Below are 56631 nucleotides of genomic sequence, written 5' to 3'. Positions count from 1 at the left end.
CGGCAGCTCGTCGGCAGGTACGCGGCGCGCATCCGCCCCGCCGAGGGCACGCCGGACGACGTGGGACTGACCCCGCGCGAGTTGGAGGTGCTGCGCCTGATCGCCGACGGCCTGTCCAACGGCGAGATCGCGGCCCGGCTGGTGATCAGTCAGGAAACCGTCAAGACGTACGTGTCGCGCATCCTCACCAAGCTCGACCTGCGCGACCGCGTGCAGGCGGTGGTGTACGCGTACCGGACCGGGCTGGTGACGTGAACGCCGTCACGCGACACCACACGGCGGCGGCCCCCGCACCGGTCTGGTGCGGGGGCCGCCGCCTGTCCGGCCTCCGGCTGGCTGGTCCGCTCAGCGACTAGCACAAGTCCATCCGCTCCGACCCGGCGCCGCTCCGGGGGTCGACGAAGATCGTTACAGGGTTAGCGGTAGCGATGATTCTGTCCGTTAACCGGCTCTTCGCAGTCGAGGGTGTAGCGCCGAGAACATAGAGCTGTTGGACGGTTGGATGTGAGTCGTCAGGAGGTGCGAGAGTCGTAGTTCTCGCGGTTTGCGAGGACCTCGGCCATGTGTGTCTGCGCCCAGTTTCTGAGCCCGCGCGTCATGTGATGAAGCGAGAGGCCGAGGTCGGTCAGCTCGTAGGAGACGGTGACAGGGACGGTTGGCGTCACGGTACGGGTGAGCAGGCCATCGTGCTCCAGCGACCGTAGCGTCTGGGTCAGCATCTTCTGGCTGACCCCGGCCAGAAGACGAGAGATCTCGGAGTATCGCATCGCCTTCGGAGCGTCTGCGTGTGCTGCGCCGGGCTGGCCAGGGTTGTTGTCGCCGCCCAGCGCACACAGGATCAGGACGACCCACTTGTCCGAGATTCGGTCGAGCAGCTGCCGGCTGGGGCACCCTGCCAGGAACGCGTTGTACTCCACCTTGGCCTGAGCCCTCTTCTGGGCCGCCTTCATCGTCGTCACTGATCGCACCTCTCACCGATGGGTGGGTTACGCACTCCAAAGTGCCTACTTCCTGACAGGAAGTTTCTCTCCAATGCTGATGCAGGGAGGCAGCAGGCGCCACCCCCCAAGTTCGCACGACGAAAGGCAACAGGATGAGCACACCCTCCTTCTCTCTTCCCGGCGGCACCTGGACTCTGGGTGACCTGACCGTCACACGGTTCGGCTACGGCGCCATGCAACTGGCCGGCCCGTGGGTCATGGGGCCGCCCACCGATCGCGAGGGTGCCCTGGCCGTTCTGCGTGAAGCGGTCGACCTCGGTATCACCCACATCGACACCAGCGACGCCTACGGGCCGCGCGTCACCAACGAGTTGATCCGCGAGGCACTGCACCCCTATCCCGAGTCGCTGCACATCGTGACCAAGGTGGGCGCGACCCGCGACGAACAGGGTGGCTGGCCCACGGCCCGGCGACCCGAAGATCTGCGCCGCCAGGTCCACGACAACCTCAAGTCCCTCCGGCTCGACGTACTCGACCTGGTCAACCTCCGACTCGGCAACGCCGAAGGTCCCCAGCCCGGCTCGCTCGCCGACGCGTTCGCCACGCTCGTGGAACTCCAGCAGCAGGGCCTGGTCCGCCACCTCGGGGTCAGCAACGCCACCGAGGAGCAGGTCACCGAGGCACAGAGCATCGCGCCGATCGTGTGCGTGCAGAACATGTACAACCTCGCCCACCGCCACGACGACAAGCTCATCGACCGGCTCGCCACCGAAGGCATCGCGTACGTGCCCTTCTTCCCCCTCGGGGGCTTTACCCCGCTTCAGTCCTCGGCTCTCTCGGCGGTCGCCGCTCGACGGGAGGCGACACAGATGTCCGTCGCGCTTGCCTGGCTGCTGCAGCGATCACCGAACATCCTGCTCATCCCCGGCACGTCATCGACAGCGCACCTGCGCGAGAACATCGCCGGCGCGGGACTCTCCCTCTCGCATGAGGACTTGACCGAACTGGATGACATCGGCCGCTGAATGCCCCGTAGCCGAACGGCCCACAAGCCACGACCAAAGCCACCTTCATGTTCCGGCCCCGGTCGCCTTCGCGCGACCGGGACCGGAGCAGGACGATTCGCCCTCACCTGGTTGACTTCAGATCATCAACCGTCGGGGACTTGTGTCCACCGGCGGTGGCAGCTACCCCGCATCGGTGACCGGGTAGGCGTCGAGGTCTCCCGGGGAAGGGGGTTCCTACACCAAGCCCATCCGGAAGACCTCGACGTTGCACGACGCTACCCCTGAGGCGGGCTTCGCCCGCGCTGACATGACTACGTTCTGCCACCTTGACGAGCTCGGGCTCGAAGTCACCGGTCAGCGACTCGCACCGGATCGTGCGGTTCTCGCGTGCCGGGTCGTCGAGTCCGATCAGTGGTGCCGCCGCTGCGGTTGCGAAGGCACACCGCGTGACACCGTGACCCGGCGGCTGGCGCACGAGCCACTCGGCTGGCGGCCCACGATCCTTCACGTCACGATCCGCCGCTACCGCTGCATCGACTGCGGGCACGTGTGGCGGCAAGACACCACCAAGGCGGCTGAGCCGCGGGCGAAGCTCTCGCGCCGCGGGCTGCGGTGGGCGCTCGAAGCCATCGTCTGCCAGCACCTCACCATCGCTCGTGTCGCCGAAGGGCTCGGGGTCGCCTGGAACACCGCCAACGATGCCAACTGGCCATCCACGGGCACCGCGGACGCAAGAGCGACCCGCTCCATACCGCGCGGCGAACCCTCCACACCGGCACTGACCTACTCACCGACAAGCAGAAGGATCGACTGGCCGCGCTGTTTGCCAGCGGCGCTCACCTTGAGGTCGAAGCCACGTGGGGGGTCTACCAGCGGATGATTGCCGCCTACCGCGAACCCGATCGGAGCAAGGGCCGAGAGCTGATGGTGAAGTTGATCGGGTCGGTCAGCCAGGGCGTCCCGAGCGCGTTGAGCGAGATCATCACACTCGGCCGGACGCTGAAGAAGCGAGCCACCGACGTGCTGGCCTACTTCGAACACCATGGCACGTCCAACGGACCGACCGAGGCCATCAACGGACGGCTCGAACACCTCCGCGGCTCCGCCCTCGGATTCCGCAACCTCACCAACTACATCGCCAGGTCCCTGCTGGAAACCGGCGGCTTCAGGCCACGACTACACCCTGGATTGTGAAGAGCCGCATTGCTACCGTCGGCATGCAGATCAGACAAGGACCGAAGTGTCAACAGGCGAATCACGTTTGGGTGAGGCCACAAGCGGCCCCGGACTGCAAGGCATTGAGATTCCCGTCTCCGTTAACAGGGTTCCTGGCTGGCGAGGAAAAACGAACCCTATGCTTGCCGCCGGAATGCCTGCGGCCATCCGGGCCGAGGGAAAGCGCCAATACAAGGATTTGCGTATGCGGCGGAATTCTGCTCTGAGCAACGGCACTGCTGGCGTCGGCGAGACGACACCAGACGGCGAACCGCCAACTCCCACCGCGGAGGGCGCCGCGCGCCGATCCGCGGTTGCTGAGGAACAAGAGTTTCTCGACCTGGCCACGGCCCGGCGCGACAGGCTTGCCGACCACCTACAGGCCGAGCTTTCGTCAGACGCCCTGGATGCGTTGGAACGGGCCCGACAGCGCATGCTCCGCCAGCAGTACGAAGAGCTACGGCGAGCGTGGGAAGGACTGGTCTTCGGCCGCCTCGACGGCCTTGACGGCACCGTGCGGCACATTGGCCGTGTCGGTCTGCGCAACGACGGCGAGGACAGTGAGCCGCTGCTGGTGGACTGGCGCGCTCCCGCAGCTCGGCCGTTCTACACCGCGACGGCTGTCGACCCACAGGGTCAGGCACGGCGCCGTCACATACGCACGACGGGATCGGTCGTCGTCGGCGTGGACGACGAGCCACTGGACGGGACCATAACGGCGGAACTCGTCGGTGAAGGCGCTCTACTGGCGGCCCTGGACCAGCGGCGAACCGGTCTCATGTCGACGGCGATCTCCACGCTGCAACGCGAACAGGACGACATCATCCGGGCCGAGGCGACCGGCCCGCTGATCGTGCAGGGCGGTCCCGGCACCGGCAAGACCGTGGTTGCCCTGCACCGTGTCGCCTACCTGCTGTTCACCCACCGGAAGATGGCCGACCAGGCGGTCCTGGTCCTCGGCCCTTCGCCGCGGTTCCTCCAGTACATCGCCCAGGTGCTGCCCGCGCTCGGTGAGACCGCCGTCGTCTCGGCGACCTGCGACACGCTGCTGCCCGAGATCCGCGTGGGCCGCGACGAGAGCCGGCTTCTCGCCGAAATCAAGGGCCGCGCCCTCTGGCAAACCGCGCTCGAAAGCTACGTCGCGTCGCTGCTTCCCCGGCCCCGCGAGCTGAAGCTGCGCTGGGAGGGCGAGTTCTACGTCATCTCAGCCGCAACAGTGGCACAGGCGCTCGCCTCGGCGGTGCAGGGGCGCCCGTACCACCGCGCCCGCCGGGCGTTCGCCGAGCAGCTGCACCATCTCCTCGCCGAGGCCGTCGCCGAGCAGCGCGAGGTGCTGATGAACCAGATGGAGGAGGGCTTCGAGGACATCCTCGCCCGCGTCGACAAGGGCATGCAGCATGACCACCACTTCGGCAGGGGGCCCACCGGCAGTGACGTCGACGGATTGCTCTCCGAGGAAGAGATCGAAGACCTCCGTACCCGTATCGCCGAGAACGCCACCATCGCCCGGTTCGTCGAGGCATGGTGGCCCACCCTCGACGCCGAAACCCTGCTGGGTGAACTCTTGACCGACCGCACCCTGCTGGCCCGGTTTGCCCCGCAGTTGTCCCCGCAGGAGATCACCGCGGTCTCGGCCGAGCCCGCTCCGTGGGCATCGAGCGACATTCCCCTGCTTGACGCCCTCGCCGACCTACTCGGCGAGGTCGACGCCCCGCAACCGCAGGGCGAGTTCGTCGCCGACCACGCTCGCCGGCAGCGCGGCTGGGTGTACGGCCACGTCGTCATCGACGAGGCGCAAGAGCTGTCCGAAATGCAGTGGCAGATGGTCCTGCGGCGCTGCCCCAGTCGCTCCATCACCGCCGTGGGCGACATCGACCAGGCGGAGGCAGCGCACCGGCACACCAGCTGGGCACAGGCGGTGCAGGCTGTTTTCGGGGACCGCTGGACCGCCGCAGAACTGACCATCTGCTACCGGACCCCGCGTGAGGTCATGGACCTCACCGGACCCGTGTTGAAGAAGGCTGGCAGCCACAATGCGCCGCCCCGGGCGGTACGCTCCTCCGGCATCGCCCCCTGGGTGCGCACGACCACGCCCACCGAGCTCGCCGGCGTCGCCGCCCGAGTTGTGCGAGAGCTGCAGCAACGGTGGCATGGCGGGACGGTTGGCGTCATCGCCCCCGCCGACCGCATCGCCGAACTCCTAGCCGTGCTGAGCGATGTGCCGGTGCTCACCGCGACCCAGTCCAAGGGACTGGAATGGGATGCGACGCTGCTCATTGACCCCCAGGGCATCGCCGCTGAACCGCGCGGCTGGAACGGCCTCTACGTCGCGCTCACCCGATGCACCCAGGAGCTGGGACAGCTGGTGCTCACGTAGCAAATCGCCACACCCATAGACGGAATCGTCAAGGTCGCGTTGCGCGGACCGGGCGACTTGCGGGCGTGGTGGGCGAAACGGTCCTGGGTGGGGAACCGGCGCGGCCGTTGGCTGCGCGTGTTGGCGGGTGCGTCATCGCCAGACGCTGACTCGGCTGCGGCTGCGGCTGCGGCTACGGCTGGGGGCTCGGCGAGCCACCCCGACGTTGCATTCAAGGGTCCGAATGGCTGTTGGCGCTGCTCGCACACCGGTTCGGCCGTGCGGAGTCGCGCCGGCAGGTGCTGATGTCCGCCTGGCGATGACATGCTGTCGCACTGCCTGCCGGTTCCAGCGCTACTCCGGCCCAGGTCGCCGTCGTCCTGGGCCGGAGTAGTGCTGCGAATGTCGGGCTTCCTGATCAGACGAAGTTCACGTCGCTGCACCACATGTAGGTCTGGTCGAGGTGCGATGCCTGCCAGATGACGAAGACGATGTGATGTCCGGTGTATCCGGATGTCGAGACGTTGAACGAAATGTTCTGCGCGGGCGCGTATCTCCCGGTCTGCGTGATGAAGTCGAGGTTTCCCCAGCCGAGGCGCTGGGTGGCCGGGTTGAACCCGTTCTTGCTGACGTAGACCCGGAAGAAGTCAGCACCGTGGCTGGCCTGGTCGTACAGCTGGATCGTGAAGTTGCGGCTGACGTTGGTCGTCTTCCACGCTCCGGGCTGGTTCAGGCTGTCGTTCCTGGACAGGGCGTTGCTGCACAACTGTCCGTCCGGCGTACGGCCTTGGAAGTTCCCGCCGAGACCGTCCCGCAGCGCGCTCATCCAGTTCCACATGGTGTCGGGGTTGGCCTGAAATGCCCGCCAGCACATGGGGTCTTGCTGCTGCATGGCCGGGTTCGTGTGGTTGCTTCCCCACGTCTGCCAGCACTTGTATGCCCGAGTTGCCGGGTTGATGACCGTCCCATGGGCCTGGGCCGCACCGGCCCAGGGCAGCATGCCGACCATCATGGTGAGCAGCAGGACAACCGCTCGAAGGGGCTGGCGTAGGACCGGCCGGGATCGTCCGCCGGATTGATCGGGCTTACGTGAACGCATGGTGCTTCCTCCGTTCTTCGGCGCTAAGGTCCGCATGGGAGCGCTTCCAAGACGAGCTTGACACCTACCGCTCGACATATCAACAGACGTCGATGAGATTGATGGATCGGATTGGTCGGGGTCACCGTCGAGTGCGGCTCACGGTCCGTCCGCTCCAGACCCCAGCCAAGGTCGCCGTTGCCGAACAGAGGTTCGCAGAGGCACCGGACGGCTGGCGCAGCACCTTCAGGACGCTGTTGTCCAGGCCCTCGCCCGGTCGCCCTGCCGGCGCGAGCAGATGCAGCTGCTCGCGTAATCAGCGCGACCGCAAGGCCGTGCCTGCCGCGGGCAGGTGGTGCGGCGGCGCTACGTCGACACTCGGCAGCAACGTTCCTTACCTGCGCCGGCAGGTCGACCCGGCCGCCGCCACGCTGAGGATCGTCGATGTTGCCGAAGCAGTCCAGGCGTGCTGAAATGGCTCACATCGCCGCAGCGCGGGGGCAACCGCGCTGGGAACGGCCAGCACGGGAGCATCGCAGTGCCGGTAGCGCGCCGCTTTGGCAGACGCTCGCGCGCCGCATCGCCGGGCCATCTCCACGACGACGGGCACATATCCCGGGCAGATGTCCCCGCCGTTTGTATCCCCGCTGTGTGTCTTGCGAGAGCCGACGCGCTCAACGTCTGACACGCCGGGCGTCCGATGTGTTCTGCCAACGCACCAGAACCGGCGACGAGGTGAGAAGCAGTCATGACTTCCCGAGAGACTTTCGCGGGGTGGTACCGGAACCGCTTCGTGTGGGTGGCGGCGATCCTGGCGATGACGGCCGGCGCAGTCGTGCTGGCCAACTCCGCCGATTCCGGGGCGGAGCCGGCGGATCTGCAAGCGCAGATCATGACCCGGATGCGGACGACGCTCGAACGAGCGGATCCGGGCCAGCACAACCACGCTGGGCACAACGTCCGGCAGGCGTCCACCGGGCAGGAGGCGAAGCCGACGGTGATCTGCGGGGTCCGCGTCTACGGTTACGAGCCGGCCGAGGCCACCGCGCTCGTCGACGTGCAGACGGTCTACGGCTTCCACCTCTGCGGCATCGCCGAGCCGAAGCGCCCCTGGGACTGGGCCGTCAAACTGGCCGGCCCGGTGATCATGGACATGTCCACCGAACCCCCGGGCATTCAGGTGGTCGAGGCGACCGCCGACGTCATGTTCGTCGACCGGCTGCGGGAGATGTTTCCGAACAAGTACGCGGATCTGGCACTGAAGGAAGCGCTGGCCGGCCCGGAAATGGCCGACCTGCGCCGCCGGTACGACGCCGCGGCCGGGCTCTGACCATCTCCGCGAAGGGCACCCAAATCCGTTCGGTGGTCCACCCTCCGGCATACCGCGACAACACGACCTCGTCGGCCCGGCGAAGCGCCGTAGATCCAGGCAGCCCCTCCAGCATCGAATCCGTGCTCTTGCTGCCAGGGGCGGACACGCGGCTGCGGTGCCTGTGGCGCGCGGGTCGGCATCCGCTACGACCGTGGCGACGCCAGAGCGACCTACACCTGCCCTCGGACTGTCAGGGGCAACTGCCAGAATGGCTGCCGTTCGACCGTCCGGCGCGAAAATGGGGGATTTTATGGGCATGGTGCTGTCGTTCACCCGGGTCACCCCGGAGGAGCTGGACCGGGCGATGACCGACCCGGAGTGGGCGATGGAGCACGTGGTCGACGACGAGGACCGGCCGGGCTGCTTCCTGGAGAAGGCCTGGGCCGGCATCCAGTTCCTGCTGGACGAGGCCGAGGTGAGGGTCGATCTCTATGAGGACGGCGACTCGATCGACGAGGAGGGTCTCCTCTTCGCGTAGGACGGCGCCCTGGTCGCCCACGCCGCCCGGGCGCTGAGCGCGGCGCCGTTCGAGGTGTTGGCCCGTCACTACGACCCGAAGCGCATGATCGAGCGGAACGTCTACCCTCCCGTCTGGGGCGACGACGACCTTGGATACCTCGAATTCCACCACGCCGGGCTGGTCGAGTTCTTCGTGGCGACGGCCGCGGCGGGCGACGCCGCGATCCGGGACTTCAGCTTCTGACGCCGCCCCCGTCGGAGGTCTGGAAACTGGTGCGCCGCTACGGCTCCGCGCACACCAGCGAGCAACTCGCCGAACGGCTCAACGCCGCCGGCTTCGACCATCACGACGATCTCCTGAATGGTCATGCCCGCCCTGCTACCCACGGCCAGGCGCGTCCACTCGAATCCGTCCAGATCAAAGGCCCTGACGGCTTTGTCGCGGGCCCTGAGCGGTAGCCCGCCCAGCCCTGCTGGCTACCACCCGTCCGACTCGGTGAACACCTGACCGAGATCGCGGTTTCGGAGCGCCAGCTCGGAGATGAAGAACATCAACGACCCGCCGTTGGGGAAGCACCACGACCCGTGGTTGCTGGAGAGCGTGAGCAGATGCCGATCGCCTTTATCGAGGCGTGCCTTCAGCGGAGAGGTCTCCATCAGCGGCCACCCGAACGCCTGCTCGTCCGCCCTCAGCCGCCCTGGATCCTCCCGCCAGGCATCCCCGAACCGCTCGAGCATGAAGCTGAACAGGTCGCTCTCGAACTCCTCCCGCACTTCATCATCGGGCTCGAACCGCTCCCACACCGACGACGAATACTCGGTGTAGGGACCGGGGACGGAAACCCCGCCCCGGGCGTGCAACGGCACGACCTTGAACTCCGCCAAGGGCTCCGGCGGCGCGACCTCGACGGCCCGCCCGGAGTCCGCCGGAACGACTGCGCAGATCCGACGATCGTTCAGGCTGAAGCCGATCGGCGGATCCAGATAGAAGAAGTTGAGCACCCCGGTCCGTACCGGGGCTTGTTCCCCCACCCAGGACGCCATCTCGTCCATGTCCAGTACGCGAACAGGCTGAGTGGAAGCTCGTCCGCCACCGGCCAGGCCGTGCCTGGCTCCAGCAGCGCGGGTCCGCCGAGCCGACACAACCCCGTGGCCGGCCGCTCGGCCGTGGCGGGCCGCAACTCGAACCCGGGCCGAGCCAACTCGGCAAGCTGCCGCCCGAGCCGCTCTCCGAGCCGGTCCACGCACAGTGCCCGATTGGCGGCCAACACGCTGTCAAGATTCATGGGCCGCATTCGATCAGAGACCACCGACTCGATGACGGCGCGGCCGCGCCATCGCCGAGCCGCTGCCGGGCCAGCTCCAGCATCTTGGCGCTGGACCGGCCGCCTGGTCGGCGAGCACCTGCGGCGCGGCACGAAGCCGGGCGGCGCTCGGGTGATGCGCCCTGCTCGGCTGCTGGTGCGGCACGGAACGCGTACCGCGAAGGTTCCTGCGGGGGACAGGGGCGACGCGACGAGGCCGCGGTGCTCGACGCGGCCTCGTCAGATCGCCGGCGGGTACGGGTCGGCGTCGGCGTACCGGGCGGCGGCGCTTCGTCAGGACCGCCACCGGCTGCGCTGCCCCCGCAGCGTGCCGCTGTCCGGGGCGAGATCCGATGCGGGGCCGGCCGGGTGAAGCGGCGGGATCAGCCCAAGTTGTCGAGCACGAACGCCCGCATGAGCTCGGCGCACTCCGCCGCGTGCGTCTCCAGCAGCAGGTGCCCGCCGTCGTAGATGTGCGCGTCCATGCGATCGAGGGCACGATGGTAGGCGAGGACCTCGTCAACGTCGAAGTACGGATCGTGCCGTCCCCACAGCACGAGCGCGGGCGGCTGGTGAGCGCGGTGGTACTCCGCGAGTTCGTCGAAGCGGGCGACGTGGTTGGCGTAGTCGGTGAACAGCGCGAACTGTGCGTCGACGTTGCCGGGTCGGCGCATGCGCTCCCAGTCGAGGTGCCACGACTCCGGAGCGTGCAGGGCCCGCAGGTGTTCGGGCAGGCCGGCGAGGTACTGGTCGCGGGTGCCGGCGAAGTTCAACCAGTCTGGCAGTTCGGCGCGCCTGTCGTCGGTCGGGTCGGCCCAGTATGCCCTGGCGCTGTCCCACTGCTCGCCGAGGCCGTCGTGGTGGGCGTTGCCGCTCTGGACGATGAGGCCGCAGATGCGAGCCGGAGCGCGGGTGGCCAGGTGGTATCCCACTGGTGCGCCGAAGTCGTGCAGGTAGACGAAGAAGCGCTCCATCCCGAGCTGGTCGAGGAGCCTCTCGATCGTCCACGAGAGGTTCTCGAACGTGTAGTCGTAGGTGTCGATGGTGGGCGACGAGGACATGCCGAAGCCGGGAAGATCGGGTGCGATCACGTGCGCGACGTCGGCGAGGGTGGGCATGACCTCGCGGAACGTGTGCGACGAGCTGGGGAACCCGTGCAGCAGCAGCACCGCCGGCTGGCCGGGGCGCCCGGCCTCGCGGTAGAACACTTCCAGGCCGTCGACGTCGGCCTGTCGATGGCGGACCTTCTGGATAGCCTGCATTCCGTCCTCCAGTTGGCTCTTTGACGGCGGTCATCGCCGGTATCGGCGCCAAGCCTGGCGACCATCGGGTGGACGATCACCGTCGCGGTCTTCGCGGGCCGTGACGAACTGTCGTACGCCGAGCAGCGGCGCGAGCGCCGCCGCACTCACTCACCAGCCCATCGTGCCCGACGGAGACCGCTGTCGGCCGACCGTTTCCGCACCCGCGTCCGCAGGCTGCCGCCGGCGGCGCGCAGGCGCTGGTGAGCGGCCAGCATGGTTGTCGTGGGCACCTGACCCGGTGCCCGCGGCACCGGGCGCCGCCCGGGCCAGGCGATCGAGCCGCCGTCGCGTGGCCCCGAATGGGCGACGCGCCCTTCTGCCGGCGCGGCGGTTGGGCGACGGTCACCACCGTCTCGTGGCGGTACCGAAGTCCCCGTCCCGCATGCCAGAGCGAAGGTAGGCAGAGGCGCGATGGAGGTGACGCCGTGCTGATCGCCTCGATGAGCGTCTCGGCGGACGGCTGTATCGCCGACCGTGAGGGCGAGTTCGGTGGCTACCTGTTGGGTCGCAGGCTCTACGAGACCATGCTGGTGTGGCAGACGGACCCCTTGATGCGCGACAGCGAGCTCGGGGCCGCGTTCGCCGACGTCTGGTGTGCCCTGCCGAAGGTCGTCTTCAGCCGCACGCTCGACAGCGTTCAGGGCAACGCCCGGCTCGCCGAGGCGTCGGTGGCCGAGGAGGTCGCCGCCGCGCTCGACGCGACCGACAGGGACGTCTCGATCGGCGGCGCCGGACTGGCCGGGGCGGCGTTCGGGCTCGGCCTCGTCGACGAGCTGCGGATGTTCCGCTATCCGGTCGTCGTCGGTGGCGGCACGCCTCTCCTGCCGCCGGTCACCGAACACGTTCGGCTGGACCTGGTCGAGACCAGGACGTTCGGCCCGCGCGTGAGCTACGAGCGCTACCGCCGCGTTCGCGGTGAGTCGGGCTGAGACCGCCGTCCGGGTCGTCGCGCCTGACGAGAACGGGCGCCGATCGAGGGCCCCGTCGTCCGGCTCCGGATCCAACTCGAGCCGGCCGGGCTGCGCGGGCGGCTCTGCCGGCTGCGGAAGCCCTCGGTGGAGACCGGGCCGGGTCGTACGCTCCGGCCGTTGGGCGGGTGTGACCCGACGGAGGTAAGACGGCTACACGAACGAAAAGACGCGTTCCTCCGGGTCCACGACCGCGGCCAAAAACGCTCCAGGCACGAAGGCCGGGTCATCAGCGCGGATCGTCTCGGCCTCGAAGGTGGCGAACCCAGTACCACTGATCCGCAGGCGGAGCTTCAGCCCGGGATCCTCCCCACCCAGGTGGTTGGCCACCGCGAGGATTTCCGCCGTCGCGGCGACACCAGTAGCGGCGAGCCGCCGCGCGTCGCGGCGCGAGCGAGTGACCAGGCGCAGGCCCCATGCTCCGAAGCCGCCGCCGATGATCGTCGCCAATAGGCCCCCGGCGAGCAGGCCCCAAAAGTCTGCGGCAGACAGGCTCGGGCTCTGCGATACGGCTACGGACAGCAGGATCGGTCCGGGCAGACAGATCGCCAAGAACATCACTCGGCAAAGCAGTGCGCCGATCGGACCGATGCGCGTCTCCGCCTCCCGGGGTGTAGGCGTCATCCCCACACCCTAGGACCTGTATCGAAGTCGGGGCCAGGGCTCGAGCTGGCTTCAGATCTTCGCGTGTCAAAGGTCGAATGTAGGCGAGGCCTCCGGTAGATGGCTCAGCGACCAAGCGAAACCTGAAGCCAGAGACCTCGTGGACACCTAGCGGTGACGAGGCGGTTCGACCTGACCGACGTGCAGTGGGCGGTACCGGCGCCGAAGCGGCCGGGTCGACTGTCGTTGTGGAGCAGACGGCAGTTGATCGACGGAATCGGGTAGCGGATCCGGGTGGGTGCTCCGTGGCGGGACGTGCCACCGCAGTACGGGTCATGGTCGGCGTTGTATGCCCTGTTCCGCCTCTGGCAGCGCGACGGGACCTGGATGCAGCTGCTCACTGCGTTGCAGACCCTTGCCGACGCTGCCGCCCGGATCATCTGGGACGTGTCCGTAAACTCGACCAGCGCCCGCGCTCACCAGCACGCCGCCGGGGCGCGGACAAGGGGGATCCGCAGGCGAACCGCCCGGCGGTATCAGTGCCGGGCCAGCCGAGCATGCGCTGGGCCGGTCTCGCGGTGGGTTGACCACGAAGCTGCACCTAGGCTGCGAACATGGCCAAAAGCCCCTCGCCATCATGCTGACCGCCGGGCAGCGCGGCGACAGCCCTCAATTCATGCCGGTCCTGGCCGCCATCCGCGTACCCCGCTTGGTCACTGGCCGACCGAGGACCCGCCCGGACCGGGTCCTGGCCGACAAGGCATACACCTCGAAGGCCGGGAGGACCACGGTGCGCCCACGGTCGCCTCACCGGATTAGGCGCGTCGATACGTTCCGTCACGGTCGGGTTGCATTATCGGACGGACTTGCGGGCGTATTGGGCTAAACGGTCCTGGGCGGGGATCCTGGCTGCGCGCGGTTGGCGAGCCCGACATCGCCAGACGTCGCCTCCGGTTACGGCTCCGGGCCCGGCGAGCCACCCTGACGCTGCACTGAAACGGTAGGCGGGCGGAAACGATTCGGTGAGGGACGGGTGACCGTCCCTCACCAGAATCGACCGTGCCGGTCAGGACAGGAACTTTTCCATGGCCGCCGCGATGACGGCGGTGTCCGGCGAGGCGTACGCCGTCATGGTGTTCTTGTTGTAGGACGAGAGGAAGGTCGGGCACCGTTTCGCCGGCGTGCTCACGGTGCCGCCGTCGCCGATCTTCTCGGCGGTCTTCGCCGCGTAGAAGGTCAGCTTGTAACGCGACGCGGTGTAGTCGATGGTGATCCGCTGACCGACGCCCGTGTATTTGCACTCGAGGGGCGTGCCCTCACCGCCCCCTACGAACTCCAGGCAGCCGACCACCGACACCGACTCCATGTTCTCGGCGTAGTACGGCCTGCTCGACGCGATCGACGTCGATGACCAGAACGCCGGCCGGTCGGGGGAGTTGGCGAAGACGTACGCCTTCGCACCCGTCGCCCCGCTGTAGGCAGCCGCGTTCAAGATCTGACGGCCCTCGCAGACGTTGCCAAAGTCGTTGGTGGAGCGGGCGGTCACCGCGTTGTCGCCGGGCTCGGATGCCAGCGGGGTGGGGGTGACGTCCGTGCCCGGCTCGCTGCTGGCTGCCCTCGGGGTGCGATCCTCGTCGTCGAGCAAGACGATCCCGACTCCGACGCCGCAGAGCAGGACCACCACGGCGGCGCACAGGCCGATGATCCGGCGTTTGTGCGACCTTCGCGGCGGCGGAAGCGGGGCCGTGAACCGCGGTGGCTGCCCTGGCTGGCCGTATCCGCCCTGCCGGGCCGGTGGGCCACCTGAAGGGGGGAGGTTCGGGTCCGGCTGCCCTCCGTGCGGAGGGTGGCTCTCGGTCATCTGCAAACCCTTATCGCTGTCGACGTGTACCAGGCACGGGGATCGTGCAACAGGGTAGTGAGCGCTCCAAAATCGCCTGGGTTCGCCACCCAGCGGCGCGTCGTCCCGCGCACCGTACGTCGGTGCCGGTGCCGCGTCCACTAAGGACTGTATCGAAGTCGGCGTGGCGCGGTCCTCTAACCTCCGGCCGACCAGAGCCTGGCCTGCAAGTCGTGGGTCGCGTGCCACAGCACTACAGCCTGGAGGGCCTGTCACGCCCGCTCGCGCAGCAGGGCGTTCCCGGTCCGGTAGAGCTCGACGAGCAGCGGGCGCAGCTGCGTGCCGGCGCGGGTGAGGCGGTAGCAGGTACTCGGCGGGAAGGTGCGGGAGCGGTCGCGCTCGACCAAGCCCTGCCCGGTCAGCGCCGCGAGCCGCTCGCTGAGCACCTTGGCGCTCAGGTCGGGCAGCGCCGCCTGAAGATGGCTGAACGATCGGGGGCCGTGCATCAGTTCCCGCAGCACCAGGGTGGCCCACCGGCCGCTCACCGCGGCGAGGGCGACCTCGACGGGGCAGCTGGACTGCGGCCGGCGGGTAGCGCCGCGCTGGTCCGGCACCAGGTCACGATCCCAGCCGCCGCTCACCTTTGGTTACCTTCGCGAGCAGCATCTTGACTGTCAGCATGTCTGACGATCTCCACATCCACCCCAAGAGTGTCCCGCTCAGCGACAGCGCGGCCGAGCACCCGTCGGTGTTCGCCCGCGCCTTCAACTCCGGCGACGCCGCGGCGGTCGAGCAGGTCTACGAACCCGGAGGCTTACTCGTCACCGCCCCCGGCCAGCCCGTCACCGGTGCCGACCGGATTGCGGCCAATCAGCGCTTCCTCGACCTCGGGTCTCCCATCGAGGTGCGGCCCCGCCACGTCTACGTGGCCGACGATATCGCCCTGCTCATCGTCGACTGGAGCATTGACGGCACCGATCGCGACGGCCAACCCGTGCACATCGAGGGCACCGCCACCGATGTCGCCCGCCGCGGTCCCGACGGCCGCTGGCGGTACGTCATCGACAACCCGTTCGGCACCGCCGAGCCGGCGGTCCACCAGGGCAAACGGTAGGGCGGCACCCCGACCGGTTCCTCCTCCGCACCCCGTTCACTCGGTATGAATTCCGGGCGACTCCCAGGCGCTGGAACCCCAGGGTCCCCCCACCGATCCACCGATGCCATGATCGAACCTACTGAAGGGGGACCGATGCGCGAGATCTCGACGCAGGTACAGATCGACGCGACGCCGCAGCGGGTCTGGGAGGTGCTGACCGACTTTCCTCGCTACGCACAGTGGAATCCCTTCATCCGGGAGGCGGCCGGTGAGGCCCGGGTCGGCAGCACCCTGAACCTGCGCATGTTCCCGGCCGCCGGGCGTCCGATGTCGTTCACGCCGCGCGTCCTGGTGGCCCGGGAGGCGGCCGAGTTGCGCTGGCTGGGCCGGCTGATCCTGCCCGGGATCTTCGACGGGGAGCACCTGTTCGTCCTCACCCCGCACGACGGGGGCACGCGGGTGGTGCAGAGCGAGAGGTTCTCCGGGATTCTGGTGCCGCTGTTCGGGAAGGTCGTCGACGGCGCGGTGGCGGACTTCGAACGGCTCAACGAGGCGCTCAAGGGCCGGGCGGAGAACGAGAAGCGGGCGTGAACCGATCCCCGAACCGGCCGGGGCCGGCCTCCGCGCTGCGCTTCGCCACCGAACTGGTGGCCTGGGTGGCCACCCCGTGGGCGCTCGCCGGTCATTCGGTGCTGCTGGCCGTGGCATCGGTGGTAGTGCTCGTCGCGCTGCCCACGATCTTCGCGACACCGGGGGACAAGAAGCACGTCGTCGTCGCCGTACCCGGACACGTGACGATCGGACTGGTGCTTCTGCACATGGTGGCCGCGGTGGTGGCATCCTGGCTGGCTTGGCCGCTGCCGGCGGCGATCGCCGTTTGGATCCTCGTAGCCGCCTCGTTCCTGGCGGAACTGCCACGGTGGCGCTGGCTGGTCTCGACTGGCCGGCCAGAGCCCGAGCCTCCCGCATCGCGGGCGTGATCCGGACAGCGGCCCGCAAGGAGCCCAATGGCCGTCGCCGGGTATACCGGGCCAACCAGTGGATTGTCTGCCGCGTCCGCGTCCGCGTCCGCGTCGGCCTGTGGCCACCGGCGACCGACAGGTCAAACGCGTTGACCGACGACGCCTGCACCCTCACCAGCACCTCACCAGCGCCGGCCTGCGGCTTCGGGGCCTCGGTGACCTCAGGCATCGCGCGTGCGGTCGTGCCCTTCGGCACCGCCGCTCGCATTCGTCGAAGACCACAACCACAGATCTCAGCCACCCGGCGCCGCGACAACCCCTCGAACGGAGGTCCGCCGCCAGCTCGGCTACCCGCACGCCGCGATGCGGGCCCTCGGGCGCGGGAGGCTTCGTCGGCCTGCCTTCGAACTGCAACCGGTCGAGCGATCGGTGAGGGTGCAGGGTGTAGCCGGTGAGCCGGAGGCCATATGGGGGCGGGTCGGGCAGATCCAGACGGCCGCCGACCATGACCCGGGAACACCGGCTGGCGGCGCGGGGCGAAAACTGCGGGTTCAGGTGCTGGTGTCCGTCTGACAGGATGCGGCCATGGCGACCACGGCATCGAGCGGAGAGGGCGCACGACGGGTCGTGGTGGTCGGGTACGAAGGTTCCGAACTGCTCGACATCGCCTGCGTCACGTCCACGCTCGCCCTGGCTGGTCGGATCGCCGGGCGCACGCTGTACCGCACGGAGCTGGTCTCTCCGCACGGACAGACAATCCGGTGCGACTCGGGTCTGGAGGTGCACAGCAGCGGATCGCTGCAGCGCGCGACGGGACCGATCGACACGCTGGTCGTAACCGGGGGACAGGGACACGAGGCCGCCGCCGCCGAACCGACGGTCGTCGCGCACGTCCGACGGCTCGCCGCGCTTGCCCGACGCACCGCCTCGGTGTGCACCGGCGCCACCGTGCTCGCCGCCGCTGGCCTGCTCGACGGCCGTCGGGCGACCACCCACTGGCACTACGCCGAGGTGCTCGCGCGCCGCTACCCTTCCGTTCACGTCGATCCCCGGCCGATCTTCATCCGGGACGGACACGTCGCCACGTCCGCCGGCGTCACCAGCGCCCTCGACCTGACCCTGGCGCTGGTGACCGAGGACCACGGGCCTGACCTGGCTCGCGTCGTCGCGCAGGCGCTGGTCACCTATCTGCAGCGACCCGGCAACCAGGCGCAGATGAGTGTCTTCGCCGCACCCAACCCGGACCACGTCCTGGTCCGTGAGGCCGTCGCCTACGTCACCGCACACCTCGCGACGACACTCGACACCGCGACGCTGGCCAGACACTGCGGAGTCAGCACCCGGCAACTGCACCGGCTGTTCATCGAGCACCTGGGTACGCCGCCCGGTCGCTTCGTACGTCGCACCCGGTTGGACACCGCCGCACGTCTCCTGTCGACCACCGGCCACCCGATCGGCATGATCGCGCGCTGGTGCGGGTTCACCTCACTGGAAACCCTTCGACAGGCCTTCGTCGCGCAGTACGGTGTTTCGCCGTCGCAGTACCGGGCGGTGTCGTCGGCCCTCGGCGTGGGCACGGACTGTTGAAAGAGTCGTCCCTGTGCCAGGAGTGCCAGGATTTCTGACGCGACGTCGGGCCAGCCTCGTCCCCCTGCCCGCCGTGCGGTCACAGTGAGCCCATGAGCTCATCTCGGGCCGCAACCCGCCCGCGGCGCCGCGTCGATCACTGTCCCGGTGCCACCAGCGGACATCCGTCGTGAGCACCTGCCGATCCTCAAGGAGTCACCATGAACAGCGCTGAAGCACCGCGCCGGCGAGGTAGGGGCATGCTCCTCGCCCTGTCCCTCGTGACCACCACAATCGTGCTCTCCTCCACCTCGGCGGCGCCCGCCACCGCGTCACCGCCGAACACTCTCGCCGAGGACCGGATCACCGAGATTTTGGCCTCCGATCCCCGCGCGACCCGGCTATCCGCCAATCAGGTCGCCTGGCCGAACGACGGTGTCGTCCTCACCGTCACGGACGTGGACGCCACTGGCAGCTGGTGTGGGACCGGACGCGCATGCATCCACGCCGACGCCAACCGCGCCGGCTACGGCTACGCCTTCTACCGGTGCGGGACATACCGACTCCCGGAGTACGGGTTCCCCACCGGCCAGCGCGGTGGCGCCTCCTCCTGGTACAACAACCAGACCGGCGGTGCGAAGATCAGATTCGAGGACGAGTGGTTCACCCTGACACCCGTCACGGCCGGGTACGGGTTCGGCAACATGCCGAGCTACATGAACGACCGCGCCTACTGGCTCAGCCTGCTGTGCTGACGAGACAGGCGCGCATCTGGAACCTGATCGCAGACTCGCGGTCGGCGCCTGGAAGAGCAGGAGCGCGTGCCTACCCGCCGTCGAGGTCGTTGCTCGGCTGCGGCTGCTGAAGGCGACCGGCGGTCCGGACCGGCCGAGAGCCCGGCCCGAGCCGCCGGTCGTCGCGGCGCGGCGACCGACTGACCGACCGGGCAGGCTGCGGCGACGGACGCACGCCGATTCACTCCCTGCGCGCAACTGGCGGCGGCCTCGCGCCGGCTCCCGCCCTCCAACGGCAGCCCTACGACCTCACGCCTGGCGACCGAAAAGCGTGAGCCTGGCAGACGGGCCGTTCTACGGGTTGACCATGCTCCTGGCCGGGCTGGCGGTCGCCCTCGATGCCCGCTATCCCCGCTGGATCGCGGTTGCCGGGGCGATCGCCGGCGCGGTGGTGCTCACCAATGGCCTGCTGGCCTTCGCCGGGGTCGGATTGGCGCCGGCCGGCGGCACCGACCTGATGCTCTTCGTGGTGGTCCTACCGCTGGAATCCCTCCGGCTCATGATCCTCGGCCGCATCATGTGGCGGCACGCCAAACGCCCAGCAGCCCAGCCGCCGGTCGAGTAGGGGGTGAGCGAGTTCTTCGGAACGGCACTCGGCCGCGCTGGCGGCGCCGCGGACCCGAGGAACCCCGCCGCCGCACCTGCCCTGTATCGATGTCCCCGGCGCCGGCGACCACCGTCCAGCGCGTTCGGATGAGCTGCACGTCCCGGCATACGCCGGACCTTGCCCATGCGGCGACAGTACGCATGTTCGATCGTTCGGCGGGGGGGTGGTGGCGAATCAGGGGGGAGTGGGTCACTCACAGCGGTCTTCGGCGCCCCGCCCGTACGGCTCGCAGCAGTCGGGTCGGTGCCGGTAGACCCGAAGGCCGCGGCCGTGCCGGTGGCTGTACTCGGTCGTGATCTCGTATAGGCAGGCCTGCCATACGAGGGTTGCCCCACCGCCGGGCACCACCTGTCCGTCACCCGGCCCGCCGCGCAGCAGCACGTCCACCCTCCGACGGTACGTCCACCACGAGCGCGCGACGCGGCTTGTGGGTATCTGTCAGCCCGAGCGGGGGTTGGGGCTGTGGTTGGTCCTCCCCGACTGAACGTTGCCCCCGAGGGTGCGCTGGCGTGCTCTTCCGATCTGGTCATGTGCTTGGGCTGCTCTGGTCATGTGCTTGGGCTGCCGCAGCCAGTCGGCGATCCGACGGAAGCCAGAACTCCGTGCATCGCCGATCGCCTCAGGACGAACTGGCGCGCGATGGCAGGAGCGATGCCGCGGCAGCGACGCACCCGCACACGGCGCTGATGCCGAGGAATGCTGTCTGGTATCCCGCCTCGGCGCTGGCTGGCTGTGCGCTGATCGCTACCAGGGCGGCCAGGCCGAGTCCACCGCCGGCCTGTTTGGCGGTGTTCATGAGTCCGGACGCGGCGCCGGCGTCTTCGTGCGGTACGTGGGAGGTCACGATCGTGGTCAGTGGTGTGTTCAGTAGCCCGCCGCCGGTGGCGATCAGTACTGCCGGCCCGAAGACGCCGGTCAGGTAGTCGCTGCTCGGGGTGAGCTGGCTTTGCCAGGCGAAGCCTGCGGCGACAACGAGGGCCCCGGCGATGGCGAGGGCGCGGGCGGGGACGCGGCGCATCAGCCGGGGTGCGACGAGGATGGCGACGGTGAGGGTGAGCACGGTGTGGGGTAGGAAGCCGAGGCCGATCCGCATCGGCGGATAGCTCAGGAGGTCTCGCATGGCCAGGGCGAGGAAGTACCACATCGGGTTGAGGGCGGCGCCGGCCAGCAGCATCGCGAGGTTCCCTAGCGCGATGTGTCGGGCACGCAGCAGCCGCGGAGGAATGAGCGCCGTGTCGGCGGCCCGCATCTCGACGGCGAGGAACGCGGTCAGGGCGATGACTCCGGCCGCTGCGGTGGTCACGGTCAGGGGAGCGGCCGGTCCGCCAGCGGAGGCCTGCACCATGGCGTATGTCAGGCAGATTAGGCCGGCCGTGGCCAGGAGTGCGCCGGGCAAGTCCAGCCGGCGGGGGCGCCCCGGCCGGCCGGGGGACAGGTGTCGCGGCGCCGTGGCGAGGGCGGCCACGCCGAGCGGGACGTTTACCAGCAGCACGGACCGCCAGGACAGGTACTCGGTCAGCAGTCCGCCGAGTAGGTTGCCTGCGGTTCCACCGGCTAGGCCGACGCCGGTCCACAGGGCAAGGGCGCGGTGGCGTGCCGGGCCTTCGGCGAAGGTCGTAGTGAGCAGGGTCAGGGTGGTGGGGGCGAGGACGGCCGCGCCGAGGCCCTGTCCGGCCCGGGCGATGCCGAGTAGCGGCAGCGTCGACGCCAGCCCGGCCAGCAGGCTGGCTGCGGTGAACAGGCCGAGCCCGGTCAGGAAGACGCGCCGGTGGCCGTGGAGGTCGGCGAGTCGGCCGCCGAGCAGCAGGAAGCCGGCGAAGACGAGCGTGTAGGCGTTGACGGCCCAGGGCAGGTCGGTGGCGGCGACGTTCAGGTCCTGCTGCAGGGATGGCAGTGCGACGTTGATGACGGAAACGTCGAGCACGACCATGAACTGCGCTGCGCACACCAGCGCGATCAAGGTGTTGGGCGCTGAGCGCCTTTTCGTCACCGGGCTCGATCCCCTCGGTATGTGATACGCCTGTATCCTATACAGGCGTATCACATAGCTGTCTCGAGGTTGTGGGGGAGGGGCGGATGCCGAGGACCGTGGATCACGTCGAGCGACGAGCCTGTCTGGTGGCCGCTCTCTTGCGGGTGGCGGCGCGTCACGGACTGCACGCGGTGACGATGCGGTCGGTTGCCGCTGAGGCGGGGGTGTCACTGCGGTTGGTGCAGTACTACTTCGACACCAAAGCTGAACTCATGCACGCCGCCTTACGGCATCTGGAGCAGCAGAGCGACCAGCGGTGGGCCGCACGCGTTGCGGCGCTGCCCCAGGAGGCTGATCCGCGGGCGATCGTCGAGGCGTTCCTGACCGAGGCGTTGCCGACCGACGAGAGCAGCCGAGACTTCCACCTCGTCTGGACCTCCTACGCGGTGCTCGCGATGACCGACCCCGACCTTGCGGCACAGCCGTTCGTCGACGGTCCGCGTCGCCTCGAAGTCCACCTAGCTGACATCCTGCGTCGCGCCCAGGTCCAGGATCGGCTGCGAGCCGGCTGCGACCCCGCCGCCGAGGCCACCCGTCTACTCGCGCTTGCGCACGGCCTGGGCACCAGCTTGTTGGTCGGCCACCACACTGTTGACACCGCCCGGGCCGCCGTCGGCTACCACCTCGACCGGCTGTTCACCAGCCGGAGGGCACAGCGATGAAGCAGCCGCAGCGGTCATGCCGGTCGCCGCGGCCGGATGGGCTTGCCCGCGCGGGCCAGGCACTCGTCGGCATTGGCATCGCCGTCACCGCGATCCAGGCGGCCAGCATCCGTCAGGCCGCCACCCCACCGCACCTGCTGGGCCGCACCGTCGCCGCGTACCGGCTGCTGTCCTACGGCACCATCCCGCTCGGCGGGCTGCTCGGCGGCGTGCTCGGCGACGCCGTCGGCCTCCGCGCCGCCCTCGCGATCGCCGCCGCCGCCGGCTGCGCCGCCCTCATCCCGCTGCTGTGCTCCGCCATCCGTAGCCTGCACGAACCACCCATCGAGGAGACATCGTGACGACGATCCGCACCGCCGACCCCACCGAGATACCCCACGTGATCGGCGAGACCGACCCGCAACGCGCGGCGACCACCGCCGCATACCTCACCGAACTGCTGGCCAAGGGCTGCACCAGGCCCGAATGGTGCTTCGTCGCCGAGACCGGCGGGCGCAGCACCGGCAGCGTCGTGCTGTGGAGCATGCCGGGCAAGGACGTCCCCAGCGACATCGTCCTGCTCCACGCCCCGTGGGACGAACCCGACCTGGCCACCGGCCGCAGACTGCTCACCCACGCCGGCGACGCCGCCCGCGCGGCCGGCGCCGTGGAGCAGGGCCACGTCCTCGACTCGCCCGCCCAGCCGCCCCAGCATCAGGACCAGCCGCACCAGCGGCGACAACTGCTGCTCGCCGAAGGGTTCCACATCAGCCGCGACGGCCACCGGTACCGCTGGACGGCCGACCGGGAGCTGCCGCTCGCCGACGACCGGCTGCGCTGGCGATCGCTTGCCGACCTCGGGCCCGAGCCATTCCTGGGCCTGCTCACCGACCTCGTCGCGGACACCCGCGACGCCCTGATCGCCGCCGACGTCGCCGAACTCGGCCCGCGCGGCGCCGCGGAACTGCTGTGGACAGAGTCACTCGCCTTCCATCACGAACCGCACTGGTACGAAATCGGCCACGACGCCGACGGCAGCGCCGCCGCGATCAGCCTGCCGGCCCACAGCCCGACTTACCCGGTCATCGGCTTCGTCGGCGTCGCACCCCGCCACCGCGGCAACGGGTACGCGGCCGCCACGGTCGCCCGCGGCACCCATCTCCTGGCCGCCGCCGGCGCCACCGAGATCCGAGGTGACTGCGACGCGGACAACATCGCAATGGTCAGGGGCTTCGAACGAGCAGGCTATGACGCCTTCGCACAGCGACTGGAGTTCCGGCGCCGACTCGTGACCCGCTGACCCAAGAGCCCGCACACCTACCGAGCCCCCCGCGCCTGGGCCCCGCATCGTCCGACTGGACGATTTGCCCATGCCTCCAACGGCCTGAAGGAGAACCGGAACTGGGGTGGTGGTGACAGCGCGGCGCGCGGAGAGCTCGACCCGTGGTGGGCGGAGGCCTGGGGTAACCACGATGCCCCGGGCCTCCGTCTGTCTGTCCGAGCCCAAGGCCCCGTACTGGGTCTTGTGGGTGAGGGCAGACATCGCCGACGTCGGCGATGTCTCGGGGCCGCGAACGAATGAGGATCGACCGCATGCAGAAAGCACCCGTTGTCGTTGTCCTCGCTCCCGCGCTCACGATCGTCTACGGCCTGGTCCGGCTACTGGACGGGGTGGATGGGCAGTACGGTCCCGGTCTCCTCTGGAACCTGGGGCATCTCGCCTTCCTCGTCGCCCTGTTCCTCTTCGGCTTCGTGGTGCTCGCCGCGCGCCGGATGATCGGCGGTGGCGTGCTGGCCACGACTGCCGCTGTCATCGGTGTGGCCGGTCTGTCAGGGCGCCGGCGGAAGTGTGCGCACGCCGTTCAAGCGCCACCGATACCGACCCAGACTGTCCCGCCGCCAGCGGGCCGTCGAGCGTGGTCATGCCCGGCTCCGTGCCCGCGGCGAGCGGGCCATCGCCACGCTGAAGACCTGGAAGGTTCTGGCCGAGCTGCGTTGCTGTCCCCGCCGCGCGACAGGGTCACGTCCCCGTGCCTGCCAGTGCCGACCGACCCCCATCACGGATCTCGCTGCTCACGCTCGTCTCATGGGCCTGGGTCGCTTTCGCGATCCGGTCCTGCTGGGCGGTGGAGATCCGGCGGACCAGCACGATGAAGGAGGCGCCGGCGACCAGGCAGGCGACTGTAGGGATCAGCCGGGCGTCGAGCGCCTCCTGGTAGTAGCGGACGTACGTGGCGAACTCCGTCTCGCTGCGGGGCCACTCGGTCAGCCGGCTGTACCGCTGGTCCTCGACCAGAGCAAGGATCCGGTCCCCGAAGTGGAACACCAACCAGCTCGTCCACCAGACCCCGACCAGCGCCGGCGTGCTCCGCCGCCAGAGGCTGTCCCGCGCCACATTGGCAACCACCCGGGCCGGCACGACGACATTGGCGAAGGGGGCCAGCCAACCGGCGATTGCCCAGGCCGGGCTCAGCGTCGGCAGGGCTCCCGGGAATGCCTCCAGGTTCTTGCGCACCCGCCAGGTCCAGATGATCACCAGCACCGCGGCGGCCAGGATTGCCAGCCCGTAGACCAGGGTGAGCAGCACCTCGGCTATCGCCGCTCCCAGCAGCAGGTCGCGGTCGAGGCGTTCGGCGGCCGTGCGGGCGATCCGTACGCCGAGCACAGGGAACAGCCCGCTCGGGAGGTACAGCAGGCTCGCCACGCCAACGGCGATCGCGGCGGCCGTGCCCAGGCCCTGGACGGGATACGTGGGCACGCCTGGTGTGACCGCCGGCTGACCAAGCGGCGTGTTGCAGCGCTGGCACTCGTTGAAAGCCGGAGACGTGGCGTCCCCGCAGGTCTGGCATTGCACGGTGACCATCCATAAAGGCGACGGGAGGTGACGCCGCAGACTAGACGATCAATGCGGTGGACTTGACCCCGCGTGCCCTGCGGATGCCCGGACGCCGCGGGTCGCGTGTGCTCGGCGAGTTGGCGTGGCCCGCGGACACCGTGCGGCGGACGGCCAACCCTCGCCCCCGCCTACACCACCGCGGACGAGCGGTACACCGTTGTTGTCAGCGGAGTCTCCGGCAAGGTCCCGGACCCTACTGAGGCACTCGACCGCATCGTCGCGACACTGCCGAGAATGTCCGACGTCAAACCCACCCGACCCGGTCCGACGGGCGGCGAAGCGCGCTGCGGCGCAGCTCGAATCGGTCACGCGCGGGCGAGGGGCACGCGGGCCGGCGGCGCCACGTCCTGCCAGTGGCCCACCAGCTCGCGGTAGGTGGGCGAGCGGCGCAGCAGCTCGTCGTGGGTGCCGACGAGCGGCCGGTCGCCGTCGAACACGAGCACCCGGCGGGCCCGGGTCGCCGAGCTGATCCGGTGCGCGATCACGACCAGCGTGCCGGGGCGGCGGGCGAAGGCGCGCTCTACGGTCGCCTCCAGCCTCGGGTCCAGGTGGCACGTGGCCTCGTCGAGGATCACCAGCGGCGCGGGGGCGAGGTAGGCCCGGACCGCGGCGACGAGCTGCCGTTCCCCGGCGGACAGGGCGCCGGGGTCGATCTCGGCGGCGAGGCCCCCGAGGCGGGTCACGAGGGGGCGCGCCCCGAGGGCGTCCACCGCGGCCGCGACGGTCGCGTCGTCCACCTCCGGGTGCAGGTAGCGCAGGTTGTCGCCGAGGGTGCCGCTGCGCACGTACGCCTCCTGCGGCACCAGCACCCGCAGCCGGGCCAGCGCGTCCGGCGCGGCGGTGGCCACGGGCGTGCCGGCCAGGTGCACCGTGCCGGACTCCGCCGGCACCAGCCCCGCGACCAGGGCGGCCAGGGTGGACTTGCCGGCGCCGCTGGGCCCCACCACGGCGAGGTGCTCGCCGTCGGCCACGGTCAGGGTGAAGTCGGCCAGGACGGGCCGGGCGTGCGGGCCGTACCGGAAAGTGAGCCCGCGCACCCGCACGGCCGGCGCGCCGGGGCCGGCGGGGCGCGGCGCCGGGCCGATGAGCGCCGCCGGGCGCGGGGCCGGCCCGGACGGCGGGCAGGTGCGCAGGATCCGGTCCAGGGTGACGGCGTAGCGCAGCCCGCCGCCACCCACCCCCTGCACGACCGCGTGCAGCGCGGGTTGCAGGCCGGTGGTGACGTAGACCAGCGCGCCGAGCACGGCGCCGGTGCTGAGCCCCTGCCGCACCAGCCACGGCGCGGCCAGCAACAGCACCACCACCGGCAACCAGCCGCCCAGCCCGAGGCTGAGGCTGCGCAGCGCCGCCATCCGCGCGAGGGTCCGCTCGGCGTCGGCCTGCGCGGTGACCCGCCAGTCGACCCCGGTCACCACCCGGTCCTGCGCGCCGCAGGCGACCACGTCGCGGTGCCCGGCCAGCGCGGACGCCGCCGCCCGACCGAGTTCCTCGCCGGCGGTCACCTGGGCCCGCTGGTGCGCCACCATCGCCGGCAGCGCGGCCGCGAACACGGCCAGCCCGAGCACCAGCGGCGCGGCCACCGCGCCCGCCAGCGGCGGCGCCAGGGCGAGCAGGCCGAGCAGCGCCGCGCCGGCGGTGAACAGGAACCCGCGGACCACCAGCAGCAGCCCGCCGAAGGTGTCCCGGACGACCTCCACCTGGTGGGTCAGCCGGGCCACGGCGGCGCTGTCGGGCCGGCCGCCGGCCCGGGTGGCGTCGCGCAGCGCGGCCTGCACCACGCGGGCGGCCAGCTCGTCGCGGAACGGCTCCACCACGGCCCCGAGGCTGCGGTACACCTGCCCGGTGGCGGCCGCGCCGACCAGCACGGCCGCGGCGAGCCCCGCCAGCCAGGCCAGGCCGGTGGCGAACTGGCCGGCCAGGAAGCCCCGGTCGACCGCGCGGGCCACCAGCAGCCCGCTGAGCAGCGCCGGCAGGGACTCGGCCACCGACCAGGCGGCGAGCCGGCCCAGCGCCCGACGGCGGGCCCGCAACGCCGCCCAGGTCGTGCGGCGTACGCCGCTCACCGGGCGTCACCGCCGGGCGCGAAGACGGCCCGGTAGTCCGGGTCGGCCCACAGCCGCCGGTGCGGCGCGAGGGCCCGCAACCGGCCACCGTCGAGCCAGGCGACGAGGTCGGCCGCCGCCGCCGTCGTCGCGCGGTGGGTCACCACGAGCCGGGTACGGCCACCGGCCCCGTCGGCCACCGCCCGCGCGATGCGGTGTTCGGTGGCGGTGTCCAGGCTGGACGTCGCGTCGTCCAGGATCAGCAGCCGTTCGGCGGGGAACGCGCGGGCCAGCCCCAGCCGCTGCGCCTCACCCCCGGACAGCGGCGCGTCCGCCAGCGGGGTGCGGAAGCCCTCGGGCAGCCGGGCGACGACGTCGGCGACCTGCGCCGCCCGCGCCGCGGCCAGCACCGGCGCCGTGGCCGGGGCGTCGTCGGCGGGCGGGCGCGCCGACTCCTCGGGCAGGGCGAGCCCGATCGCGTCGTGCACCGTCTCGCCGACCAGGACCGGCCGGTCGAAGGCGTGCCCGACGGCCCGGCGCAGCGCCGCCGGACTCAACCGGCGCAGGGGCGTCCCGTCGAGCAGCACGTCCCCGGCGTCCGGGTCGTGCAGCCGGCCGGCCACGGCGGCGAGGGTCGACTTGCCGGCGCCGGAGCGCCCGACGACGGCCACGGTGGCACCGGGCGGGACGGTCAGGTCGACCCCGGCGAGGACCGCCCGCCCGTCCTCGGCGCGGACGCCGACGCCGCGCAGCCGCAGCTCGCCGCGCCCGGGCGGCAGCGGGTCGGTGCCGTCGCGGCGTGCCGGGTGGGCCAGCGGCTCCGCGATGCGGCCCGCCGCCGCGCGGGCGCGGACCAGCCGGTTGAGGGTGGCCAGCACCGCGCCGAGCCCGGCGCCGAGGGCGGCGTACTGGACCGCGGCGACCAGTTGACCGGGGGTGAGCCAGCCGGCCGTGAGCGCGTACCCGCCGACGGCCACGACGGCCACCTGCAGCAGCGGGCCGACGGCGGCGGTGCGGGCGCTCGCCCGGGCCAGCAGCCGCCAGCCGAGCAGCCCGTACCCGCGCAGCTCCGGCAGGGCCGCCAGCACCCGGTCGCGTTCCCGGTCGGCGGTGGCCGCGGCGGCGATGGTGCGGGCGCCGCCGAGCGCCTCCAGCAGCCGGCCGGCGATGGCGCCCAGCACCCGCTGGTATCCGCCGACGGCGGCGGAGGCGTCGGTGACGAAGGCGCGCATGAGCACCGCGAGCAGGGCCAGCCCGCCGAGGAGGGTGACGCCGAGCAGCGGCTCGATCAGGGTGAGCGCCACGACGCTGCCGACCGGGGGGAGCAGGGCGACGACGCCCAGCACCACGGCGGTGCCGGCCTGCCCGGCGTCGGCGGCCTGGCCGACGAGCCGGCCCACCAGGTCACCCACCGGGTACCGGCGGACGGTGCGCACGTCGCAGGCGAACAGGTGGCGCAGCAGCCGCCGGCGCAGCAGGGCGGTGGCCCGGGCCGCGCCGTAGCCGCCGGCGAGGTCGGCGAGGACGTCGGTGACCATGAGTGCGGCGACCAGGACGCAGGCGGCGGCCGGCCACCAGGAGCCGTCGCCGCGCACGGCGGCGTCGACGGCGAGCCCGAGCGTCGCCGGAAGCGCCAGTTCGGCGGCCGCGCCGGTGAGCGCGACCGCCCCGAGCAGGACCGTCCAGCCGCCGCCGTCGCGGACCACCCGGCGCAGCAGCCGGTCGGAGCCGGTCAGCGTCGGCATCGGACCTCCCACGAAGACGTGCGGCCCTGGGCGGATACGTCTACCCGCCCAGGGCCTCGCGTGCGACCTGATCAGTTGCAGGTCGTGACGGACAGCGAGCTGTCGCCGCAGAGCAGCAGGCTCGCCCGGCTGCCGCCGCCGGTGCGGTCGGCGGGGGCCATCTCCAGGCCCTGAAGGTCCAGAAGCGCCATGTCGTGTCACCTCCTTCCGTGCTGGTCGGTCGGGTCGGTCGCCCTCGCATCGGCGAGGGAGTCGGGGGCGCCCGTCAGCGGGGCGAGGAACGGCAGGCCCACCGGCGCGTCGTGCCGCGCGGCGGCGAGTGCCAGCAGCACGCCGGCGGTGCCGGTACCGAGGTCCATGGACAGCCGCAGCAGCTGCTCGCCGGGGAACGCGGTGCCGTCCCGGTACGGCAGGGCGTGCCAGGCCAGGCGCTGCACCTGCGTCGCCAGCTCCCGCCGCAGCCCCGGGTCGTCGGGGTACGCCGCGAGGTAGGCGACGATGCCCGCCCGGCCGGCGAACAGGCCCGACTGCGCGTAGAACGGGGACCGGGCGGCGCGGCGCACGCCGGCGCTCGCCTCGGCGAAGCGCTCGTCGGCGCGGTGGCGCAGGTACTGGTCGAGCACCAGCCCGATGCCGACGCTGCCCTGCCCGAGGTAGGGCATGGTGCGCCAGCCCTCGTTGACCTCCAGCGCGCCGTCGGGGCGGACCACGCAGCGGCGCAGGTCCTGACGCAGGGCGGTGGCGGCGTGCTCCAGCAGGGCCTGCTCGCCGGTCAGCTCGTGCAGCCGTACCAGCAGCAGCGCCGGCCCGCTCCGGCCGCGCAACAGCCCGGCGTACGGGTGCCGCCCGCCGCTGACGTCCGGTCCCGGGTCGTCGCCGAGCTGATCGACGACCCGCTCGGCGACCCGCCAGGCCGCGTCGCGCAGGGCCGTCTCGCCGGTGCGCCCGGCCAGCTCGGCGAGGTTGAGCGCGATCCCGGACAGGCCGCCCGCGAGGCTGTGGTCGAGTCCGTCGACCGGCTGCCGCAGGCAGATGTCGAGCACGTCGAGGGCGTCCTGCCGGCGGCCGAGCAGCTCCAGGGCGTACGCGACGCCGTGCAGGCCGTCGTAGAAGCCGCACCGGGTGCCGGCGGCGGGCGACGTGGCCCGGCGTACCAGCCACTGCTCGTGCTCGGGCCAGCGTCCGGCCCCGCTGACGTGCAGGGCGTACAGGACGCCGGCGGCGCCGTGGGCGAGGTTCAGCCCGCCGCTGCGGAACTGTTCGATGTCGCCGGGGAAGAGCCGGTCGTCGCGCTCGATGGTCGCGCTGGCGAGGATCGCCCGGGCGAGCCGCTCCCGGTGGGCGGGGCCGACGTCGACGGTGAGGTCCGCCGCCGGTTCGTCGGCCGGCGCGCCGGCGGGGGCGCCGGTGATCTCCCGCACGGCGGCGTCGAGGAGTTCCCTCGGCACCGGGAAGTGCGCGGCGATCACGTCGGCGAGGTGCGCGGCCTTGGCCGGCGCCAGCCGGACCAGCTGGGTCAGCGGCAGGAACAGCGCCAGCCGCAGGCAGGCCAGGGCGTACCGGTCGACGGCGGGACCGGTGCGGTCCCGGGGCGCGGCGAAGCCCTGGTTGCGCAGGCCCGGCCGGCGGTGCCCCTCGATCGGGGCGGCGACCTCGAAGTCGACCAGCGCGATCCGGTCGTCCGGGCGGACCATGACGTTGAACAGGTGCAGGTCGCCGTAGACGAGGCCGCGCTCGTGGATGGCGTGCACGACCTCCTCGACCTGCCGGTGCACGTCCAGCGCCCACCGGGTGTAGTCGGCGCGGTCGGCGTCCGTGGCGTCGGCGTCGATCAGCGGGTACCGGTCGACCAGGACCTTGTTCAGCGCGCGGCCCTCGATGAACTCCAGCGCGAGGAACCGGTGCTCGCCGAGGGCGAACTCGTCGTGCACCCGGGGCACCTGCGGCAGGTCGGCGAGCCGGCGCAGCGCCTCGGCCTCCCGGGCCAGCCGGGCGACGGCGTCGGTGCCGTCGGCGTCCAGGCCGGCGTGCGGCCGGGCCTCCTTCAGCACCACCTGCGTGTCGGTGCGCAGGTCGCGGCCGACGTAGAGGCCGCCGCCGTTGGAGAAGTGGATGACCTTCTCGATGCGGTACGGCACCTCGTCGGTGCTGGTGGCGTTGCGGGCGGCCAGGTGCGGGCCCAGGAAGTCGGGCAGCGTCACCCAGGACGGCACGTGGAAGACGGGGTCGCGGCGGTCGGGCACCAGGGTGCCGGTGTCGTCCTCGATCGCCGGGACCACCTGCCCGTCGGGGGAGTGGCAGTAGCGGGCGGCGAAGCCGCCGTAGCGCACGTACACCGGGCCGGCGCCGTGGCGCAGGTCGCTCAGGATGTACGGGCCGGGTTCGCCGGCGAGCAGCTCGTCGAGCTCCTTGCAGACCAGCTCCAGCTCCGCGTCGTCGCGGGGGTAGACGGTGACGAACTTGCCGCTGGCCGCGCGGGAGGCGTACTTGGAGTTGCGCAGCAGCAGGGTGCGGGGGCCGCGGAGGAACTTGAACGACAGCCCCCGCGGGACGCAGTAGTCCCAGACCGTGTCCAGCACCCGCTCGGCGTTGTCCAGGGTCGCCGACACGTGGATCTTCCAGCCCTGCTGGGGCAGCGTGCCGCCCTGGGGGGCGTAGATGAGCCAGTCGTCGAGCGGCTCCGAGCGCCAGCCGTCGGGCACCGGTCGCCGGGCCGCCGCGAAGGTGGGCTGCTCCACCGCGCTGCCGAGCGAGTCGTAGAACAGCCGGTCGGCGGCGCAGTAGCTGTCGTAGCGATCGTCCACCGTGACCACTCCCTCCGCTGTTCGGTCGAGCCCTCGGCCCTGCTGGCGGATATGAGTCTGTCCGTTCGGGCCATGGCGCTTCCAGTGCGATCAGTCATGACGATGGATGCGTGCCGCACGGCCGGCCGTGACAAATGTCAGGTGCGCCGGCAGGCCCGCCGGCCTCGCGGGTGCCGGCGGGCCCCCGTCGTCCGGGCCGGGGCGGGCGGTGCGACCGCGCTGGTCGGTGGCGGTACGGTGCTCGCCGTGACCGCAGACGATCACCCCTCCGCCACCGGCGGACCCGTCGCCGTGCTGGCCAACCCGACGGCGGGGCGCGGCCGGCACCGGGGACTCCTGCCGCAGGTCCTGCACCGGCTGGCGGCCGCCGGTCGGCCGGTACGCCTGCTGCACGCGGGCAGCGCCGACGAGGCCGAGGCGGCGAGCCACGCGGCGGTCGGCGACGGCGCGTGCGCCCTGGTCGCGGTGGGCGGCGACGGCACGGTGCACCGCGCGTTGCAGGCGGTCGCCGGCACGGCGGTGCCGTTCGGGCCGGTGCCGGCCGGCACCGGCAACGACTTCGCGGTCGACACCGGTTTCCCGGCCGACCCGCTCGCCGCCGCCGACGTGATCGCGGCTGCGCTGCGCGGCGGCCGCACCCACCCGGTGGACCTGGCGCGGATGACGGGCCCCGACGGCGTGCGCCGCTGGTACGGCGCGGTCCTCGCGGCCGGTTTCGACGCGATCGTCAACGAGCGGGCCAACCGGATGCGCTGGCCCCGCGGCCCGCGCCGCTACGACCTGGCGATCCTGGTGGAGCTGGCCCGGCTGCGTCCGCGCCGCTACACGCTGCGGCTCGACGGGGTGACGCACGAGGTGGACGCCGTGCTGGTGGCGGTGGGCAACTGCGCCAGCTACGGCGGCGGAATGCGGATCTGTCCCGACGCGGACCCCACCGACGGGCTGCTCGACGTGGTGGTGGGCGGGCGGTTCGACCGGCGCACCCTGATGCGGGTCAAGCCGCGCATCTACCGGGGCACCCACGTCGGGCACCCGCTGGTCCGCAGCTACCGCGCCCGCACGGTCGAGCTGGTCGCCGAGGGCATCACCACGTACGCCGACGGCGAGCGCGCCCTGGGCCTCCCGCTGACCGTCACCGCCGTCCCCGCCGCCGTGCGCCTGCTGCGCTGACCGCGCCGGGCCTCCCGGTCGCGTCACCGTCCGCGGTGACGCGACCGGCGTCCGTCAGGGACTGACGGTGCGGATGATGCGGTCGAGCCACTCCGCGAGGAGGGCGCGTTCGGCGGCGGTGAGGTCGGTGGCCAGGTCGTCGAGGGCGGCGCGCAGGGCCACCGCGTGCCGGACCGGGCGGCCGGCGCGGGAGGTCGCGCGGGCGGCGGGGGAGTCGGTGACCAGCGCGCCGAGCACCGCCTCCCGGGTCCGGGCCGACAGGGCGGCGTCGCGCTGCTGCGGGGGCGTGCGGATCAGGGCGAGGGTGACCCCGCAGGCCGTGGCGTGCAGCATGTCCGTCGCCTCGTCGACGCCCGTGCGCAGCCGGCCCGCCTCGGCCACCCGGTGCACGAGCTGCCGCAGGATGTCGGCCGCGACCCGGGCCGCCGTCGTGGTCTCGCCGGGGCGCGGATCGCCGTACATCAGGGCGTGGAAGGCGGGGTTGGCCACGCCGAAGCCGACGTGCATGTCCCAGCCCCGGCGCAGGTCGTCGACCGGGTCGCCGGCGAGGTCCCGGGCCGCCTCGGCGTGCAGGTACGCGGCGAACCCGTAGCTGGCCGCCGCGTCCAGCAGGCCGCGCATGTCGCCGAACTGTCGGTAGATGGTCGGCGCCTGCACGCCCGCCGCCCGGCTCACGGCGCGGGTGGAGACCGCCTCCCGCCCGCCCTCGGCGAGCAGGGCGGCGGCGGCCCGCACGATCCGGTCCCGGGGCGACGTCTCGGTGATCATGACAGCGACGATAACGCCCTCACGTTAGCGCCGTTGGTTAACGTTGCTGTCGGTGTGCCGTTAGCGCTGCTTCTCGACGCCGGCCACGTCCAGCACGGCGCCCAGCCCGTTCGCCCGGCCCGCCTCGGCGGCCGGCAGCACCAGCACCGCGCACCCCGCCGCCACCGCGCCCGCGTCCGCCGGGGTGTCGCCCACCATCAGCGCGCGCTCCGGGTCGACGCCGAGCATGCCGCAGGCGCGCAGGAAGATCCCCGGGTCCGGCTTGCAGCGCCCCACCTCGTACGACAGGACGAAGGCGTCGACCAGGTCGGCCAGCCCCCACGCCGCGAAGATCGGCCGGATGTCGAAGCCGATGTTGCTGACCACGGCCACCGGGACGCCCGCGGCGCGCAGGGCGGCCATGGTCGGCGCGGTGTCCGGGTAGGGCACCCAGCCCTCGGGGACCAGCACCCGCTCGTAGAGCGCCTCGGCGAACCCCTCGATGCCCGCGTCGACCGTCTCGGCGAGCCCGGTGTAGGCGCCCCGGTGGGCGTGCGGGTAGAGATCCCGGTCGGCCCACAGCTCGGCCAGCCGGGGCGGCACCCGCGCCGGCGGCGGACCGCCCGCCCGGCCGGCCGTCAGCAGCCGGTCGGCCAGCGCGGTGGCGCGCATCCGCTCCAGCGTCACCCCGCAGGAGGCCGCGGCGGCGAGCACCCAGTCGCGGGGCTCCTCCACCTGCGCCAGCGTGCCGTGGAAGTCGAACAGGACCGCCTCCACCCGGCGGCGGGACGGGCCGGGGCCGACGGCGTCGTCGGCGCCGGGTGGGGCGTGGGGCGGTTCGGCATGGTCCGGCACGTCGTGCACCCTACCGACCACCTCCGACCGGGCTGTCGGTTGGCCTTGTCACGTGGCCACCGACGGCACGCATTAATCTTGGGGACATGTCGAGCCCCGCCGAGCGGTACGCCGCGGCGCGCCGCCGGGCCGCGCAGGCCTCACAGTTCCCGGCCCTCGAAGAGTTCGCCCTCGACCTGGGGTTCGATCTCGACGACTTCCAGCGGGAGGCGTGCCAGGCCCTCGAACGCGGCAGCGGCGTGCTGGTCTGCGCCCCGACCGGCGCCGGCAAGACCGTGGTCGGCGAGTTCGCCGTACACCTGGCGTTGCGCGGCGCGCCGGCGCGCGACGCCGCCGCGGGCGACGCGGTGGCGTCCGCCGGCGGCGACGAGGTCGCCCCGGCCGCGCCCCGGCGGCGCAAGTGCTTCTACACCACCCCGATCAAGGCGCTGTCGAACCAGAAGTACCACGACCTGGTCGACCGCTACGGCGCCGAGCAGGTCGGGCTGCTCACCGGCGACAACGCCATCAACGGCGACGCCCCCGTGGTGGTGATGACCACCGAGGTGCTGCGCAACATGCTCTACGCCGGCTCGGCCACCCTCGAGGGCCTGGCGTACGTGGTGATGGACGAGGTGCACTACCTCGCCGACCGGTTCCGCGGCGGGGTGTGGGAAGAGGTGATCATCCACCTGCCCGCCTCGGTCACCCTGGTCTCCCTGTCGGCGACCGTGTCCAACGCCGAGGAGTTCGCCGACTGGCTGGTCACCGTGCGCGGCGAGACCGCCGTGGTGGTCAGCGAGCACCGCCCGGTGCCGCTGTGGCAGCACATGCTGGTCGGCAAGCGGATGTTCGACCTGTTCCACGACGCCGACGCCGCCCGCAAGCACGACGTGCATCCCGAGCTGCTGCGCTACACCCGCGACACCATGCGCCGGCTGGAGCTGGGCGAGGGGCGCAGCGCCGGCCCCGGCGCCGGGCGGCGCGGGCCACGCTGGCGCGGCCCGATGCGCCCCGACATCGTCGACCGGCTCGACCGCGAGGGCCTGCTCCCGGCGATCCTGTTCATCTTCAGCCGCGCCGGCTGCGCCGCCGCCGTGCAGCAGTGCCTCGCCGCCGGCCTGCGGCTCACCTCACCCGAGGAGCGGGCGGAGATCCGCCGGGTCGTCGAGTCGCGGGTCACCGCCATCCCCGGCGAGGACCTGTCGGTGCTCGGCTACTGGGAGTGGCTCGACGGCCTGGAGCGCGGGCTGGCCGCCCACCACGCCGGCATGCTGCCGGTGTTCAAGGAGGTCGTCGAGGAGCTCTTCGTCCGGGGCCTGGTCAAGGCCGTCTTCGCCACCGAGACGCTCGCCCTGGGCATCAACATGCCGGCCCGCTGCGTCGTGCTGGAGCGCCTCGTCAAGTACAACGGCGAGGCGCACGTCGACCTGACCCCGGGGGAGTACACCCAGCTCACCGGCCGCGCCGGCCGGCGCGGCATCGACGTCGAGGGGCACGCCGTCGTCGTCTGGTCCCCGGAGACCGACCCCCGGCACGTGGCCGGCCTCGCCTCCACCCGCACCTACCCGCTGCGCTCCAGCTTCCGGCCGTCGTACAACATGGCGGTCAACCTGGTCGGCACGGTCGGCGCCGAGCCGGCCCGGGCGCTGCTGGAGTCCTCGTTCGCGCAGTTCCAGGCGGACCGCTCGGTGGTCGGCCTGGCCCGCCAGGTGCAGCGCAACACCGAGACCATCGAGGCGTACGGCGCGGAGGCGGCCTGCCACCACGGCGACTTCGACGAGTACTTCGCGCTGCGGGTGGCAATCGCCGACCGGGAGCGCGTCATGGCCCGGCAGGGGCAGAGCCAGCGCAAGGCCGCCGCGGTGGCCTCGCTGGAGCGGCTGCGCGTCGGCGACGTGATCCGGGTGCCGTCGGGCCGGCGCGCCGGGCTGGCGGTCGTGCTCGACCCGGCCACCGGCGGCTTCGGCGAGCCCCGGCCGCTGGTGCTCACCCAGGACCGGTGGGCCGGCCGGGTCAGCCCCGGCGACTTCACCACCCCCGCCGAGGTGCTGGCGCGCATCCGGGTGCCGAAGCACTTCAACCACCGCTCCCCGGCCGCCCGGCGGGACCTGGCCGCCGAGGTCAGCGGCACCGGGTTGGACCGGCACGGCGGTCGCCGGGGCGGCCGGTCGCGGCAGGCGGTCGGCGAGGACCACCGGCTCAGCCAGCTCCGCGCCGAGCTGCGTCGGCACCCCTGCCACGCCTGCCCCGACCGCGAGGAGCACGCCCGCTGGGCGGAGCGGCGCCGCCGCCTGGAGAAGGACACGGAGGAGCTGCGGCAGCGGGTGGCCGGCCGCACCGGTTCGCTGGCCCGTACGTTCGACCGGATCGTCGCGCTGCTCACCGCCCGCGGCTACCTCGCCCCCGACGGCGCGGTGACCGACGCCGGCCGGATGCTCGGGCGGATCTGGACGGAGGCGGACCTGCTCGTCGCCGAGTGCCTGCGCCGGGGGGTGTGGGACGGGCTCTCCCCGAGCGAGCTGGCCGCCGCCGTGTCGGTGGTGGTCTTCGAGGCCCGCCGCGACGTCGACGAGCGGGCGTCGCTGCCGCGCGGCCCCGTCGCCGAGGCGGTCGACGAGACGCTCAAGCTGTGGAGCGAGATCGAGGCCGACGAGGCGGCCCGCGGCCTGGCGGTCACCCGCGAGCCGGACCTCGGCTTCGCCTGGCCGATCTACCGGTGGGCCCGGGGCGAGGCCCTGGCGAAGGTGCTCGCGAGCGGCCACGAGATCGACGGCGAGATGCCGGCCGGCGACTTCGTCCGGTGGGCCCGGCAGGTGGTCGACCTGCTCGGTCAGCTCGCCGACTCCGGCGGCGCGTCGACGGAGCTGAGGTCCACCGCCCGACAGGCGATCGCCGCGGTCAACCGGGGCGTGCTGGCATACCACGCCCCGGCCTGACCGTCACCGCTCGCGTCGGCGGACCGGATCCGTCATCGCGACGGCATCCCCCGAGTTGTCCGGGGGATGCCGTCGGATCTAGTGAGTGCCTCCGCAGGTCCTGCTCAGTCGAGCGCCGACTCGCCGCCGGGGTAGGCGAAGGACGCGCGCGGTGAGTAGAAGCCCCAGACGATGTCGAGCGGCTCGGCGGGGCGCAGGGCGTAGACCGGGTGCTCGGGTGCCAGGAACTCCACCGACTCGATCTCGAAGGGGTCGACCGGCTCCGCCACGAAGGGGTAGTTCCCGCTCAGCAGCGTGCCGTCGAGCCGGGTGAGGTAGCGGAGCTGCCCGCGGTTCACGGCATCACCGGTGCGGCCGACCCGGGCCGTCGTGCGGATCACCGGTACGCCGTCCGCCTCCGTGGTGGCGACCAGCCGATGCCCCGTCACCTCGATCGTGGTGGTGCCGGCGCTCGCCGGCACGCCCCGCGCGGTGGCGTAGTCGCGGACCACCGGGCTGGAGTTGACGTAGTGCGTCCACCAGCGGCCGGGGGTCACCCCGTCCGGGGCGTCGACTCCGGACAGGTCCGGACCGAGGTACGTCAGCGAGTAGGCGCCGAAGCCGGAGGTCTGCACGGCGTCGTCGACGACGTACTGGTTCATGAAGACCTGCCGGTTCGGGGCCGGCTCGAGGCCCTCCGGCACCAGCGCGGCAACCGCGTCGGGGTCGGCCGGTACCCAGCCGAAATAGATCATCCGGCTGTTCACCACGAGCTGCGGTGCGGCGAGCTCAGTCATGAGGCTCCTTCCACGCATCCGATCGGTGGCTACGACGCTACGTGGCGCGCACCGCGCAGACACCGACGGATTGGCGACACCGGCAGCGCCGGCAACGGTCGCACCGGCTGCGCCGGCGCGATGCTGCACGCGCTGACCACTGACGGGTGGCCTACGCCGAGATTTGCGACGACGACAAAGCCGCCACCGCTACCGGCGGCAAACCGCCCGTCACCAGGTTGACCAACGTCCCTGGGCAGTGCACCTAGCGCGCATTCTTGTCGGCGATCAGGGCGGCATGCAGCCGCTCGTACGTCGGAGCCAATCGGCGCAGTCCGGCCGCGAGCTCCACGTCGTCGCCCGACACGAGCGGACCCTGCAGGCCACCGACGATACGGGCCTGCTCCGCGGCGACGGCCGCGCCCACGTCGAGGCCGAGGAGCGACAGGCAAGCCGACAGGTCGTTGAGGCGGCGGGCCCCTACCCGCACCGCGAACGCCTGCCACAGCATCCTGATCTCGGGATCCAGCCCTTCCTCCACCAGTTCGGCCGTACGCTCGGCGGCCTCGGCCTGCCCCAGCGTGCCGGGAGGGACCTCCACGTCCTTCCGTCCTGCCAGCCAGGCCAGCCCGGTGGGCAGGGAGCGCCGCAACGCCTCCTCGGGGCTGACCTGCTTGCGCCGGGTGAACCCGTGCCGCATCCGGAACGGCCGCTCCAGGTAGGGGATCAACTCCCCGCGCCACGCCTCGGCGAAGGCGTCGACCGGCAGCGTGGCGTACGGGTAGCCCTGCGGGTCGTGCACGAGCACGGTATCGCCGCCCACCTCCAGCACCACCACGTAGTGGTCGGCGCCGACCGCCTTGCCCGACCCAGGTTGGTAGGACAGCAGACCGAGTTCAAGCGGCCCGGCCAGCACCGGGCCGTCCTGGCAGGCTCGGCGCAGCCGGTCGAGCGCCGCTGCCGCCGTCCCGCCGTCCGCGCGCTCGCACTCCCAGCCGAGCAGGCCAATCGCGGCGTCGACCCCGATCTCGGGGTCCCAGCCGAACGCGTCGAACAGTGGTAGCCGACCGCCGATGAGCTGCATCCCGTACGGGGAGCCCGTCAGCACCTCGATCACGGCCGGAGGCGGCGCCTCGCCGCCCAGGACCATTGAAAGGGAATTGGCGTAGCAGTACGGTCCGGAGCCGACATAGGTGGCAGACATGCCTCGCAGCGTGCCGCCTGACACGGTGTCAGGGGCAAGCCGGTTTGCGTCTGCCTCGTAACGGGCCCTCGACTCGAGGTCACCGGTGACACTGCTGTGCCGGCGTGCGCCAGGCATCACGGCTCCAGGTGGGTGAGGTTGAGTTGGGCCAGCCGGTCGGGGTCGGACAGGATGTCGATCGTGGCGATCCTGCTGTCGGAGATAGTGAAGTTCATGACGGAGATCACCTGGTCGTCGATGGTGTTGACCAGGCCGGCGAGCCCGTTGATGAGCGCCGGGTGGGTGGTGGCGCTGGTGGCCATGCGCTGGAAGGTGGCGGCCTGTCCGGCCACGGCCGCGGCGCCGCGGATGACCTTCATGCCGCCGGTGAGCACGCCGCCGTCGGCGCGCAGCACCACGTCAGGGTCGAGGATGGCCAGCAGCGCGTCGAAGTCGCCGCCACGTGCGGCGGCCAGGAACGCGTCCACCACCCGACGCTGACCGGTCAGATCAGGGTCAGGGTTCGGGGTCGCGCCGCGGACTCGCTGGCGCGCCCGGCTGGCGAGTTTCTTGGCCGCCACGGGTGTGCGGTCCACGATGGGCGCGATCTGCTCGAACGGTAGACCGAACATGTCATGAAGCACGAACGCCAGCCGTTCGGCCGGGGTCAGGGACTCCAGCACGACCAGCAGCGCCAGCCCCACCGAGTCGGCCAGCAGCACTTCCTGCTCCGGGTCGGCGGCATCCGCGCGGCTGATTACCGGATCGGGCAGGCGCTCCTCCAGCGGTTCCTCGCGCCGGGACTTGCGGGCGCGGAGCATGTCCAGGCACACCCGGCCGACCACGGTGGTCAGCCAGCCGCCGAGATTGTCGATGTCACCCGAGTCCGAGCGTGCCAGCCGCAGCCATGCCTCTTGGACCGCGTCCTCGGCCTCGCTCAGCGAGCCGAGCATGCGGTAGGCGACCGTCTCCAGATGGGTTCGGTGCCCCTGGAACTGGCTGGCCAGCTCGTCATGGGGTGTCACTTGCATTCCTCTCATGTCAGCCACGTCAGACTGCTGACGCATCAAAGCAGTGAAAGGTGACCGCAAACGCACACGGTCACCTTTGCTCCAGGCCATCCGTCATGCCGGCGATCAACACTCACTTACGAAGGGTTGCCGACGATGAGCAGGATGGATGTCCGCGGAACGGTCACGGACGGCTTCGAACCGGTGCGCGAAGCGTTCGCCGCGGTGGTGGCCGAGCAGGACGGCCAGGCGGGGTCGCAGCTGGCCGTGTACGCGCACGGCCAGCGGGTGGTCGACCTGTGGGCCGGGGACGAGGTGAGCGGTGACACGCTGACCGGGGTCTACTCCTCCACCAAGGGTGCCGCGACGCTGGTGGCGGCGCTGCTGGTGCAGGAGGGTGTTCTCGATCTCGACGAGCCGGTGGCCCGGCGATGGCCGGAGTTCGCCGCGGCCGGCAAGGATGGGATCACGCTGCGGGACGTGCTGACTCACCGCTCCGGCGTCATCGGCGTCGACGGCGGGCTGTCGGCAGCCGAGTTGGCCGACGACGCGGTGATCGCGCGCCGCCTGGTTGGGCAGCGGCCGTACTGGCGTCCAGGTTCGGCCTACGGCTATGGCGGGTTCGTCTCGTTCGCCATGGTCAACGAGGTGATCCGGCGGGTGACCGGCCAATCGCTGCAGCAGGTCTACGACGAGCGCATCCGGACCCCGTACGGGCTGGACCTCTACCTGGGGCTGCCCGCAACTGAGGAGGAGCGGTTCCGGCCGATCCAGTGGTGGACGGCAACGCCGGAACAGGAGGCCGCGTTCTGGTCGGACCTGCCCGGCCCGCACAGCATCCTCGGCGTCGGCTACGGGCTCAACAGCACGCCGCCGCTGGACCAGGCCGCCTTCGCCAACACCCGCGTCGTCCGCGCGTCCGGCCAGGCGTCGGCCGGTGGGGTGGGCAGCGCACGCGGCCTGGCCGGCCTGTACGCGGCGGCCGTATGGGGCACCGACGGACGCCCTCCGCTGCTCAAACCGGACACCGTCGGGGAGTTCTCCATGCTGCACTCCACCGGCGGCGACCTGGTCCGCGGTGACCAGGGCAACTACACGCTCGGGTTCCAGGCCAAGGGCCTGCGGTACGGGTTCCTCAGCGCGAACGCGTTCGGTCACGACGGCTCCGCCGGTTCGGAGTCCTTCGCCGATCCCCGCACCGGCATCGCGTTCGGCTACACCCGCCGCCGATTCGGCTTCGGCTGGTCCTACCCCGAGCACGACCGGCTCGCCGCCGCCGTCCATCGCGCCGCCACCGCCGCCTGAGAAGCTGGCATGACCTCGCATTCCGATACCCGCGACACTCGCCTGGCCCTGCTGGTGATCGCCGCCGCGCAGTTGCTGATGGTGATGGACGGCACCATCGTCACCGTGGGCCTGCCCGTCATCGGAACCGGGCTCGGCATCGCCGAGGCCGACCTAGACTGGGTGCTCACCGCCTACGCCCTGGCCTTCGGTGGCCTGCTGCTCGCCGGCGGTCGCGCCGGCGACGTGTTCGGCCGCCGAAGGATGTTCCGCGCCGGACTGGTCGTCTTCCTGGCCGCCTCCCTGCTTGGCGGCCTGGCCGGCAACGGGACCGTGCTGATAGCCGCCCGCGTCCTGCAGGGCGTCGGCGCCGCGATCGTCGCCCCGGCCGCGCTGTCCCTGCTGGCCGACACCTTCCCCGCCGGACCGGCTCGCAACAAGGCGCTCGGCGTCTACGGCGCCATGGGCGGCCTGGGCTCGGTTGCCGGCCTGCTGCTGGGCGGCGCGCTCACCGAGTACTGGGGTTGGCGATGGATCATGTTCGTCAACATCCCCATCGCGCTGCTGGTCCTGGCCGGGACATTCGCCGTGGTGCCCGGCACCCGCGAGCGCGGCGGCCTCGACCTGCCCGGAGCGGGCACGGTGACGTTCGCCCTCGGTGCGCTGGTGTACGCGATCAACCGGGCCGGCTCGCATGGTGCCGGCGACGGACTCACCGTGACCTTCGGCGCGATCGCCGTGGCGCTGCTCGTGGTGTTCGCGTTCATCCAGCGCAGCGCGCGCCGCCCGATGCTGCCGTCAGGCGTCCTGGCCGACCGCGGCAGGCTCGGCGCGAATCTGGTCATGCTGCTCATGGGCGCCGGGCAGCTGGCTACCTTCTACTTCCTCACCCTGTACATGCAGACGATCAAGCAGTACTCGCCCATGATCACCGGCATGGCTTATCTGCCGTTCGCCATAGGCATCGGTCTCGGCTCCGGCGTCATCGGCCCCAGACTGCAGGCCCGCACCTCCACGCGGGTCGTCCTGGCGACCGGGATGGCGGTGGCCGCCGCGGCGATGGGCTGGTTCAGCCTGCTGACCCCGGACCAGAACCCCCTGCTCGTGTTGCTGCCCGCGCAGCTCGCCGGCGGCATCGGCCTGGGCATCGGCTTCGTCGCAGCCACCATCGGCGGCGTCCAGGGTGTCGCATCGCGCGAGTCGGGCATCGCCTCCGGCCTGGTCAACACCAGCCAGCAGATCGGCGGCGCCCTGGGCCTGGCCGTCCTAGCTGGCATCGCCGTCACCGCCACCACGAGCCAACCGGCGGGCACTCCCCTGCACGACGCGCTCACCAGCGGCTACACCGTCGGCATGCTCGGCGGGGGCGGCTTCTACCTGGCGGCGATCCTTGCCGCCGTCCTCCTCCTGCGGCCCCGGCCCACGAACCGGGACAGCGAGCCCACACCGGCGACTTTCGGCAGCACGCCCGGATGAATCGACCGCCTCATCGGTCACCTTCGCCCCATGGCATCCGTCAGAGCAGTGATCCACCACTTGAGACCAGAAGGGAACCCCCTTGACCATCACCGAGTCGCGCCTGCCTAACCCCGCCGTGCTCGTCCCCGAGCTCAAGGACATCGGCGGCGCCCTGTACAAGGCAACCGGGAACGGCACGATCCCGCAGATCACCATCAGCCTGGTCCAGCTGCGCGCCGGTCAGATCGCCGGCAGTACCTACCTGACCGTCCTGCACACCAGCAACCTCCGCAAGGCCGGCGCCACCGAGGAAAGCATCACCGCCGTGGCCTCCTGGCGGGACGCGCCCTACTTCACCGACGCCGAACGCATCGCGCTGGAACTGGTCGAATCCGTGCTCACACCGAACCCCTCCGGCGAGCGCGTCCCCGACGAGCTCTACGCCCGGGCGTCCGAGCAGTACGACGACAAGGCGCTCGCCACGCTCATCATGGCCATCGGCCAAGTCTGCTTCTTCCTTCCGCTGGCACTCATCGGCAAGCCTCTGCCGGGTGTGTCGCCCGCGGAGCAGTGGAGGCCGTAACGCCCAAGAATGCCCAGGGTGAGGACGCGGAACGCCGGCCCCCGGTCGCGTCGAGCAACCCGTACCTCGCCCGGTTTGAGGCCAGATCGGGGCCGGGCCCAGGCCACGGACCCAGGCGGGCTCGCTCGCCCACCCGACATCGGGTCCAGGTTCGTCAAGGACACTCACATTCCGAGGAGAAACGGATCATGCACGCGCGAATGGCCAATCCGGCCTACCTGGTGCCGGACGCGGGACACGCGATCGGGGCTCTCATGCGGGCCGTGCAGCACGACATGGAGCAGGGCGTTGTCCCGGCGGCGACGCTGATGCTGGCCGCCATGCGCGGTAGTCAGATCAACGGCGGCAGCGCCTGTCTGTACGCCGACGCAGCCGAGGCCAGAAAGGCCGGGGTCACCGACGACCAGCTGATCACGGTGGCGGCATGGCGGCAGTCGCCGTACTTCACCGACGCCGAACGGGCTGCCCTCGCGCTGGCCGAAGCGGCAACCCGTATGAACGACCAGTCCGACGACGCCGTCCCCGACGCGGTCTGGGACGAACTTGTCGAGCACTACGACGAACGACAGCGCGCCACCCTGATCCTGTGGATGGCCACCAGCAACCTCTTCAACACCATCAACAACATGATCAAAGATCCTGCCGGCACCACCTGGAACTAGCCGGGTCCGTCCTCCTGCACGGCTGCCCCCTCGGGTAGCCGTGCAGGGGCGGGCTCGAAAGCTGGCATGGGCGCTGACATCCCGCGACAGCAAGGGGGAGCTGTGCCACAGCGGCACAGCGTCCTCCCCGCGCCCTCGGCGATCTCCGGGGCTCCCTGCGCCGTGCTCCGGACCATCAAACAGGTGGCGCTCAACCAGCCGTCGCGGGCAGGTCGTCGAAGGGGCGCAGCCCAGAGCCGACATCGGCGCGGGAGGTTCTCGCGCGCTGGGACGGCTACCCAAGCGTGGGGCCAACATCGGTGCAACAGGTGCGGCCCCGTCCGTCCGATGCGCCTGCCAGCCCCAGCGACCGCCCGGACGCGGGTCAGCCGCGTTGGGCGAGGGCGTCGACCAGGCGGCGCGCGGAGCCGGCCAGGTTCCACGTGTCGGCGAGCTCCAGCAGCCGGTCGGGGTCGGCCGGGGCGGCCGGCAGCGCGGTGGGCAGCTCGGGCAGCGGCACGTCGAGGGCGACCCGCACCACCTTCGGCGCGACGGCCAGGTAGTCCCGGGCGGCGGCGAGCTTGGTGCGCAGCCCGGGGGCGAAACCGGAATCCGGCTCGTCCAGGGCGGCCAGGATGCCCGCGATGTCGCCGTAGCGCTCCACGAGCCGGGCGGCCGTCTTCTCGCCCACGCCCGGCACCCCGGGCAGCCCGTCGCTCGGGTCCCCGCGCAGGGCGGCGAAGTCGGCGTAGCGGGCCGCCGGCACGCCGTAGCGGGACCGCACGGCGGCGTCGTCGCAGTCGTCCAGCTTGGCCACGCCCCGCCCGACGTAGAGCAGCCGCACCGGGCGGGCGTCGTCGACGAGCTGGAACAGGTCCCGGTCGCCGGAGACCACCTCGACCGGCGCCGGCTGGGTCACCGACAGCGTGCCGAGCACGTCGTCGGCCTCGTAGCCGGCCGCGCCGACGTGGGTGATCCCGACGGCGTCGAGCACGTCCAGGATCAGCGGCACCTGCGGGCTGAGCGTGTCGGGCACCACCTCGCCCCCCTCGGGGGCCAGCCGGTGCGCCTTGTACGACGGCAGCAGCGCCACCCGCCACTCGGGCCGCCAGTCGTGGTCCATGGCGCAGACCATCCGGTCGGGCCGGCGGGTGCGGATCAGGGTCGCCAGCATGTCGAGGAAGCCGCGCACCGCGTTGACGGGGCTGCCGTCGGCGGCCCGGGCGGCGGACTCGGGGATGCCGAAGAAGGCCCGGAAGTAGAGGCTGGGCGCGTCGATGAGCATGATCGGGGGTTCCTGTGCCACGCCCGACAGCCTGGCACACCGCACCGACGATCGGGGGGCGCGGCGCGGCGGGCCGGCGCGGTCAGGGGCGCTCGTCGCCGGAGTAGAGCGTCTCGCGGCGGGCCAGGTACTGCACGGCGTAGCTCGCCACCAGCAGCGCGATCGCGACCGCCACCTCGATCCAGGCCGCCGTGCCGTCGGCGATCGTCAGGCCGACGACCAGCAGCGCCAGGCCGGCCACCGCGAGGATCCCCGACCAGAGCAGCCGGCGGCGGCGCACCGCGGCGCGGTCGTGGTCGGTGGGTGCCACGGCTGTCGTCCTCTCCTCGGGTGAGGCGCTCGCAGGTCCAGGCTATCGGCGCGGACGGTCGGTCGGGCCGGAACAGTGCTGCGACCGCGCCGGGGCGGGGCGCAGACTGGCCGGTGTGACGTTCCTTCCCGGTCTGACGCTCGGCCGACGGTTCCACGACGAGGTGCTCGCGCCGATCCTGCGCCGGCGCTTTCCCGGCCTGCGATACGCGGCCGGCCTGCTCGACGGCGGCTCGGAGCTGCTCGGGCTGGACACCGCACGCTCCACCGACCACGACTGGGGGCCGCGCGGACAGCTCTTCGTGGCGGCCGCCGACGCGTGGCGGATCCCGCGGCTGCACGCGGCGCTGGAGGCCGACCTGCCGGCCGACTTCCTCGGCTGGCCGACCCGCTTCGCCGGTCACGGCCGCCTCGGCGTGCTCGACCCGGCGGGGACCCGGCACGGGGTGAAGGTCGACGAGCTGGGCGGCTGGTGGCGCGACCGGCTCGGCTTCGATCCGGCCGCCGGGGTGGGCGCGGCGGACTGGCTGGCCACCCCGACCCAGCGGCTGGCCGAGGTGACCGGCGGCGAGGTCTTCCACGACGGCCTCGACGGCGCGCTCACCGGGGCGCGGGCCGCGCTGCGGTGGTACCCGGACGACGTGTGGCGGCACGTGCTCGCCGCCGGGTGGAGCCGCGTCGCCCAGGCGGAACACCTGCCCGGCCGCTGCGCCGAGGTCGGCGACGACCTCGGCAGCCGGGTGGTCACCGCCGGGCTGGCCCGGGACGTGATGCGGCTCGGCCTGCTGCTGCGCCGCCGCTGGCCGCCGTACGACAAGTGGCTGGGCACGGTGTTCGCCCGGCTGCCGGACGCGGCGCCGGTGACGGCGGCCCTGTCCGACGCGCTGGGCCCCGGCGACTGGCCGCGGCGGGAGGACGGGCTGGTCCGGGCGTTGGAGACGGTCGCCGCCTGGACCGACGACACCGGCCTGGCGGCCCCGGTGCGCGCCCGTCCGCGTCCCTTCCACCGGCGGCCGTTCCTGGTCCTGGACGCGGGCCGGGTCGCCGCCGCGCTGCGCGCCGCCATCACCGATCCGGCCCTGCGCGCACGTGCGCCGCTCGGCGCGGTCGACCAGTACGTCGACTGCGTCGACCTGCTGACCCACGCCGACCGGGCCCGGCGGCTGGCCGCCGCGTCGCCCGTCGTGGCGGACGGGCCGGACTGAGCGCGGGATCGGCCGTCAGCGGCCGGCCGGCATCGGGTCCGTCCGGCGGTCACCGGCCTCCCGGTCGTGGTCGGTGAGGTCGCGCAGGCGACGGACGGGGGAGAGCAGCAGCGCCAGGGGCGCGCAGACCGCCGCGCCCGCGAAGACCAGCAGGGTGGCGCGGGTCCCGGCGACGCCGGCGAGGGCGCCGGCGAGCAGGCCGCCGACCGGGATGGCTCCCCAGAAGACGAACCGGACCGTCGCCATCACCCGGGAGAGCAGCTCGGGCGGACTGGCGATCTGCCGGTAGGTCCGGGTGGTCACGCTGAGCACCACGACGCCGGCGGCGAAGACGACGTTGCCGGCCGCGAAGGCGACGTACGCCGGCCAGCCGGTGCCCCACGGGACGAGGAGCGCGCCGCCGACCGACACGACCCCGGCGACGATCAGGGCGCGGGCGGTGCCGAGCCGGGCGGTGATCCGCGACGTCAGTGCCGCGCCCACCAGCGAGCCCACCCCTTCGACGGCGAGCAGCACGCCGACCAGCCCCGCCGGGGCGTGCAGCTCGCGCACCAGGTGCAGCGGGTAGAGCGCCAACTGCGCCCCGCAGACGAAGTTCACCGCCGTCGCGGCCCACATGCCGGGGCCCATGACCGGGTGGTACGCCACGAAGCGCCAGCCCTCGCGGATCATCTCCCCGACGGGCGGCCAGCGGTCCGGCGCGTCGACGCGGCGGGCGGGCAGGGAGCGCAGCAGGGCCGCCGAGGCGAGATAGCTGGCGGCGTCGACGAGCAGGGTCGGCACCGCGCCGAGCGCCTGCACCGCGAGGCCGCCGAGCGGCGGCCCGCTGAGCTGGGTGGCGGCGTGCGTGGCCGAGGTCAGCTGTTGCGCGACTGCAACTGCTCCCGGTCGACGATGCTCGGCAGGAAGGTCGAGTTGGCCACGTCGAACAGCACGGTGGCGAAGCTGAGCACCAGGGCGGTGACCACCAGGTGGGCGACGGTCAACCGGTCGGACCACCAGGCGAGCGGCACGGACGCGACGGCCACCGCGCGGGCCAGGTCGGCGCCCACCTGGGCCCCGCGCAGCGGCAGCCGCTGCGTGAGGACGCCGGCCGGCAGCCCGATCACGAGCCAGGCGACGTAGCTGGACGCCGCGATGAGCCCCATCTCGAAGGCGGTGGCGTCGAGGACCGTCAGCGCGGTCAACGGCAGGGCCACGGCGCCGACCGCCGACCCGACCGAACTGGTCGTGCCGGCGGCCCACCACCGCCAGAACACCCCGGCTGTCCGCCCGACGCCCATGTCGTCCGCCCCCGTCCGCGAGCCGGTGAGTTCCAATTTGAAACGGACTATAGTCGAGGGCGACCGAGCGGGCGGGGGTGGGATGTGCGGCGGGCCGACCTGGCGGACGCGGACTGCGGCATCGCGCAGGCGCTGGGCGTCCTCGGCGACTGGTGGACGTTCCTCATCGTGCGTGAGATCGCCGGCGGGACGACCCGCTTCGACGCGCTGCACCGCGAACTGGGCGTCAGCCGACGGGCGCTGACCGAGCGCCTGGCCGCGCTGGTCGAGCACGGCGTGCTGCGGCGACGGCCCTACTCGGCGCACCCACCCCGCTTCGACTACCTGCTCACCGCCAAGGGCGAGGGCCTGCTGCCGGTGCTCATCGCCCTGCAGGACTGGGGCACCCGGTACGTGATGGGCGACGGCGACCTCACCGCGACCGCCGACGCCGCCTCCGCCGAGGCGCGCCGCGTGCACGACCTGGTCGGCCGGCGGCTGCCCGACGTCGTCCTGCCCGCGCACGACGGCCGACCGGTCGCCACCGCCGACCCGCGGAGCTGCAGCGTGCTCTACCTCTTCCCGGGGGCGTTCGCGCCCGGGACGCGGGCCCTTCCGCCGGGCTGGGCGGAGATCCCCGGCGCGGCCGGCTGCACGCTGGAGTCCACCAGCTACGCCGCCCGGCACGCGGACTTCCGCGCCGCCGGGGCGCGGGTCGTCGGGGTGAGCACCCAGCGGCCGGACCAGCTCGCCGACTTCGTGGCGCACGCCGGGCTGCCCTTTCCGCTGCTGTCCGACGAGGACGGCCGGCTCGCGGCGGGGTTGCAGCTGCCCACCTTCCGGGCCGGCGGCGTCGAGCGGTTCAAGCGGCTGACCCTGCTGGTCGGTCCCGACGCCGTCGTCCGCGCGGTGCAGTTCCCCGTGACCGACCCGGCCGGCTCCGTCGACGAGATGCTCGCCCTCGTCCGGCGCCGGGCCGCCTCGTGAACGCCCGGCGGGGCAGGCCGCCGGAGCGTCGGGCGGGCTGGGTCGTCGCCCGAACGAACGTTAAGCTGACCGGGTGGGATCCGAGGAACTGTACCCGCCGCAGCGGCTGACCGCCGCGCAGCGCGCCACCGCCGCCGCCGGGCTGGACGCGCTGCTGCTCACCCCCGGCTCAGACCTGCGCTACCTGACCGGCTACGACGCGCACGCCGGCGAGCGGCTGACCTGCCTGGTGCTGCCCGCCGAGGGCGAGCCGACGCTGATCGTGCCCGCCCTGGAGCGGCCGGCCGCGGAGGCGTCCCCGGCCCCGGCCACCGGGGTGCGCATCGTCGACCACGCCGACGGCAGCGACCCGTACCCCCTCGTCACCGCCGCCCTCGGCGGGCCGGTGGCGGCGGTCGGGCTCGCCGACCGGATGTGGGCCGAGCAGGTCCTCGCCCTGCGCGCGGCACTGCCCGGCGCGCACCAGCGGCTCGCGTCGGAGGTGCTGCGTGAGCTGCGGATCCGCAAGTCCCCGGCCGAGGTCGCGGCGCTGGCCGAGGCCGGCGCGGCGATCGACGCGGTGCACCGGCGGATGGGGGAGTGGCTGCGGCCCGGCCGCACCGAGGCGGAGGTCGCCACCGACATCGCCGCGGCGATCCGCGCCGCCGGCCACGTCACCGTGGACTTCGTGATCGTCGCGGCCGGCCCGAACGGCGCCAGCCCGCACCACGGCACCTCCGACCGGCCGATCGGCGCGGGCGAGCCGGTGGTGGTGGACATCGGCGGCACGATGCCCTCGGGCTACCGCTCCGACTGCACCCGCACCTACGTCGCCGGCGGCGAGCCGCCGGCCGAGTTCGTGGACTACTACGCGGTGCTGCACGCCGCCCAGCGCGCGGCGGTGGCCGCGGTCCGCCCCGGCGTGACCGCCGAGGCCGTCGACGCCGCCGCCCGGGAGCCGATCTCCGCCGCCGGCCACGGCGCGGCGTTCCTGCACCGCACCGGCCACGGCATCGGCCTGGACGGCCACGAGGAGCCGTACGTGGTGGCCGGCAACGCCCGCCCGCTGGAGGCGGGGATGGCGTTCTCCGTCGAACCGGGCATCTACCTGGCGGGCCGACACGGCGCCCGCATCGAGGACATCGTCGTCTGCACCACCGACGGCGTGCAACGGCTCAACACCACCCCCACGGAGCTCATCGCGCTATGACTGTCGACCGGATCCTCCCCACCGACGAGGCCCACGACCTGCTCGACCTCGCCACCGAACTCGCCGACCGGGAGCTCGCCGGACGGGCCGCCGGGTTCGAGGAGCGCGCCGAGTTCCCCCGTGAGGTGCTGCGCACCCTCGGCCGCGCCGGCCTGCTCGGCCTGCCGTACGCCGAGGAGCACGGCGGCGCCGCCCAGCCGTACGAGGTCTACCTCCAGGTGCTGGAGATCCTCGCCAGCCGGTGGCTCGCCGTCGCCGAGGCCGTCAGCGTGCACACCCTGTCCTGCTACCCGCTCGCCCAGTTCGGCACCGACGAGCAGCGCAAGCTGCTGCCCGACATGATCGGCGGGGAGTTGCTGGGGGCGTACTGCCTCTCGGAGCCGCAGGGCGGGTCGGACGCCGCCGCGCTGATCACGAAGGCCGTGCGCGACGGCGACACCTACGTGGTCACCGGCACCAAGGCGTGGATCACCCACGCCCGGGTCGCGGACTTCTACAACATCTTCTGCCGCACCGGCGGGCCCGGCGCGAAGGGCATCTCCTGCCTGCTGGCCGACCGGGGCACGCCCGGCATCGTGCCGCAGGCGGCCGAGCGGACGATGGGCCTGCACGCCTCGCCGGTGGCGCAGATCGCCTTCGACGACGCCCGGGTGCCGGCCGAGCGGCTGATCGGCGGGGAGGGGATGGGCTTCACCATCGCCATGTCCGCCCTGGACTCGGGGCGCCTCGGCATCGCCGCCTGCGCGGTGGGGCTGGCCCAGGCGGCACTGGACTACGCGGTGGGCTACGCCAAGGAGCGGCAGCAGTTCGGCCGGGCGATCATCGACTTCCAGGGGCTGGGCTTCACCCTGGCCGACCTGGCCACCCAGATCTCCGCCGCCCGGGCGCTGATGCTCGCCGCGGCCCGACTGCGCGACGCCGGCCGGCCGTACTCGATCGAGGCGGCGAAGGCGAAGCTGTTCGCCACCGACGTGGCGATGCGGGTCACCACCGACGCGGTGCAGGTGCTCGGCGGCGCCGGCTACGTGACCGACCACCCGGTGGAGCGCTACATGCGCGAGGCCAAGGTGTTGCAGATCGTCGAGGGCACCAACCAGATCCAGCGGCTGGTCATCTCCCGGGCGCTGGCGAAGGGCTGACGGTGGGCGACCGCGCCGGCACGGAGCGTGCGCCGCGTCGTGCCGGCGGAGGGTGCGTCGTCGCAGCCGGGCCGTTTTACCGGTAGGTTGCACGCCGTGGAGGAGATCGACCGTGCCATCGTCGCCGCGCTGACCGCTGACGGTCGGCTGTCGTACACGGACCTGGCGGAGAAGGTGGGCCTGTCGGTGTCCGCCGTGCACCAGCGGGTGCGCCGGCTGGAGCAGCGGGGCGTGATCAAGGGGTACGCCGCCCGGGTCTCCTTCGAGGCCCTGGACCTGCCGCTGACCGCGTTCGTGGCGATCCGGCCGTTCGACCCGTCGCAGCCGGACGACGCGCCGGAGCGGCTGGCCCACCTGCCGGAGATCGATTCGTGCTACTCGGTGGCGGGGGAGGACTTCTACCTGCTGCTGGTGCGGGTGGCCAGCCCGACCGACCTGGAGCGGGTGCTCCAGGAGATCCGGACGGCGGCGAACGTGACCACCCGCACGACGGTGGTGCTGTCGACCCCGTACGAGAACCGGCCGCCGAAGATCAGTGCCGAGCCCCCGGCTCGGGCGCGTTCCCGGGCGGCGGGAGAGCCGGCTGGTTCCACCGCAGGATGACCGGTCGGCCGTGCTCGTGGCCGAGCACGCTGACCGTGGCGGTGTCCAGCCGCAGCAGCCCGCCGGCGGACGGCGGCAGGCCGACCCAGCGGGCGCCGAGCACGCGCAGGCTGTGCGCGTGCCCGACGAGGGCGACGGTGCCGCCGTCGAGCAGGGGGTGGACCCGGGCGAGGACCCGGTCGAGGCGCTCGCCGACCTGGCTGGGGGACTCCCCGCCGGGGCAGCCGTCGGTCCAGAGGTTCCAGCTCGGGTGGTCGTCGTGGATGTCGGCCGTGGTGCGCCCCTCGTAGTCGCCGTAGTGCCACTCGGCCAGGTCGTCGTCGGTCCCGCTGACGTCGAGGCCGGCGAGCTGGGCGGTGTGCAGGGCCCGGACGCGGGGGCTGGTCAGGACGGCGGCGAAGTGCCGACCGGCGAGGAAACGGCCGAGGGCGTGGGCCTGCCGCTCGCCGTCGGGGGTGAGCGGCAGGTCGGTGTACGAGGTGTGCCGGCGGCTGGCGCTCCAGGTGGTCTCGCCGTGCCGGATCAGCAGGATCTCTCCCATTCGCCCAGTCAACCAGACACCCGTCACTCCCGTTCACCTAGTATCCTAGGACGCCCTAGCGGGTGTGAGGCCCGTCGGGCGACGAGAACCGGGTTTCCGGCGAGAGGCGTGGGGGAGGCAGTCAGCGAAGGCCCGCGACTCCCGGGCCGGCGCACGAGCAGAGGAGGCGACATGAGCTTCACCGACAAGGCGAAGAACAAGGTCGAGCAGCTGACCGGCGCGGCCAAGGAGCGCATCGGCGACGTCACGGACAACGAGCGGCTGCGCGGCGAGGGCGCCACGCAGCAGAGCGACGCGCGTGCCCGGCAGGCCGGCGAGCACGCCACGTACGCCGGCCGCGACGTGAAGGACGCCTTCACGAGGTGACCCCGTGGACGGCGGCGGGCCCGGGCTCCTGCCCGGGGCCGCCAGGTGTTCGTGCGGGCCGCCCAAACGCGTCACCCCCGGGGCCGGCGGTCGGCTCCCGGGGGTGACGGGGTAGGGGTGGGTCAGTCGTCCAGTCGGTGGTCGGCCCACCACTTCTGCCCGGTCTCGGGCAGGGTGTCGATCGGGTCGTAGTAGGCGTAGCGCTTGTTGAGCGCCTCGGCGTCGGCGGACTCGATGGAGGTGCGGTAGTTCTTCGTCCAGTAGGAGATGCCGCGCTCGCGGTCGTACTCGGTGAGCATGTGCACCCAGCGCTTGCCGACGAAGGGGACGTCGCAGACGATGCGCGGCGTGGCGTAGCCGGGCAGGTAGCCCATGATGTCGTGCTGGAGCTGCTGGGCGTGCCAGACGGGGACCCGCCAGTGCTCGGCGTTGGGAATCATGTCGCACATGTAGAAGTAGTACGGCAGGATGCCCGCTTCGCCCTGCAGGGCGAAGCAGAGGTCGAGCAGGTCGGGGGCGGTGGCGTTGACGCCGCGCATGAGGACGCCCTGGTTGCGGACGTCGCGCACGCCGACGTCGAGGGCGGTCTGGGCGGCCTTGGCGACCAGCGGGGTCAGCGACTGGGCGTGGTTGACGTGGGTGTGGATGGCGAGGTTGACGCCGCGGCGGGCGGCGGTGCGGGCGACGCGTTCGAGGCCCTCGACGACGTCGGGCTGCAGCCAGTGCTGGGGCAGGCCCATGAGGGCCTTGGTGGCGAGCCGGATGTCGCGGACGGTCTCCAGCTCCAGCAGCCGCATCAGGTACGACTCGAGGTTCTTCCACGGGACGTTGGCCACGTCGCCGCCGGAGACGACGACGTCGCGGACGCCGGGGTGGGCCTTGAGGTAGCTGATGTGGGCGTCGTAGCGGTCGACGGGCTTGAGGGTGAGCTTGAGCTTGTCGACGGCGGGGGTGGAGTTGCCGACGAGGTCCATGCGGGTGCAGTGCCCGCAGTACTGCGGGCAGGTCGAGAGCAGCTCGGCGAGGACCTTGGTCGGGTAGCGGTGGGTGAGGCCCTCGGCGACCCACATGTCGTGTTCGTGCAGCGAGTCGCGGCTGGCGTACGGGTGGGAGGGCCAGTCGGTGCGCCGGTCGGAGGCGACGGGGATCATGTAGCGCCGGATGGGGTCGGCGAGGAACGCCTCGGTGGTCATCGGGGCGAACGGGACCATGGTGTTGAGCATCTGCGGCGGCACCAGCATGGACATGGTGGCCAGGGCCTTCTGGTCGGCCTCGAGGTCGGCGTAGAAGGTGTCGTCGACGAGGTCGCCGAGGACGTTGCGCAGCTGCTTGATGTTCTTGACGCAGTTGACGCGCTGCCACTGGGCGCTCTCCCACTGGTCGCGGGTGATGTGGCGCCAGCCGGGGAAGCGGGTCCAGTCGGGTTCGACGAGGGGCGCGCGGCGGTATTCGTAGGGCTGTCCGGCGGTGGGGACCGCGACCGGCGCGGGGCGGGACGCTGGGATGGTCTCCACCGGTTGTGTCTGGGTCACGGCCCCTCCTCGGGTGGTGCGGTTGTTCAGCGATCCGAAGGCTACTGGAAAATATCCGGCGAAGAAATTAGTCTGCCGGAAGTTTTCCCGCTACGCGAGCCCTGGCCGGGGCTTCGGGCGGCTTGACAGGGGAGGTCGGCGTGACGTCACCGGTGGGTCTGCACCGCGTTGTCGAACCGGCGGGGGTGCTGCCGCAGGCGGCGTGGCGGCTGGACGCGAGCCCGGAGATCGGGGCGAACGAGGTCCGTATCCGGGTGGAGCGGCTGAACCTGGACGCGGCGAGCTTCCGGCAGTTGTGGGAGAAGCACGGCGGCGACGGCGACGCGGTCCGCGCCGAGGTCCTGGAGATCGTGTCGACCCGGGGGAAGATGCAGAACCCGGTGACCGGGTCCGGGGGCATGCTGATCGGCACGGTGGAGGAGGCGGGGCGGCGGTCCCCGCTGGGGCTGAAGCCGGGGGAGCGGGTGGCGACGCTGGTGTCGCTGACGCTGACGCCGCTGACGATCCTCGACGGGCTGGCCCGCTGGGACGGGCGCAGTGAGCAGGTGCCGTGCGACGGGTACGCGATCCTGTTCGCCCGGTCGATCGCGGCGGTGCTGCCGGCGGATCTGGACCCGCAGTTGTCGCTGGCGGTGCTGGACGTGTGCGGCGCGCCGGCGTTGACGGCGCGGGTGGTGTCGCGGCACGTGGCGGACCGGGAGCGCGCGGGTGACCCGTCGCCGGTGCGGGTGGCGGTGATCGGTGGCGCGGGCAAGAGCGGGTCGTTGTCCCTGGCGGCGGCGCGGCGGGCGGGTGCCGCCCGTACGGTCGGGGTGGTGCCGGTGGCGGTGGAGCGGGACGCGCTGACGGCGGCGGGCCTGGCGGACGCGGTGGCGTTGGCCGACGCGCGGGATCCGGTGGCGCTGTCGACGGCGGTGACGACGGCGCTGGGGGCGCCGGCGGACGTGACGGTGGTCTGCGTGGACGTGCCGGGCTGTGAGCACGGGGCGGTGCTGGCGACGGCGGACGGCGGCACGGTGATCTTCTTTTCGATGGCGACGAGTTTCGCGGCGGCGGCGTTGGGCGCGGAGGGCCTGGCGGCGGACGTGACGATGCTGGTCGGCAACGGCTACGTGCCGGGGCACGCGGAGTTGGCGTTGGGGTTGCTGCGCTCGGAGCCGGGGGTCCGGGCGCTGTTCGAGTCGCGGCTGGCGGCAGACTGACTGCCATGACGAACCCCTCGACTCTGTACCGCGGTGGAGTGCTGCACTGTCCGGCCGATCCGACGGCGACGGCCCTGCTGGTGCGTGACGGCAGGATCGCCTGGCTGGGGGCGGACGCGGACGCGCCGCCCGCCGACCGGGTGGTGGACCTGGACGGGGCGTTGGTGACGCCGGCGTTCGTGGACGCGCACGTGCACGCGACGGACACGGGGTTGGCGTTGTCGGGGCTGGACCTGTCGGCGGTGCGGTCGGCGGGGGAGCTGCTGGACGCGGTGGCGGCGTTCGCGGCGGGGTTGGCGTCGGACGCGGTGGTGCTGGGGCACGGCTGGGACGAGTCGGGTTGGCCGGTGGCGCAGTTGCCGGACGCGGCGGCGTTGGACCGGGCGGCCGGGGGCCGGCGGGTGTACCTGTCGCAGGCGTCGATCCATTCGGCGCTGGTGTCGGCGGCGTTGCTGGCGGCGTGTCCGCAGGTGGTGTCGGCGGCGGGCTACGACCCGTCGGGTTGGTTGCGGCGCGACGCGCACCACGTGGTGCGGGCGGCGGCGTTCGGGTCGGTGACGCGGGCGCAGCGGGTGGCGGCGCAGCGGGCGGCGTTGGCGCGCGCGGCGTCGCTGGGTATCGCGGCGGTGCACGAGTGCGGTGGCCCGGAGATCTCCGACGAGGAGGACTTCACCGGTCTGCTGGCGTTGTCGGGTGACGGCGTGGCGGAGGTGTACGGGTACTGGGGTGAGCTGCTGGGGGCGGCGCGGGCCCGGGAGTTGGGTGCGGTCGGGGC

51 protein-coding genes and 5 pseudogenes (1 of these 56 only partly in view) are annotated in these 56631 nt (G+C 72.2%); 32 read left to right on the top strand and 24 right to left on the bottom strand.

The genetic code is table 11. From position 1 onward, the window contains the following. Positions 1-255: the 3' end of a response regulator gene (locus ACSNOB_RS04895; protein ID WP_436685354.1), read on the top strand. 405 nt of this gene lie to the left of the window's left edge; the window shows 255 of its 660 coding nt (coding positions 406-660); the start codon falls outside the window, past its left edge; its stop codon occupies positions 253-255. Positions 256-512: 257 nt separating this feature from the next. On the opposite strand, the gene ACSNOB_RS04890 is transcribed toward ACSNOB_RS04895, so the two are convergent. Then, positions 513-959, bottom strand: coding sequence for a winged helix-turn-helix transcriptional regulator (locus ACSNOB_RS04890; protein WP_436685353.1), 447 nt, complete (start codon positions 957-959; stop codon positions 513-515). A gap of 134 nt (positions 960-1093) precedes the next feature. On the opposite strand from ACSNOB_RS04890, the gene ACSNOB_RS04885 reads away from it, so the two are divergent. The 3 genes and pseudogenes from ACSNOB_RS04885 (at position 1094) to ACSNOB_RS04875 (ending at position 5540) form a co-directional block, all read left to right on the top strand. Continuing rightward, the gene (locus ACSNOB_RS04885; protein ID WP_366640442.1) at positions 1094-1966 is read left to right on the top strand and encodes an aldo/keto reductase family oxidoreductase; all 873 of its coding nucleotides are present in this window, start codon (positions 1094-1096) and stop codon (positions 1964-1966) included. Positions 1967-2213: 247 nt separating this feature from the next. Next, positions 2214-3142, top strand: a pseudogene (locus ACSNOB_RS04880) (transposase). Positions 3143-3317: 175 nt separating this feature from the next. After that, positions 3318-5540: a HelD family protein gene (locus ACSNOB_RS04875; RefSeq protein WP_436685352.1), complete on the top strand. Its 2223-nt coding sequence runs from the start codon at positions 3318-3320 to the stop codon at positions 5538-5540. 397 nt (positions 5541-5937) lie between these two features. Here the strand turns inward: ACSNOB_RS04875 and ACSNOB_RS04870 are convergent, their stop codons facing one another. After that, positions 5938-6618 carry a lytic polysaccharide monooxygenase auxiliary activity family 9 protein gene (locus tag ACSNOB_RS04870; RefSeq protein WP_436685351.1) on the bottom strand — a complete coding sequence of 227 codons (681 nt, stop codon included), beginning with the start codon at positions 6616-6618 and terminating at the stop codon, positions 5938-5940. Between the two features lie 727 nt (positions 6619-7345). On the opposite strand from ACSNOB_RS04870, the gene ACSNOB_RS04865 reads away from it, so the two are divergent. Then, positions 7346-7927 carry a hypothetical protein gene (locus ACSNOB_RS04865; RefSeq protein WP_436685350.1) on the top strand — a complete coding sequence of 194 codons (582 nt, stop codon included), beginning with the start codon at positions 7346-7348 and terminating at the stop codon, positions 7925-7927. A gap of 250 nt (positions 7928-8177) precedes the next feature. Further along, a pseudogene (locus ACSNOB_RS04860) lies at positions 8178-8672 on the top strand (DUF1877 family protein). A 233-nt stretch (positions 8673-8905) separates the two neighbouring features. Here the strand turns inward: ACSNOB_RS04860 and ACSNOB_RS04855 are convergent. Together ACSNOB_RS04855 and ACSNOB_RS04850 are read right to left on the bottom strand one after the other, a co-directional pair. Further along, on the bottom strand, positions 8906-9481 hold the full coding sequence (locus tag ACSNOB_RS04855; protein WP_436685349.1) for a DUF1963 domain-containing protein: 576 nt from the start codon (positions 9479-9481) through the stop codon (positions 8906-8908). A gap of 634 nt (positions 9482-10115) precedes the next feature. Continuing rightward, positions 10116-10994, bottom strand: a complete 879-nt coding sequence (locus tag ACSNOB_RS04850) for an alpha/beta fold hydrolase (protein ID WP_436685348.1) — start codon at positions 10992-10994, stop codon at positions 10116-10118. Positions 10995-11461: 467 nt separating this feature from the next. Between ACSNOB_RS04850 and ACSNOB_RS04845 the strand changes: the two genes are divergently transcribed. After that, complete coding sequence (locus tag ACSNOB_RS04845; RefSeq protein ID WP_436685347.1) at positions 11462-11965, top strand: dihydrofolate reductase family protein; 504 nt, start codon at positions 11462-11464, stop codon at positions 11963-11965. A gap of 192 nt (positions 11966-12157) precedes the next feature. Here ACSNOB_RS04845 and ACSNOB_RS04840 read toward each other — a convergent pair whose 3' ends face one another. Next, the gene (locus ACSNOB_RS04840; RefSeq protein ID WP_436685346.1) at positions 12158-12628 is read right to left on the bottom strand and encodes a hypothetical protein; all 471 of its coding nucleotides are present in this window, start codon (positions 12626-12628) and stop codon (positions 12158-12160) included. A gap of 153 nt (positions 12629-12781) precedes the next feature. Between ACSNOB_RS04840 and ACSNOB_RS04835 the strand changes: the two are divergent. After that, positions 12782-13409 (top strand): annotated as a pseudogene (locus ACSNOB_RS04835) (IS5 family transposase); the annotation flags it as partial. A gap of 264 nt (positions 13410-13673) precedes the next feature. Here ACSNOB_RS04835 and ACSNOB_RS04830 read toward each other — a convergent pair. Both ACSNOB_RS04830 and ACSNOB_RS04825 read right to left on the bottom strand, forming a co-directional pair. Continuing rightward, positions 13674-14252 carry a hypothetical protein gene (locus ACSNOB_RS04830; protein ID WP_436685345.1) on the bottom strand — a complete coding sequence of 193 codons (579 nt, stop codon included), beginning with the start codon at positions 14250-14252 and terminating at the stop codon, positions 13674-13676. A 467-nt stretch (positions 14253-14719) separates the two neighbouring features. Next, positions 14720-15061 (bottom strand): winged helix-turn-helix transcriptional regulator, encoded by a 342-nt coding sequence (locus ACSNOB_RS04825; protein WP_436685406.1) that lies wholly within the window; start codon positions 15059-15061, stop codon positions 14720-14722. A gap of 65 nt (positions 15062-15126) precedes the next feature. Here ACSNOB_RS04825 and ACSNOB_RS04820 point away from each other — a divergent pair, with 65 nt between their 5' ends. From ACSNOB_RS04820 to ACSNOB_RS04795, 6 genes are all read left to right on the top strand, one after another. Continuing rightward, positions 15127-15561, top strand: a complete 435-nt coding sequence (locus ACSNOB_RS04820) for a YybH family protein (RefSeq protein ID WP_436685405.1) — start codon at positions 15127-15129, stop codon at positions 15559-15561. 135 nt (positions 15562-15696) lie between these two features. Continuing rightward, the gene (locus tag ACSNOB_RS04815) at positions 15697-16134 is read left to right on the top strand and encodes an SRPBCC family protein (RefSeq protein ID WP_436685344.1); all 438 of its coding nucleotides are present in this window, start codon (positions 15697-15699) and stop codon (positions 16132-16134) included. After that, positions 16131-16523, top strand: coding sequence for a hypothetical protein (locus ACSNOB_RS04810; protein WP_436685343.1), 393 nt, complete (start codon positions 16131-16133; stop codon positions 16521-16523). Before ACSNOB_RS04815 ends, ACSNOB_RS04810 begins: the two co-directional genes overlap by 4 nt. 567 nt (positions 16524-17090) lie before the next feature. Further along, on the top strand, positions 17091-18092 hold the full coding sequence (locus ACSNOB_RS04805) for a GlxA family transcriptional regulator (RefSeq protein ID WP_436685342.1): 1002 nt from the start codon (positions 17091-17093) through the stop codon (positions 18090-18092). Positions 18093-18292: 200 nt separating this feature from the next. Further along, positions 18293-18826: a hypothetical protein gene (locus ACSNOB_RS04800; RefSeq protein ID WP_436685341.1), complete on the top strand. Its 534-nt coding sequence runs from the start codon at positions 18293-18295 to the stop codon at positions 18824-18826. A gap of 310 nt (positions 18827-19136) precedes the next feature. After that, positions 19137-19430: a hypothetical protein gene (locus ACSNOB_RS04795; RefSeq protein ID WP_436685340.1), complete on the top strand. Its 294-nt coding sequence runs from the start codon at positions 19137-19139 to the stop codon at positions 19428-19430. A gap of 231 nt (positions 19431-19661) precedes the next feature. Here the strand turns inward: ACSNOB_RS04795 and ACSNOB_RS04790 are convergent, their stop codons facing one another. Further along, positions 19662-19859: a hypothetical protein gene (locus ACSNOB_RS04790; RefSeq protein ID WP_436685339.1), complete on the bottom strand. Its 198-nt coding sequence runs from the start codon at positions 19857-19859 to the stop codon at positions 19662-19664. A gap of 232 nt (positions 19860-20091) precedes the next feature. Next, a complete protein-coding gene (locus tag ACSNOB_RS04785; protein ID WP_436685338.1) occupies positions 20092-21432 on the bottom strand; it encodes an MFS transporter in 1341 nt (446 codons plus the stop codon). A gap of 116 nt (positions 21433-21548) precedes the next feature. Here ACSNOB_RS04785 and ACSNOB_RS04780 point away from each other — a divergent pair, with 116 nt between their 5' ends. From ACSNOB_RS04780 to ACSNOB_RS04765, 4 genes and pseudogenes are all read left to right on the top strand, one after another. Next, on the top strand, positions 21549-22166 hold the full coding sequence (locus ACSNOB_RS04780; RefSeq protein ID WP_436685337.1) for a TetR/AcrR family transcriptional regulator: 618 nt from the start codon (positions 21549-21551) through the stop codon (positions 22164-22166). Next, positions 22163-22507 carry an MFS transporter gene (locus tag ACSNOB_RS04775; RefSeq protein WP_436685336.1) on the top strand — a complete coding sequence of 115 codons (345 nt, stop codon included), beginning with the start codon at positions 22163-22165 and terminating at the stop codon, positions 22505-22507. Before ACSNOB_RS04780 ends, ACSNOB_RS04775 begins: the two co-directional genes overlap by 4 nt. Next, on the top strand, positions 22504-23445 hold the full coding sequence (locus ACSNOB_RS04770; RefSeq protein ID WP_436685335.1) for a GNAT family N-acetyltransferase: 942 nt from the start codon (positions 22504-22506) through the stop codon (positions 23443-23445). Before ACSNOB_RS04775 ends, ACSNOB_RS04770 begins: the two co-directional genes overlap by 4 nt. Before the next feature lie 531 nt (positions 23446-23976). Then, positions 23977-24162 (top strand): annotated as a pseudogene (locus ACSNOB_RS04765) (IS5/IS1182 family transposase); the annotation flags it as partial. 3 nt (positions 24163-24165) lie between these two features. Here the strand turns inward: ACSNOB_RS04765 and ACSNOB_RS04760 are convergent. From ACSNOB_RS04760 to lanKC, 5 genes are all read right to left on the bottom strand, one after another. Further along, positions 24166-24903, bottom strand: coding sequence for a DUF4328 domain-containing protein (locus ACSNOB_RS04760; protein ID WP_436685334.1), 738 nt, complete (start codon positions 24901-24903; stop codon positions 24166-24168). A 443-nt stretch (positions 24904-25346) separates the two neighbouring features. Continuing rightward, positions 25347-27104 (bottom strand): ATP-binding cassette domain-containing protein, encoded by a 1758-nt coding sequence (locus ACSNOB_RS04755; protein ID WP_436685333.1) that lies wholly within the window; start codon positions 27102-27104, stop codon positions 25347-25349. After that, on the bottom strand, positions 27101-28828 hold the full coding sequence (locus ACSNOB_RS04750) for an ATP-binding cassette domain-containing protein (RefSeq protein WP_436685332.1): 1728 nt from the start codon (positions 28826-28828) through the stop codon (positions 27101-27103). Before ACSNOB_RS04750 ends, ACSNOB_RS04755 begins: the two co-directional genes overlap by 4 nt. Before the next feature lie 71 nt (positions 28829-28899). Beyond that, positions 28900-29019, bottom strand: a complete 120-nt coding sequence (locus ACSNOB_RS04745) for a SapB/AmfS family lanthipeptide (protein WP_013734295.1) — start codon at positions 29017-29019, stop codon at positions 28900-28902. 6 nt (positions 29020-29025) lie between these two features. After that, positions 29026-31632, bottom strand: a complete 2607-nt coding sequence (gene lanKC / locus ACSNOB_RS04740) for a class III lanthionine synthetase LanKC (protein ID WP_436685331.1) — start codon at positions 31630-31632, stop codon at positions 29026-29028. A gap of 237 nt (positions 31633-31869) precedes the next feature. On the opposite strand from lanKC, the gene ACSNOB_RS04735 reads away from it, so the two are divergent. Beyond that, the gene (locus tag ACSNOB_RS04735) at positions 31870-32802 is read left to right on the top strand and encodes a diacylglycerol kinase (RefSeq protein ID WP_436685330.1); all 933 of its coding nucleotides are present in this window, start codon (positions 31870-31872) and stop codon (positions 32800-32802) included. A gap of 54 nt (positions 32803-32856) precedes the next feature. Here the strand turns inward: ACSNOB_RS04735 and ACSNOB_RS04730 are convergent, their stop codons facing one another. Together ACSNOB_RS04730 and ACSNOB_RS04725 are read right to left on the bottom strand one after the other, a co-directional pair. After that, complete coding sequence (locus ACSNOB_RS04730) at positions 32857-33570, bottom strand: TetR family transcriptional regulator (RefSeq protein WP_436685329.1); 714 nt, start codon at positions 33568-33570, stop codon at positions 32857-32859. A gap of 60 nt (positions 33571-33630) precedes the next feature. After that, on the bottom strand, positions 33631-34404 hold the full coding sequence (locus tag ACSNOB_RS04725) for an HAD family hydrolase (RefSeq protein ID WP_436685328.1): 774 nt from the start codon (positions 34402-34404) through the stop codon (positions 33631-33633). Between the two features lie 86 nt (positions 34405-34490). Between ACSNOB_RS04725 and ACSNOB_RS04720 the strand changes: the two genes are divergently transcribed. Beyond that, complete coding sequence (locus ACSNOB_RS04720; protein WP_436685327.1) at positions 34491-37322, top strand: DEAD/DEAH box helicase; 2832 nt, start codon at positions 34491-34493, stop codon at positions 37320-37322. A 104-nt stretch (positions 37323-37426) separates the two neighbouring features. Here the strand turns inward: ACSNOB_RS04720 and ACSNOB_RS04715 are convergent, their stop codons facing one another. The 3 genes from ACSNOB_RS04715 to sigJ all read right to left on the bottom strand — a co-directional run bounded on the left by ACSNOB_RS04715 (position 37427) and on the right by sigJ (position 40327). After that, positions 37427-38098, bottom strand: a complete 672-nt coding sequence (locus ACSNOB_RS04715) for a hypothetical protein (RefSeq protein WP_436685326.1) — start codon at positions 38096-38098, stop codon at positions 37427-37429. Between the two features lie 244 nt (positions 38099-38342). Continuing rightward, positions 38343-39281 (bottom strand): hypothetical protein, encoded by a 939-nt coding sequence (locus ACSNOB_RS04710; RefSeq protein WP_436685325.1) that lies wholly within the window; start codon positions 39279-39281, stop codon positions 38343-38345. 116 nt (positions 39282-39397) lie between these two features. Continuing rightward, entirely contained in the window at positions 39398-40327 is a 930-nt protein-coding gene (gene sigJ, locus ACSNOB_RS04705) for an RNA polymerase sigma factor SigJ (protein WP_436685403.1), read from the bottom strand. Positions 40328-40426: 99 nt separating this feature from the next. On the opposite strand from sigJ, the gene ACSNOB_RS04700 reads away from it, so the two are divergent. The 4 genes from ACSNOB_RS04700 to ACSNOB_RS04685 all read left to right on the top strand — a co-directional run bounded on the left by ACSNOB_RS04700 (position 40427) and on the right by ACSNOB_RS04685 (position 44257). Then, positions 40427-41575, top strand: coding sequence for a serine hydrolase domain-containing protein (locus ACSNOB_RS04700; RefSeq protein WP_436685324.1), 1149 nt, complete (start codon positions 40427-40429; stop codon positions 41573-41575). Positions 41576-41584: 9 nt separating this feature from the next. Beyond that, entirely contained in the window at positions 41585-43030 is a 1446-nt protein-coding gene (locus ACSNOB_RS04695; RefSeq protein ID WP_436685323.1) for an MFS transporter, read from the top strand. Positions 43031-43112: 82 nt separating this feature from the next. Continuing rightward, positions 43113-43595: a carboxymuconolactone decarboxylase family protein gene (locus tag ACSNOB_RS04690; protein WP_436685322.1), complete on the top strand. Its 483-nt coding sequence runs from the start codon at positions 43113-43115 to the stop codon at positions 43593-43595. Positions 43596-43783: 188 nt separating this feature from the next. Next, positions 43784-44257, top strand: coding sequence for a carboxymuconolactone decarboxylase family protein (locus tag ACSNOB_RS04685; protein ID WP_436685321.1), 474 nt, complete (start codon positions 43784-43786; stop codon positions 44255-44257). 364 nt (positions 44258-44621) lie between these two features. Here ACSNOB_RS04685 and ACSNOB_RS04680 read toward each other — a convergent pair whose 3' ends face one another. Together ACSNOB_RS04680 and ACSNOB_RS04675 are read right to left on the bottom strand one after the other, a co-directional pair. Next, positions 44622-45521 carry a 5'-3' exonuclease gene (locus ACSNOB_RS04680; RefSeq protein ID WP_436685401.1) on the bottom strand — a complete coding sequence of 300 codons (900 nt, stop codon included), beginning with the start codon at positions 45519-45521 and terminating at the stop codon, positions 44622-44624. 82 nt (positions 45522-45603) lie between these two features. Beyond that, positions 45604-45831, bottom strand: a complete 228-nt coding sequence (locus tag ACSNOB_RS04675) for a hypothetical protein (RefSeq protein WP_436685320.1) — start codon at positions 45829-45831, stop codon at positions 45604-45606. A gap of 115 nt (positions 45832-45946) precedes the next feature. On the opposite strand from ACSNOB_RS04675, the gene ACSNOB_RS04670 reads away from it, so the two are divergent. Further along, positions 45947-47035, top strand: coding sequence for a DUF4037 domain-containing protein (locus ACSNOB_RS04670; RefSeq protein ID WP_436685319.1), 1089 nt, complete (start codon positions 45947-45949; stop codon positions 47033-47035). A 15-nt stretch (positions 47036-47050) separates the two neighbouring features. Here ACSNOB_RS04670 and ACSNOB_RS04665 read toward each other — a convergent pair. Beyond that, positions 47051-48318, bottom strand: a pseudogene (locus tag ACSNOB_RS04665) (MFS transporter). A gap of 84 nt (positions 48319-48402) precedes the next feature. Between ACSNOB_RS04665 and ACSNOB_RS04660 the strand changes: the two are divergent. The 4 genes from ACSNOB_RS04660 to ACSNOB_RS04645 all read left to right on the top strand — a co-directional run bounded on the left by ACSNOB_RS04660 (position 48403) and on the right by ACSNOB_RS04645 (position 52215). Beyond that, a complete protein-coding gene (locus ACSNOB_RS04660; RefSeq protein WP_436685318.1) occupies positions 48403-49284 on the top strand; it encodes a winged helix-turn-helix transcriptional regulator in 882 nt (293 codons plus the stop codon). Positions 49285-49357: 73 nt separating this feature from the next. Beyond that, positions 49358-50473: a M24 family metallopeptidase gene (locus tag ACSNOB_RS04655; RefSeq protein WP_436685317.1), complete on the top strand. Its 1116-nt coding sequence runs from the start codon at positions 49358-49360 to the stop codon at positions 50471-50473. Beyond that, positions 50470-51612 carry an acyl-CoA dehydrogenase family protein gene (locus ACSNOB_RS04650; protein ID WP_436685316.1) on the top strand — a complete coding sequence of 381 codons (1143 nt, stop codon included), beginning with the start codon at positions 50470-50472 and terminating at the stop codon, positions 51610-51612. Before ACSNOB_RS04655 ends, ACSNOB_RS04650 begins: the two co-directional genes overlap by 4 nt. A 96-nt stretch (positions 51613-51708) precedes the next feature. After that, a complete protein-coding gene (locus tag ACSNOB_RS04645) occupies positions 51709-52215 on the top strand; it encodes an Lrp/AsnC family transcriptional regulator (protein WP_393107679.1) in 507 nt (168 codons plus the stop codon). On the opposite strand, the gene ACSNOB_RS04640 is transcribed toward ACSNOB_RS04645, so the two are convergent. Further along, complete coding sequence (locus ACSNOB_RS04640; RefSeq protein ID WP_436685315.1) at positions 52145-52756, bottom strand: histidine phosphatase family protein; 612 nt, start codon at positions 52754-52756, stop codon at positions 52145-52147. The genes ACSNOB_RS04645 and ACSNOB_RS04640 overlap by 71 nt on opposite strands. Before the next feature lie 171 nt (positions 52757-52927). On the opposite strand from ACSNOB_RS04640, the gene ACSNOB_RS04635 reads away from it, so the two are divergent. Next, positions 52928-53122, top strand: a complete 195-nt coding sequence (locus ACSNOB_RS04635; RefSeq protein ID WP_436685314.1) for a CsbD family protein — start codon at positions 52928-52930, stop codon at positions 53120-53122. Between the two features lie 122 nt (positions 53123-53244). Here ACSNOB_RS04635 and ACSNOB_RS04630 read toward each other — a convergent pair whose 3' ends face one another. Next, the gene (locus ACSNOB_RS04630) at positions 53245-54654 is read right to left on the bottom strand and encodes a KamA family radical SAM protein (RefSeq protein WP_393107681.1); all 1410 of its coding nucleotides are present in this window, start codon (positions 54652-54654) and stop codon (positions 53245-53247) included. Between the two features lie 152 nt (positions 54655-54806). Here ACSNOB_RS04630 and ACSNOB_RS04625 point away from each other — a divergent pair, with 152 nt between their 5' ends. Together ACSNOB_RS04625 and ACSNOB_RS04620 are read left to right on the top strand one after the other, a co-directional pair. Next, positions 54807-55856, top strand: coding sequence for a zinc-binding alcohol dehydrogenase (locus tag ACSNOB_RS04625; RefSeq protein ID WP_436685400.1), 1050 nt, complete (start codon positions 54807-54809; stop codon positions 55854-55856). 5 nt (positions 55857-55861) lie between these two features. Next, a partial coding sequence (locus ACSNOB_RS04620) for an amidohydrolase family protein (protein ID WP_436685313.1) occupies positions 55862-56631 on the top strand: 770 nt, incomplete at its 3' end.

The sequence above is a fragment of the Micromonospora sp. URMC 106 genome (assembly GCF_051386395.1).
Lineage (GTDB): Bacteria > Actinomycetota > Actinomycetes > Mycobacteriales > Micromonosporaceae > Micromonospora.
This window is presented reverse-complemented; position numbering and strand designations above follow the sequence as displayed.

Coding starts and splice junctions, on each gene's coding strand:
- ACSNOB_RS04885 (WP_366640442.1), top strand. CDS start 1,094: ATGAGCACACCCTCCTTCTCTCTTCCCGGCGGCACCTGGACTCTGGGT.
- ACSNOB_RS04875 (WP_436685352.1), top strand. CDS start 3,318: ATGCCTGCGGCCATCCGGGCCGAGGGAAAGCGCCAATACAAGGATTTG.
- ACSNOB_RS04870 (WP_436685351.1), bottom strand. CDS start 6,618: ATGCGTTCACGTAAGCCCGATCAATCCGGCGGACGATCCCGGCCGGTC.
- ACSNOB_RS04865 (WP_436685350.1), top strand. CDS start 7,346: ATGACTTCCCGAGAGACTTTCGCGGGGTGGTACCGGAACCGCTTCGTG.
- ACSNOB_RS04855 (WP_436685349.1), bottom strand. CDS start 9,481: ATGGACGAGATGGCGTCCTGGGTGGGGGAACAAGCCCCGGTACGGACC.
- ACSNOB_RS04850 (WP_436685348.1), bottom strand. CDS start 10,994: ATGCAGGCTATCCAGAAGGTCCGCCATCGACAGGCCGACGTCGACGGC.
- ACSNOB_RS04840 (WP_436685346.1), bottom strand. CDS start 12,628: ATGACGCCTACACCCCGGGAGGCGGAGACGCGCATCGGTCCGATCGGC.
- ACSNOB_RS04820 (WP_436685405.1), top strand. CDS start 15,127: ATGTCTGACGATCTCCACATCCACCCCAAGAGTGTCCCGCTCAGCGAC.
- ACSNOB_RS04815 (WP_436685344.1), top strand. CDS start 15,697: ATGCGCGAGATCTCGACGCAGGTACAGATCGACGCGACGCCGCAGCGG.
- ACSNOB_RS04805 (WP_436685342.1), top strand. CDS start 17,091: ATGGCGACCACGGCATCGAGCGGAGAGGGCGCACGACGGGTCGTGGTG.
- ACSNOB_RS04800 (WP_436685341.1), top strand. CDS start 18,293: ATGAACAGCGCTGAAGCACCGCGCCGGCGAGGTAGGGGCATGCTCCTC.
- ACSNOB_RS04780 (WP_436685337.1), top strand. CDS start 21,549: ATGCCGAGGACCGTGGATCACGTCGAGCGACGAGCCTGTCTGGTGGCC.
- ACSNOB_RS04775 (WP_436685336.1), top strand. CDS start 22,163: ATGAAGCAGCCGCAGCGGTCATGCCGGTCGCCGCGGCCGGATGGGCTT.
- ACSNOB_RS04750 (WP_436685332.1), bottom strand. CDS start 28,828: ATGCCGACGCTGACCGGCTCCGACCGGCTGCTGCGCCGGGTGGTCCGC.
- ACSNOB_RS04745 (WP_013734295.1), bottom strand. CDS start 29,019: ATGGCGCTTCTGGACCTTCAGGGCCTGGAGATGGCCCCCGCCGACCGC.
- ACSNOB_RS04730 (WP_436685329.1), bottom strand. CDS start 33,570: ATGATCACCGAGACGTCGCCCCGGGACCGGATCGTGCGGGCCGCCGCC.
- ACSNOB_RS04720 (WP_436685327.1), top strand. CDS start 34,491: ATGTCGAGCCCCGCCGAGCGGTACGCCGCGGCGCGCCGCCGGGCCGCG.
- ACSNOB_RS04715 (WP_436685326.1), bottom strand. CDS start 38,098: ATGACTGAGCTCGCCGCACCGCAGCTCGTGGTGAACAGCCGGATGATC.
- ACSNOB_RS04710 (WP_436685325.1), bottom strand. CDS start 39,281: ATGTCTGCCACCTATGTCGGCTCCGGACCGTACTGCTACGCCAATTCC.
- sigJ (WP_436685403.1), bottom strand. CDS start 40,327: ATGCGTCAGCAGTCTGACGTGGCTGACATGAGAGGAATGCAAGTGACA.
- ACSNOB_RS04700 (WP_436685324.1), top strand. CDS start 40,427: ATGAGCAGGATGGATGTCCGCGGAACGGTCACGGACGGCTTCGAACCG.
- ACSNOB_RS04695 (WP_436685323.1), top strand. CDS start 41,585: ATGACCTCGCATTCCGATACCCGCGACACTCGCCTGGCCCTGCTGGTG.
- ACSNOB_RS04685 (WP_436685321.1), top strand. CDS start 43,784: ATGCACGCGCGAATGGCCAATCCGGCCTACCTGGTGCCGGACGCGGGA.
- ACSNOB_RS04680 (WP_436685401.1), bottom strand. CDS start 45,521: ATGCTCATCGACGCGCCCAGCCTCTACTTCCGGGCCTTCTTCGGCATC.
- ACSNOB_RS04650 (WP_436685316.1), top strand. CDS start 50,470: ATGACTGTCGACCGGATCCTCCCCACCGACGAGGCCCACGACCTGCTC.
- ACSNOB_RS04640 (WP_436685315.1), bottom strand. CDS start 52,756: ATGGGAGAGATCCTGCTGATCCGGCACGGCGAGACCACCTGGAGCGCC.
- ACSNOB_RS04635 (WP_436685314.1), top strand. CDS start 52,928: ATGAGCTTCACCGACAAGGCGAAGAACAAGGTCGAGCAGCTGACCGGC.